Source organism: Limnovirga soli, from assembly GCF_013106755.1.
Lineage (GTDB): Bacteria > Bacteroidota > Bacteroidia > Chitinophagales > Chitinophagaceae > Limnovirga > Limnovirga soli.
Genome location: NZ_WHPF01000004.1, coordinates 1 through 57,671 on the forward strand (window position 1 = coordinate 1; position 57,671 = coordinate 57,671).

A 57,671-nucleotide genomic window follows, 5' to 3' on the forward strand; every position below is an offset into this window, starting at 1 on the left:
GTAAAAAGGCATAAAAGCAAATTCTATAAAAATACAAGCCAAATTAGCCCAACATTAACCCAAAAATCAGGCGTACTTGCGTCGCACTCTTGTACGGCTGGATTCTTAATGGACCTAAACCGCATGGAAGAGGAATGCAAAAGTTGTATGAGGAGAAAGATAAGGTATAAGAAAAGTTTATTTAGCAATCTGAGAGGAGCTGAGGATTAAATTTTACCTAATTATTAACTACCGGCTAGCTTGTTGTAAATGTGTATTAATAATTTCAATTACTTCTCCATATCCAACAACTTTTTGACCTTCACCGAATTCAAATCGTTGTCCTACGAATAAATATTTTTCAAATAACATTGGACTTAATATCCTTATTTCTGCAGTCACCGTTTCACCTGGAAATACTTTTTCTTTGTCAACAAATAACTGTTCACCTGAACTCATTTCTTTTCGTCCGTCAAACCTAACATGAGGTCTATATCCTGATGCTGCATATCCATTCCTTCCACCTTCCTCGGTTGTGAGGTACGTCAGTTTTGCAACAAAGTCTGGGTTGCCTTTTTTTACTTTGTCGATATAAACAACTTGAATTCTGTTATCAGCTTTATATGTCAAAAAATATGGTTCTTTCTCAAAATGTATTTGAAATTGATTATTTAAGAACTGTGTCCTGATATTTTCCACTTGAATTTTGTCAAACGAATAAACTTTGTCATGTAATTCTTCTATTCTGTTAAGCCACTTTTCAACAGAACTCATTATGTCTGCCGAATGAATGGTATGTCGGTAATTATTATTTGAAGTTTCAGTTCTGTATGAAAATGTCTGAATCATGAAGTAAGTCTAAGTTTAACTCTAACTTAAAAATATACTAACTAAATAGCCTTTCCAAAAATGAGTTATCATCTCTATGTTGGTAGCTAGGGTTGAAATCCCCTTGCTTACTCTACTACCGGTTAGGCGTTTTATGAGTACATCAATTAAAGGCTATCTCAAGATTTTAATCCCCATAACCAAGCGTCGCCAATCTCATGGTCTTGAACGATTTCAATAAATTCAAATCCATTATTCTGTAAAATTTTTGTAGAAGCGTTATGTTCTGGTGCTGTTTTGGCAGTGATTGTTATTGTTGGATCTGTTTGTCGTGAAATTGAAACGAGTTCTTTGCAACAAAATGAAGCAATTCCCTGCCCTTCAAATTCTTTAAACGTCCAATAAGCAATTTCTACTTTGCCTTCCTTAGGTTGTCCAGTGAATCCACAAGAACCAACAATCTCATTTTCTCTTACCACAAAGTATCCAACCCAAGGTAGGTTAAAGCCAATTATTTGGTAGTAATCATCGTAAGATTTCAATAACATTTGACAATTATCAGATGAGTAAATGTCATTAGATTTGTCAATATTGAGTTCAAGTATTTTGAGTTTCATTTTCAAACACTTTTTTCTTTTCTTTTTGGTGAAAGAATTCAAGGCTTCAGATAAGCTTGCCGCTAACTCAAAAATATACGAACTAAATAGCCTTTCCAAAAATGAGTTTTTATCCCAATGTTGGGAGCAGTGGGCGAAATCCCCTTTGCTACCCGAATGTATTAAACTTGGCGTGTTATGCTTGAGCTTTTGTTGATTTCAATATTTTGTCAACTGATGTTAATGTGTCTAATGTAAAACCAAATCTATTGGTTATTACAAATTTGTCTTTAGGGTTTAAAAATATGTTAAGGGTAAATGGCGAATACAAATACCTTTTCCAACCTGAATAGTGTATTAATTCTGAGGTAATTTGCTCTATTCCATATATTTTGATTTTCTCTCCAGACATTCTACTATTTAGTATCAGAATCATTTCTTTTTTTTGTCCGTCAATTTGAATTTCGCTTACATGGTATTGGGTTAATATGTCTCCAAGTTTACGAAGGAAAATAACAACGACTCCAATAATAAAATTATCCCTGGTAATTGAGTAAAAATAATTTAAAACAAAATATACCAAAGCTGCAAATGCAATTGTCCATAGCCAACTTTTCAGTTCGTTAGACCAAAAATATTTCTTGTTTGTTTTAAAAAATTGCATTGTTAGATTGTGTCAAAAAGTTGCCTGCAAAAATAGACGAACTAAATCCCCATGCAAAAAAATGCTACTATGGTTAATCAATGCTATTAAAGTGCGTTTTCTAAGTTCCTCTTATACCCGGTTAACAGCCCATTAAATAATCCAACCGTACAAGTGAGTGACACAACCGGTGATGCCATGAAAAACAGCTGCTGGTAACAAAAACCTTGCATTTGCCCCACTTTTAAAACTTATTTTATGGGTTATTAATCCCTTATGCAATTGGTATCAATTAAATGCTGTAATTTTTGATTGCTTTTATTTATTCACTTATTTACTGCAGGGTACCTTATTGCTGCAGTAAATAATATTTCTAACATGCCATATGTACACATTTGCCAGCAGTTTTTATAGGCGTATTTTTCTTTTAGTTGGTATGATGGTTAACTTGCTTAGTGCCGTTCAGGCGCAGGATACCATTATACAGTCGGGCCCCGTTAAATTTACAAAGCATATCGTTAGCCGCACTTTTATTTCGGAAGGGGTGGCTGTGGGGGATGTAAATAAGGATGGTATCACCGATATACTTGCCGGTAATTACTGGTTTGCCGGCCCCGCATTTAGGCCCACCATGCTGCATACAGATACCCTTACGCAGGTGCCCGGCTATAGCACCAGTTTTTTAAATTTTTGTATGGATGTAAATAACGATGGCTGGCCCGATTTAATACGTTTTGACGTGCCCGGAAGCACCTGCGCCTGGTACGAAAACCCAAAAAATAAAAAGCTATTATGGCCATCGCATCTTATTTTGTCCACGGCCGGCAACGAAACACCCGCTGTTGAAGACGTAAACAAAGATGGCCGTATGGATATTATTTGTAACGATACGCTGGCTAAGCAGGTAATATGGTTACAAGCACCTACCGGTAAAAAAGATACGGTTTGGCAGCGTCATATTATTAGCAATAATAGTGGCTTGGCTACCAACCGCTATACGCACGGACTTGGCTGGGGCGATATAAATAAAGATGGCCTGGAAGATGTTTTAATTAAGCATGGTTGGTGGCAATCGCCGGCAGATGTTACCACGCCCAACTGGACATTTCACCCCGCCAATTTTGGAGAAGATTGCGCCAATATGTTTGTGATGGATGTAGACAAAGATGGCGACCAGGATGTATTGAGTTCCTCCGCACACGATTATGGCATTTGGTGGTACGAACAACAGCAGGATGCACAGAGTAATACCAACTGGCTAACGCATACCATCAGCACCTTATTTTCAGAATCGCATGCACTGGCTTTGCAGGATATTGATGGCGATGGACAGCCCGACCTGATTACCGGCAAACGTTATTTTGCCCATAATGGTGGCGACCGCGGCGGCTACGATCCGGCCGTTTTGTACTGGTACCAATATATACCCGGCACCACCCCGCAATGGATACCTTACCAGATAGACAATAACTCCGGTATTGGCAACCGGTTTATAGTAGAGGATATTGATAAGGATGGATTAATGGACATTGTGATTTCCAACAAAAAAGGGGTATTCTTTTTTCAGCAGATAAAATAAATACATGGGCAGAATAACCATTATTGGCCCGGCGATAGATTAATATGGCATCGCCGCTTGCGTCGCACTCTTGTGCGTTTAGATTGTTTATTGGGCATAAGTAACAGGTGAAAATTAGCGTCAGTATTTGACATGGTACTTTTGGTGGTTACTGCACACAAATTTCCGGATCAACTCATTTTAGTTACCCTATAAAAATTTAGCCGCAATTCCTACCAGTGCAGATATGCCGCCGTTTATTTTGTTAATGGCAGCTGCTTTAGCCTGGTTGTTATTGGTGGCATCTTTCACTTCTGCCAGAACCTTTGCCAGGTCTGCCTTGCTAATGCCCGAATCCTTTATAATGGCTTCTACCTCATCGTCATTCAAACTGGTTAAACTGGAGAATTGAATAGTAAACTTATCATCAGCCATTTTTGCAGCTGCTTTTGCAAATACATCAAATTTGTAGGCCATAATAAATCGTATTAATGATATACTTGCTTACACTATTAATAATTGTATTTCAGGATAACGGGTAATAGAGAAAATATAGTTTAAGTGATGGTGGTAAAGATGCATACAGTATGCGAGGCTTTAAGGAAAAGCTTTGCCTAATTAGCCCTAAACAATTGCAACTTAAGCCGCATATACTGTTGTAAAAGAATAGGGTATATGTTATAGGTAATATTCAGTAAAAATATACTGCAAGCCCAAACTAAACTGTTTACTGCAAAAGCATACACTGTTGTTTCAAGAAAGAATACCAAACATATCCAGTGAAATTTTTCAAATAAATAAGTAGTGTGTAAAAGTGTCGCAATGGAAGTGCGATTATGCCTTACTGCTTTATATTGCGGGAACTTCTTTTTAATGAGTTTGTTTATAATTACCCCATTCTGAATAAGGGTCTCCATTGATGCTACACCCAGTTTTTTATAGATGCCGGGATCTTTTGCCAGTTGTAATGTATCCAAAAATCTCTTTTTGAAAATTATTGGAATAAAGCTGCTGGGGATAAAAAAATAAAGAGGCAACAAGCTTTCCTCTGTATACCAAAACAGGCAAACTGGTGTAAAGTGTATTATTGTCCATACCAGGTTGGGCACCATATTATACCTGGCCAGGAGTTTTTTTATTCTTTTATCCTCTTCACTACTAGTTAAAGGCATTATTGAAAAGTGTTTGTTGATTATGCTTGCAAGATTTTGGCTGCATTTAAAAGTAGTATTTAAAAATTATTCCTTCCCTACTGGCGCGGTTAAATTTGGGATGGCTTCACATATAATTGCCTACGTTTTCATCATTCGCTATAATTGATAATTGTATTGGCGTAATAATTCATGCTTTAAAAAGCTGCCCAAACAATCCGAACGTACAAGAGTGCGACGCAAGAGTAGCCAAATGTGTAGCCTGCAGCCGGGTACCAACTGGTGGTAAAGAATTGGTGAAGGGCTTAAGTGTCAATCAAACATTTTATATATCTTTCAGCTTCATTATTAATTGCCTAAATATATTTTCATGCGAAAGATTGCCTGCTGCATTTGCCTTTTACTGGTTGTGTTTTATTTTTCTGCCTGCCATACAGGTACCAGCTCACCTAAAGTGTTGCTTTTTGTTAAAACAAAGGGCTACCACCACGAATCAATAACCGCTGGTATTGCCGCGATTGAACAACTGGGGAAGGAGAATAATTTTGGAGTAGACACCACTACCGATGCATCATTGTTTACTGATGATAACCTGAAACAATACCGGGCAGTTGTATTTTTAAGTACCACCGGCAATATTCTTAACAGCGATGAACAGGTAGCTTTTCAACGCTATATAGAAGCAGGTGGTGGTTTTATGGGCATACATGCTGCAGCCGATGCTGAGTATAACTGGGCATGGTATAATAAATTGGTGGGTGCTTATTTTAAAAGTCACCCCGGCAACCCCAATGTAAGAAAAGCCACTGTTGATATTACAGATGCTGCAAACCCTGCCATGAAGGGTTTACCTGCCAAATGGGAGCGTACCGATGAATGGTACAATTACAAAAATATTAATGCCGATATTACTGTATTGGCTACACTGGATGAAGATAGTTATGAGGGTGGCGAAAACGGCGCCAATCACCCGATTGCCTGGTATCATGATTATGATGGTGGCAGGGCTTTTTATACCGGCGGTGGTCATACAACAGAAAGTTATAGCGAACCCTTGTTTTTGCAACACCTGGCTGGTGGTATAAAATATGCCATGGGGCCTGATACTGCCCAACTGGATTATACAAAAGCCTATGCTACAAAAGCACCGGAAGAAAACAGGTTTACCAAAGTGGTGCTTACCAACGACCTGAATGAGCCAATGGAAATGGCAGTTGCACCCGGCGGTACCGTATATGTAATTGAGCGTACCGGTAATTTTTTCGCCTATAATCCCACCGCTAATACTACCAAACTGGTGTACCGGTTTCCGGTATTGCTGGATACAAAAGATGTATCGGGAAATGGATTATTAGGTGTAACGATTGACCCTGATTTTGCAGTAAATAAGTTTATTTATTTCTTCTACACACCTATCGATAAAAATTACCACCAGAATATTTCCCGGTTTACCATGATTGGCAATGATTCGCTTGACCTGGCTTCGGAGAAAGTGATTAAACAAGTGCCAATTGATGGGGAAGTAAGTGCCCATACCGGTGGCTCGCTGGCATGGGATAAAAACAAAAACCTGTTTATTTCTACCGGCGATAATACGGTTCCCTTTGAATCGGATGGGTATGCACCATTGGATGAAAGGGCCGGCAGAAAAACATTTGATGCCCAACGCTCGGCCTCAAATGCCAATGACCTTCGTGGTAAAATTTTACGCATACACCCCGAAGCTGATGGCAGCTATACTATACCCGAAGGCAATCTGTTTGCAAAAGGCACAGCAGGCACCCGGCCCGAAGTGTTTACCATGGGTTGCAGAAACCCCTACCGTATATCTGTAAACCAGCAAACATCTACTGTGTACTGGGGCGAAGTTGGTCCGGATGCAGGGGAAGATTCCCGCCATGGCCCAAGAGGGTATGATGAATTTAATCAGGCCAAAAAGCCCGGCTATTATGGCTGGCCTTATTTTGTAGGCGATAATAAAGCCTATAACGATTCTGATTTTGCTACCAAAGAAGTTGGGCCACTCTTTGACCCGAATGGCGCAACCAATACCTCGGTAAATAATACCGGTATTCAACAATTGCCACCGGCAACAAAACCCATGGTTTGGTACCCATATAACCTCTCGAAAGAATTTCCTGATCTTGGCGAAGGCGGCCGTGCTGCCATGGCGGGTCCATTTTACCATTACAATAAGAGCACTGCCAAAAAGAACAGTATTCCGGCCTATTACGATAATGCGTTGTTTGTGTTCGATTGGATGCGTAACTGGATATTTGCCCTGCGTTTTGACGATCAGGAAAACTATACCCGTATGGAAGCTTTTATGCCATTAACCGGCGATTTTAAAAGACCTATTGATATGGATATTACCCCCGAAGGTGTAATGTATGTATTGGAATATGGTACCATTTACGGAGCAGATAATGATGATGCCCGGCTGGTAAGAATTGATTATAACGATGGCAACCGTGCACCCGTTGCTAAAATTGAGGCCGATGATACCATAGGTTTGGCTCCCCTGAAAGTAAGTTTCAATAGCAATAAAACCTACGATTACGACGAGGATGATCAGCTGAAATATGAATGGACATTTGAAGGCAATAAAGTGGGGGCTACAGAAGCTAATCCGGAATATACTTTCGCCAATAAGGGTGTATACAAAGTTACCCTTAAAGTAACCGATCCTTCGGGGCTTAGTTCAACAGACACGCTGGAAATTAAGGCGGGCAATACTTTGCCAGAGGTAACCATTAATACCAATGGCAACAGCTCTTTTTATTTTGACAAAGCTTCGCTGGATTATACAGTGGCGGTAACTGATAAGGAAGATGGTAACATCAATGCCGGGAACATACAAGTGCAACTAGATTATGTGCCAAAAGAAGCTGGTACCTGGAAAACAGTAAATGGACAGGGGGTATGGATCAATCCGGCCCAAACCCTTATCCAATCCAGCGATTGTAAAGCTTGTCACCAAATTGATAAACGAGTGCTGGGTCCGTCATTTAAAGAAGTAGCCGAACGATATACCAGTTCCCCTGCGGTTATTTCAACACTGGCTAATAAAATCATCAGCGGTGGGGCAGGTGTTTGGGGCAATACCCATTATATGACAGCCCACCCGCAATTGAGTAAAGAGCAGGCAAGCACTATTGTAAAATATATTCTATCGCTTATCCAACAAAAATCGGTGGACAGTTTGCCTGCAACAGGATCGGTAGTGTTGCAGCCCTCGAATAGTAAACAGGCAGGCACTTATGTATTGTCTGCCACTTATACTGATATGGGTAATGGCGTTGTGCCTTTAACCGGCAAACAGCAGTTGGTATTAAGGCCACCTTTTATAGAGGGCGAAGATGCAGATATAGTAAGTCGTATCAATCGCGGAACCAATGAGTTGGGCAGCATTCATAACAAATCTTATTTTGTATTAAAAGCAATTGACCTTAAAGGCATTAGTCAGGTTACCTATAATTATTCTTCTAACAATATTGGTGCTACATTGGAAGTGCATATAGATTCCGCCAAAGGCGCCATTATAAGTACGTTGAACTATGCCGCTACTGGCGATTGGAATAAATACAAACAGGTATCTACCGCCATACAAGATCCAGGTGGTAAACACGATTTGTATTTTGTGTTTAGAAAAGATACAGAACCCAACCATGATATGTTTGCACTGGATTGGTTGCGTTTTGGAAAATAGCAATGATGTACCGGGCAGTTGAGGTACTATCAGCATCCTTGCGTCGCACACTTGTACAGCAGAATAGCCATTAGCTAAAAGCCCATACAGTTATGCAGTACAAGTGTGCGACGCAAGTACAGTTGCCAAATAGTCAACAGCCGGGCAACAAAAACCAAGAAATAATTTATAAAAAACAGTACCATTATGGCAGGCGATACTTTACAGATAAACAATAGAGCCAAAACCCAAAATACCTACGATGCCATTGTAATTGGTTCTGGCATTAGCGGCGGCTGGGCAGCCAAAGAATTAACCGAAAAAGGGTTAAAAGTATTAATGCTGGAACGTGGCCGTAATTACGATCACATAAAAGATTATGCCACTGCCGGTAAAAACCCTTGGGATTTTACCCACCGCGGCAAAGCAACCACCCAATATAAAAAGGATAATCCCGTCATCTCAAGAGATTGGGCCATGTATGGCACCGCCGCACAGGAACCCTTGATGGATGCCTGGGTAAACGAAAAAGAATCGCCCTATGTGCAGCAGCAGCCATTTGCCTGGTGGCGTAGTTATAGAATGGGTGGCCGCTCATTGCTATGGGGCCGCCAAAGCTACCGGTTAAGCGATATGGATTTTGAAGCCAATGCCAAAGACGGTATTGCTATTGACTGGCCAATACGCTATAAAGACCTGGAGAAATGGTACGATTATGTAGAAACCTTTGCAGGCATCAGCGGCACAAAAGAAGGGCTGGCGCATTTGCCAGATGGACAGTTTTTGCCACCCATGGATTTAAATTGTGTTGAAAAAGATGTGGCTGCCCGAATAAAGGAGTTGTACAAAGGCCAGCGTCATATGTTTGTTGGCCGTGTTGCCAATCTTACCCAGGAAATACCAGGTAGAACCAAATGCCAGTTTAGAAACCGTTGCTGGGAAGGTTGTCCTTTTGGCGGGTATTTTAGTACCCAGTCATCCACGCTGCCTGCGGCGCTGGCAACAGGCAATTTAACCGTGCGCCCATGGAGTATTGTAACGAAAATTATTTACGATAAGGATACCAGGAAAGCCACAGGCGTAGAAGTGCTTGATGCAGAAACCAATACAACTTATGAATTTTATAGTAAGATCGTTTTCTTAAATGCATCTGCATTGAACAGTGCGTGGGTATTAATGAATTCCGCCACGGATATTTGGCCCGATGGACTTGGCAGCAGTAGCGGAGAACTGGGGCATAATATCATGGATCATCATTATATGCTGGGCGCCCAGGGCACCATTGAAGGTTTTGAAGACAAATATTATTATGGCCGACGTGCCAATGGTTTTTATATTCCACGGTTTGCCAATTTGTATGGCGATAAAAGAGATTTTTTACGGGGCTATGGCTATCAGGGCAGCGCCAGCAGAAATGGCTGGAGCCGCGATATTGCCGAACTGAATATTGGTGCAGATTTTAAAGAAGCACTTACCGAGCCGGGTGGCTGGAGCATTGGCGCTACCGGCTTTGGCGAAATACTGCCTTACCACGAAAATAAAATTACCCTTGATAAGCAGGTGAAGGATAAATGGGGACTAAATGTACTTTCTATGGATGCCGGTTTAAAAGAAAACGAACTGGCCATGCGTAAAGATATCATCAAAGAACTGGTGGCTATGTTTGAAGCAGCCGGTGTAAAAAATATTACTACCTGGGATAAGGATTATAATATTGGCCAGGGCATACACGAAATGGGTACGGCGCGTATGGGGCGTGATCCAAAAACCTCCGTGCTAAATGCCAATAACCAGGTTTGGGATGCCCAAAACGTGTTTGTAACCGATGGGGCAGCCATGACTTCCTCTGCCTGCCAAAACCCTTCGCTTACCTATATGGCGCTAACTGCAAGGGCAGCCGAGTTTACCGTAAACGAAATGAAAAAGGGGAATTTATGAGCTGCCAAAAAAAAGCAGTTTAGATAAAGTAGTTGGCAATTTTAGGTAAAAGGCATTTTTGTGGGCCTGGCAATAGATTAAAATGGCATCGCCGCTTGCGTCGCACACTTGTGCTTTTGGTAATGCTGTGCAGCTTTTAATAAACTCAAAAATAGTTAATCGAAATAAAAAATTGTAGCACCAAAAAAATGGATTATTATTTTTATTGAATTAAATACATTTTATCTCGTTATAAATTAAATGGCCTTTTGATTTTCGGATTAATTAACCCTAAAAATTCTTCCTAAGTAGGAATATCTTGCAACATAAATAAGAATAGGAAATTTTTATTATTCCTTTATAAATCTTTTGCTAATCACAGTTTTACCGTTACTGATGATTAATGCATAGTTGCCTATAGGAAGTTGTGATAAGTTATATGAAAATGAGGTATTTACGGTGCTTGCTGTTTTTCTTACATTTCCATTTATGTCCACGATACTAAGTTTGTTATTAGCGGATGCACTTAAACCTTCTATTTGCAAACTATATTTTGCAGGGTTAGGATAAATTATGACTTTTTCATCTTCATTACTTTTTGAAATTATTAATGTATTGCTATAAGATATGTTTTCGGAATTATTTACAATTCCAACCCTATAAGAGTTTGTACCCGAAGGAACATTAAAGTCTTCGAAAGTCTGGAGATGAGAAGCGTTACTTCCAAATATCTTCGAGATTTCTACAAAAGGATTACCGTTATTGCTTCTTTGAATACTGTAATAATTTAAATTTCTATTAAGTCTGTCTTCCCATGTAAAACCATGATGATGAAGCCATTTTTTTATACGAACATATATAGGATTTTTAATATTATTTGTTGATAAATACTTGGAGACCATATAATTAGTTGTATTTGTTTCCGAAAAATAGCTACCACCTGATGCCGTAAATACACCGTTATGGTCAATAAATAATTTTTCAAACAAACTGTGCTCACCAGCATTATAATTTACCTCAGAACCGTTTGTTCCAAATGTTGAATCTATATTACCGCTGCTACTAAATCCATACAACGTTGCATAATACTTTGTACTTGGATATGCTTCAACAAAACGCCCGGCTACAACAATATTGTTGTTTGACGTTATTCCTATTTCATTTCCTTCCGTCCAATTATATCCCATTTCCAAAATTTTTATTCCATTATTACCAAATGCTGCATCCGCATATCCTTCGGCAGTGTATTTTACCAACGTGAGATTACGAATACCTTTGCCTTTATAGAGGGAGTAGCCAGTAGCTAAAATAAAACCATCGTGAACTTTTATGTTTTTTAGTGAACCACTTCCAGTACCGGGTATTAAAATTTCTGCTTGCCCCTTGCTTCCAAAAGAACTAACCAAAGAACCCTTGTCATCTAATTTTAGTAGAATATAAGAAAGAGTTCCTGCTGCCGAATCATATGCTATATAAATATTTCTGTTGATATCAACTGCCAAACCATTTACTTCATAGACTAATGATTTGGTTAAAAAAATCGAACCGTTGTTTCCAAAATTTTCATCTTTTGTGCCGTCAGGCATGTACTGGTTAACAAACAAACCTCCTGGTTTTTGAGATTCGCCGCCTTCATTATCCGCGGTACCGGTTATTACAATCCTGCCATCAGATTGTAAAATAATTTTATTAGCATTATCCTCTTGTTGAATGTCCGATAGAACTATTCCATTAGCGCCAAAACTGCTATCTAATTGGCCATTTGATTTGAAACGGACCACTATAGCATCTGCTCTATTTGTTGAAGTTCTGTTGGGAATACTACCAGTAGCTAGTATTTTACCATCTCCTTGGAGTAGGATATCGTTGCAAATGGCTCCGTTTAGCACCAGATTATTAACCACACCTTCGGAGCCAAATGCTTCATCTGCAGTTCCGTCTGGATTATATCTGGTCAGTAAAAAATTTCCGCCACCCAAAATAATTTTTCCGTCTTTTTGGATAGCCAAACTATTGCTGAACTCTTGAATCCGTTTATCTACTAAAACGCCGTGATTTCCAAATGATTCATCTAATGCTTGTGAAAAAGCATATTGCGTAAAAAAGCTAAAAATTAATACCAAGAATGTTTTCATAAAAATGTTTTTAAGTTGATATAATTTTTTTATTCTATTGCGCAGGCAGTATTGCTGCGTCCATTATTTGTTTCGCATTTTTCCTAATATTCTGACATTCAACAAATTGATAATTTATAAGCAATTGATACAGTCAGTTCACAGTGGATTTCTCAAAAGATTCTGCGAACGAAGGCGGAAGTCTTAAGTGGATAGGGATTTTTATAGTGTTTGAAAATAAAAACATTTTCTTACAATACAAGTTAATTTTTTAGCATATTAAAAAACTAGCGCCCGGTCAAACAAGTATTTTTAAATGCGATAATAGTCCCCTGCTGCGACATTAAAGTAGCATTGCTGAAAACATTTAAAGCTATTTTTTTAAATGTTTTAGTAATAAAAAAGCCGTTCAATTGAACGGCTTTAAAACAGTGCCCAGAACAGGAATCGAACCTGCACTACCTTGCGATAACCAGATTTTGAGTCTAGCGCGTCTACCAATTCCGCCATCTGGGCGCTTTCGCAACGGTATTTTGCATTTGCATGCATTTTTAACCGGGGTGCAATATTACTACGCTATTTTAATCCAGCCAAAATACGGCTAAGATATTTTTTCTTATAGTAGTAATCTTTTACTTGCAACAGTTCTTCTTTGGTAGAAACACCGTCCGTATAATGTTCAATAATCTCTTTAACAGGTGCATATATGGCTTCTTGAATGTTTTGTAATTCTTGTTGAATGGCTGCTTTTTTGGTAGCATCTTCCTCCATGCTTGCTTCCATTAGTTGTTCATTAATATCCATCATCTCCATTAAAAAACTATTGGAGAGCTGGTATTTTTCTTCCACTTCTATTAAACCGTGCAGTTGCAATACATACTGTATAGTAGCATCCGGCTGTTGTAAGGTTTTATAGGCTTTGTTTATCAATGCCGATTGTTCCAGCATATCTGTTTGCTCGTCTTCGCCGGATTGCGTATAAAAATCTGGATGATATTTTTTTTGCAGTAAAAAGTATTGTTTGCTGATGGTGCTTTTATCTACTACCAACTGTACAGGTAAACCAAATAACTCGAAATAATTCATGTGTTAAAAATAAATATGTAAAAACCTTTATGCTGGCCCCGTTTGCCGGAAATGTAAAATTAGTTAAGTATGGCCAATAGCCATTATATGTAAGTGGCCTTTATGTTAAAAACCGGTCTGTTTGCTTACTACAAGCGGTATGATTTGTAGCTATCCATTCCTTTCCAACTTTATTCTTAGCTGCCACAAGGGAAGAACGATGCAGTGTGCGACGCAAGTAATGCCATATAATTGTTCTGCTGTTGGTTACCTAAAAGGCTGTTAGCAGCTTTTATAAACAATACAGTTGATATTAGCCCCGGCACTAACTAAAATTACTTTACTTTGCAATTCTAAAAAATAAGAACGAATGTTAGTTATTGGATTAATAAGAGAAGGGAAAATACCTGCAGATAATCGGGTGGCACTTACTCCGGCCCAATGCAAATGGATACAGAAAAACAGTACCAACATCTCCATTTTTGCCCAGCCAAGCAATAACAGAAGTTTTACCAATAAAGAATATGAACAGGCTGGCGTGATTTTAAAAGAAGATCTAAGCAACTGCGATATGCTGTTAGGCATTAAAGAAGTGCCGGTGCATATGTTAATACCCAATAAAACCTATCTGTTTTTCTCGCACACCAAAAAAAAGCAACCATATAACCAGGGTCTAATGCATGCCATGATGGACCGCAATATTACCCTGATTGATTATGAATGTCTGGAGCATGCAGATGGACAGCGCATTATTGGTTTTGGATTTTTTGCCGGCATTGTTGGTGCCCATAATGGCATAATGGCTTATGGTAACAGAACAGGTGAATTTAGTTTGGGCAGGGTGCATAAAAGCAAAGATTATCGGGAGTTAATACACACTTACTTTGGCCTTAAACTACCCAACATAAAAGTGGCTGTTACCGGCAGTGGTCGCGTTGCCCATGGTATTATTGAAGTAATGAACCTGATGGATGTGCAGGAAGTGGAGCCGGATGAGTACCTGCAAAAGCAGTTTTCTTACCCTGTATACACCCATTTAAAAGGCGCTGATTTATACCGCCATAAAGAAACTGGCCAATATAAAAGAGAGCATTTTCATGAAAATGCTGCTGATTATGATTGTTTGTTTGAACCTTTCTGCAGCGAAACTGATGTGCTGATGAATGGCATTTACTGGGATAAAGCTGCACCGCGCCTTTTTGAAATGGAGGCATTGCATAGCCCGGCCTTTAGAATTCAATCTATTGCAGATATTACTGACGATGCATTTGGCAGCGTACCCTGCAACCTGGGCGATGCCACCATTGATGATCCCATTTATGGGGTTGATAGGCTAACCGGTGTAAAAACAGCACCTTATTTACCCGGCAGTATAGATGTTATGGCCGTGGGCAACTTACCCAATGAATTACCCCGCGATGCCAGTCGTTTTTTTGGCGAGCAGTTAATTAAACATATTCTACCCGATTTATTGGGTAATGGCAGTGTGGTAATAGATAGGGCCACTATATTAAAAAATGGTAGTCTAACACCCCATTTCAACTACCTGACAGATTACGCAGCACATTAAAAATCAACGACATATTTTAATATTTTTGGCTGTTTATATGTGCTACTTTAGTTGCCTTATTTTATTATATGCGTACATCAATTTTACTGGTAGCCCTTACGGTGGTATTTTTTTCCTGCAAAAAGGATATTGAGGTTAAAGCGGTAAGCAGCGATGCCAGCAATAATGTGGCAACGCCCATTACTTCGGTAAAAGCAAGTTACTGGGATAGTGTATTTACGCGTTACGGTGGTGGGTGGACAGGCGGCGACCAGGCCGTATCCTACAAACTACCTGATGGCCGTTCTTTATGGCTATTTGGCGATTCTTTTGTAGATACCGTTTACCCCAACAGAAAAAGACCCGTTACCGGCTTTATTCATAATACCATGGTAACCATGGATGCGGCAGGCGGCAATTTTACTACCTATAAAAAGGGTACTGCTAAAAATCCGCAGCCCTATTTTCAGGCTACGGGTAAAAGCTATTATTGGCCTGTATTTACTTTTATGAATACTGCCAAAACCCAGGTATATGTTTTTCTTGATAAAATAAAACCAACCTCAGGCACTGGATCTTTTGCCTTTAAAGTAACGGGAGTAGATGTAGCCATTCTAAACTATCCTGATTTAACCATTCAACAAATTACCCCTTTTAGTACCGGCGATTTTATTAACTGGGCCGGTGCAGCCATGGAAAACGATGACGATTATATTTATCTCTATGGTACCGAAAGTACCCAGTACAATAAATTCATTCATATTGCACGTACGCCTAAATCCACACCTTTAAGCAGCGTAACTTATTTTGACGGTACCAATTGGATTAACGATCCTTTGCTTAGCAAACGCATGCAGGGCGGCGTTTCTGAGTCGTTTTCGTTTTTCAAAAATCAGGGTAAGTATTACCTGGTATCGCAAGAGAATTTGCTAGGGCCCAATATCTATATCTGGGATGCCCAAAGTCCTACAGGTCCATTTACCAGAAAAAGATTAATATATACTACCCCTCAATTGGCGGGTTCTGTGCCATTGTGGACGTACAATGCAAGTGCTCATATCGAGTTAAATCAAAACAATCAGTTACTGGTGGGTTATTGCGCCAACTCTCAAACAAGTGCAGGCTTGTACAGCAATGCAGATAGTTACCGTCCTTATTTTGTATGGGCAACTAACTGGGAATAAATTATTTCTAAAAAAGAGTATTATTTGGGCGTGCCCCTGGCGGGTCGGGCTATACGCTGCAAGTCCTCGCTGCGCTGCGGGCTTTACGCTGCTATCCCTCACGCAATAAATACTATAAATACAGGTAATAGGGTTGTAGCAACTGTATAAAATCGGTAGTATAAGTATTATCCGTGTTTTTTATGGTAATACTTTGTTCATCTGCCGGTGCATTGGGTTTGGTAAACCCAAATTGTATCATAGCCCTAAAATAGCCATGTTTGGGTGTTTGTTTCACCCCAATAAATTGTTGGACATACAATTTATTTGTAGCAGCTATTTCCAGCAGTTCGTTTGTGCGGGCAAATGGAATTAATATAAAAAATACACCATCCTTTGCCAGTAATTTGGCTGTAATATGCAACAATTCTGCAAAATCCAATGCATGGCTGTGTAACGCAAGGTTACGTGAGTTACTATTGCTTTTTAAATCGTGTTCATAAAAAGGTGGGTTGCAAATAATGGTATTGTAGCAATGTGGGGCTTTGTTTTTTGCGAAATCCTGTATAGTGTTTTGCCAAACTTGTATTTGATCCGCCCAAGGTGAAGCCTGTATATTTTCAGCAGCTTGCCCGGCAGCTTGTTTTTCTATTTCAACGGCATCTATATGGCATTGATTAAGTTGCTGTGCCAGCATTAGGGTTAATAAACCGGTGCCGGTGCCAATGTCAAGTACTTTAAAAGGCTCGGCCACCTGGTTTTGTAGCTGTGTTGCAGCCCAGGCCCCAAATAAACAGGCATCAGTGCATACTTTCATGGCGCACTTGGCCTGATGGATGGTAAACTGTTTAAATGTAAAATAGGTATTTGCCATTAGCGGTTTATATCTGCCAGCACGTTCATCCAAATGAAAATAGCGATAACTGTTCTGCAAATTGCCCCTGTATTAAAAGCCACAGTTGTTGGAATTATCCAATATTTTCTCCCCAATATTTATAGGTTATGCCTGATTAAATTGCTGATTGCGCCGGATTATAAATAATAGCACAAAACAGGTAATCACAGGCCTTTGCCCTATGTTGCCATATAGACAACCGTACAAGAGTGCGACGCAAGTAATGCCCAATTAATAAGTTTTGCCGGGCCAATAAATGCTATTTAACCGGGCAAATTGTTTTTATTTTTTGCCCTCGAAAAAACCTGATTGTTTTAAAATACCTTTTAAAATAATGATACGGGTGGCGGATAAATCTGCATCCTGAGGCCCCTCGATATTTAAGACAAAGGGGTAAACGTGTTTGTTTTCTTCAATCCAACCGGTAACCCAGCCAATGGTATTCCCATTTTTGCTGGTGCCCAATCCGGTTTTATAGCTAAGCCGGTAATTGGCATTGTTTTCCTGCTCCATGAGTTTTTTAATAATATCCTGTGTGCGGCCCTGGAATGGTAGTTGATTAAAGTATAATTTTTTTACGATACCCAATTCTTCGTCCGGTGTAACTTGGAGGGTATTGTCCAGCCAGAAAGTATCCAGGTTATTGGTTATGGTAAATTTGTTATATCGGGAGCCAATACCCAGCGAGTCTATCCAATGTTGCATCGTGTCCTTACCAATACGGCGGGCTATTTCCTGAAAATAGGGAACGGCCGACACCTTGAAGGCTTCTGCCATAGTTAGGTCTTTATCCCATTCGGGTCTGCGGGAAACGCCATCCCAGGGGATCACCATTCTTTCATTAATAATCTTTCCGGTTTCTATGCCAATTAATCCATTAATGATTTTAAAGGTAGAGGCGGGTAAATAAGTAGAATCTTTATATCGGTTAAGATTGTACACATTGAAAATGCCTTGTGCATTATCAAAAATGGCAAATGTGCCGTTAACCTTATTTTCGTCGAAAAAATGTTTAATGCTATTGTCTTCTACTACATTATTGGGGGTACAGGCATTAAAGCCCATAATAAGTAATAATGATAAATATAGTACCAATTTGTTCATGCTAAAAAATTTGCGCAAAGCTATTACAGATATGCTGCTAAAAATACTTTGTGTAAAAAACTTTGCATAAGATTTAAGGCGCAATAGATATAATTTGTGTTTTTGCTGGTGGTCACACAACCACCAGGCATAAATTTGCGTTTTATTCTATTAATTTAGCGATACATAATTGCCATAATGCACACCAACAAGCTTGTATATTATTTTATAGCCCTGATTTTTATAAGTAGTATGGTATGTATATCATGCCAGCGGGAACTTCAGGAACCGCAAACCGGCATTATTGTACCAATAGATACCATACACACTGATACTACCATTGATGATGTACCCGATACCATTATTATTCCCCAAAAAGATACCAATGTATATTTTATCAGGTTTAATGCCAATGGGGATGAAAAGCAATTTAATATGGTAGCCAGGGCCAGTTTTTTTACGGTGCCGGGCAGTGTTTTATATTCAGCCAATGTAGAAGGGCAGGAAGGACTGGTTGCATCCATTAGCAGAATTACCATGTATGTAAATGATTCATTAGCAATTGATACTGTCCATACCTATACCAATCAATTGCTGGGCAATACTTATCAGGCTACACTTGCTTATTTTAATGCATTAGGTAACCAATACTCCAGTCCTTCTTTGCAGGATGTGGCCAATGTACAAATAAGGTTTACCAACATTACAGATAAATATGTAGCCGGCACTTTTAGTGGTTCTACACAAAGTGTTTTGGGGCTTGGGGGTGTGGCTGTGCCCTTAATTTATGAAATAACCAATGGGGCATTTAAGGTGCACAGATAAACCTGCTTTACACAATCACTATAAAAAAAAGAGCCTCTGTAAGGGAGGCTCTTTTTTATGTTGCTATTTTAAAACACCTAATTCCTTTCCCACTTTTGTAAAGGCAGCTATAGCCTTGTCTAAATGCGCCTGTTCGTGCGCAGCACTTAGTTGTACCCTTATACGGGCCAATCCTTTTGCCACAACCGGGTAAAAGAAACCAATAACATAAATACCTTCATCCAATAGTTTGGCAGCAAAGTTTTGGGCCACAACAGCATCATACAACATAATGGGTACAATGGGGTGGTCTCCGGGTTTAATATCAAAACCGGCAGCTGTCATTTTTGTACGGAAATAGGTGGTATTGTATTCCAGTTTATCCCTTAATGCTGTGGTCTCAGTAAGCATATCCAGTACCGCAATGGATGCACCTACAATGCTGGGGGCTACTGTATTGGAAAACAGGTAAGGACGGCTGCGTTGTCTTAGCAGTTCAACAATTTCTTTGCGGCCACTGGTAAAGCCCCCGCTGGCTCCACCCAATGCCTTACCTAAAGTGCCGGTTATAATATCAATACGTCCCATTACGCCACGGTATTCATGGGTACCCCGACCGGTTTTACCCAAAAAACCTGAGCTATGGCATTCATCAATCATTACAATAGCATTGTATTTATCTGCCAGGTCGCAAATAGTATGTAATTGAGCTATGGTGCCATCCATGCTAAATGAGCCATCGGTAACAATAATACGGCTACGGCATGATGCAGTTTCCTGAAGTTTGGTTTCCAGGTCGGCCATATTGTTATGCTCGTAACGGTAACGTTGGGCTTTGCATAAACGCACCCCGTCAATAATAGAAGCGTGGTTTAATGCATCACTTATAATGGCATCCTGTTCATTAAACAAAGGTTCAAATACTCCGCCATTGGCATCAAATGCGGCGGCGTATAAGATGGTATCTTCTGTGCCCAGAAAACCGGCAATTTTTTGTTCCAGTTCCTTGTGTATGTCTTGTGTGCCGCAAATAAAGCGTACGCTGCTCATGCCATAGCCATGGCTGTCAATAGCTTTATGTGCAGCTTCAATTACTTTAGGATGTGAAGAAAGGCCCAGATAGTTATTGGCACAAAAATTAAGTACGGTTTTGCCATTTACTATAATTTCTGGTCCCTGCTCACTGGTTATTATGCGTTCTTTTTTAAACAGTCCGGCAGTTTCAATTTCTTTTAATTCGTTGGTAATGCGTTGTACAAAATGTTCGTTCATAAGGCTGTGTTTAGGTACAAAGATAGGGCAGGGGCCTGTTTAAAAAAATGGACTTGTTAGAAGCAATTAGGGTATGCTTTTATTTATTAACCGGGCCATGTGAGCTTTGTGCAGCTTTACTTGCGTCGCACTCTTGTACTTTCTGATTTAATGGCAGCAATAGCGCAATTAACAGTGGCTGGCATAAAAAAATGTTGCAGCAAACAATAAGGGTTGTTTTACTGCAACATTCATGTTGGTTGTAAGGTATTTCCTAGTAAATATCAAAGTAGTAACGTTCTATATAGGTGCCATTAAAATAGGTGGCTACAAAACGGCTGCCATAAACATAAACATAATCAAAGTTTAAATCTATGCTGCTATGCGAACTATTGTTACTTACATGAATGGTTAACTGCTGGTGTGGGCCATTGTAAAAACGACCGTACTCATCATAATAACTGCTGTTAACATTGTTTATATACCAGCTGCCTTGCATGGTGGTATTGGTTTCGCTGTAAGTGGCAGCACCATCGTTGTACAAATCAAAAATGCCGTTTTCTACGCCTGCATAAAACAGGCTCCATCCGTTGGCATCGCCTTCCTGGGCACTGGTTAATACCCATGAACCTGCAAGAGGAGATATAACTGGCTGTGGTGTATTAACTACTTTTATGCAACTGGTAAACATAAAAGTTAGAAGTATAAAAGTGGTAGTGTGTAATAATGTTTTCATGATGTGATGTTTTTGTTGCTGAATAATTTTTTGCTTATACCTGTACTAATGCAATTCCTTCGCCAGTTTTGGGTGGATTTCTTTTTTTGAAAGGCAATTAGATTTTATTTAACGCGGCGTGAAAAAAAATATAAAAGAGACAACAGCTGTAACATTTTGGAAAGCTTGTTTTACTACTTTGAAAATGGTGGTCATTTTTATTTTCTGGGCATAGGAATAGCAGTAAGAATCATGGTTTGCGTTTCGCTTTTTGTTGCTATGAAAGTGGAACGTACAAGTGAGGTATTTGAGTGACGAAGCAGCAAATACAAAACAACCTACGATCCCAAAATTTACTATTGCCTGCTACCAACAGTAGCATTATACAATAACGGGTGCGGCAGTGGCTTCCTCTGCCTTTGACGCCAGTAATGCTGTGCCAAAACCTAGAATAGCCATTAGCCCGAATGACCAGCGCAGGTTGAGCGCCTGTGCTATATAACCAATTACCGGCGGACCAAATAAAAAGCCCAAAAAGCCAATGGTTGACACTGCAGCCAGTGCCATGCTGGGGTTCATTACCTTTGATTTTCCGGCAAGTCCATACACCAATGGCACCACTGAGGATACGCCAAGGCCCGTTAAAAAAAAGCCTGCCGTAGCCATATAAAAATCGGGAAATATTACCGCCACTGATAAACCCGATGCGATAAGTGTACCGCTAATTTGTAACGTGGTTTTTAAACCCAGTTTTGTTACCAGCCTATCGGCAATAAACCGGCCACTGGCCATGGTGGCCATAAAAACGGTATAGCCAACAGTTACCAGGTTATCGGGTGCATGTACTTCCTTTCTAAAATAAATGCCACTCCAGTCGAACATACAACCTTCGCATGCCATACAGCAAAAAGAAATAATGCCCAGGTTTACCAGCGATTTATGGGGTAAGGTAAAAAGTGACTGTTTTTTTTCTTGTTGCATATCTTGCTTTAGGGCAAACCTGAAAACAATGATAATCAGCAATATAATTAGTAAGCCCACCAGTATAAAATGAAATAAAGGACTAATGTTGCGGGCAACCAAAAAAGTACCCAATGCGGCGCCGCTAAAACCGGCCAGACTCCATAATCCATGGAAGGAGGCCATTACCGAGCGTTTATATAAAATCTCCACACCAACGGCCTGCGTGTTCATTGAAATATTCATCAGGTTGCCCGTCATACCAAAGAAAAATAAAATGCTAACCAATTGCCATGTGCTGGTTACAAGGCCAATACTGCATAATAAACAGGCATAGAAAATAGTGCCAAAAATCATTACCAGTCTGGAGGAGAATTTGGTAACCAATACACCAGAAATGGGTAAACAAAGCATAGATCCAACCGGCAATGCAAATAAAACCGATCCCAGTTGCCCTTCGTTTAATTGCAAATGGCGCTGAATATCGGGTATACGCGATGCCCAGCTGGCAAAGCAAAGTCCAGACATGAAAAAAAAGGTACTTACTGCTATACGTGCTTTGCGTGGGCTTTGGTTGCTTGCAAACATGCTGCAAATATAAGGCCTTGCGCTTTTATGCGTTTATCAAAACTAGTTGTCAATTGTTGACCGGACTGTTTATTGTTAATTCAACTTTTCTTGCGTCGCACACTTGTACTGCAGTAATACTGCGCAGCCTAAAGCAAGCGGTAGAAAGAATAATTGCCAAATAATTTTTGTTATTGGTTTGGGGTAATTATCACGCTGCTACTACTATTTCGGCCAAACAAAACAGGGAAATACATCAAAGAAGCTGTTGCCGGGTTAATTGTAAATTTACCTGCAAACCTGGTTTCTAATGGTATGCTAAACACATGTTTTCCTTTGCTTAAGTAGGGTATAAACATCACCACCTTATTTTTAAAAAACTCCTTGTGTATATTCCAGTCGTCTTGTGTTTTGGTGGTATATACACATCCGGCAGGTATGGGAATTTCCAGCATAACATACTCGGCCTCTTCCTTAACAAACATCGAAATTTCCATATTTACTTTTTCGCCACTTTGTAAGGTGCTAATGGTTTGTTTATTTTTTTCAAAATGACTTTCTATGCTAAAATGGGTAGTTACAGCAGCGGGTGCATTATTCCAATAATGCTGATAGATGCTTAAATAAGTTATGCCTCCACCAGTTTTTTTACATTGCCATTCTTTGGTAGCATCTAAACTAAACTGTGCAGGAAATTTACTAATAGTTATACTCGAATCGCCACTAATTTGAATAGAAGCTTTATCGGTAAATGAATTATTTTGCTGTAAAACAAATGGCAGTATTGCATTGGTAATGGCTGCGCTTTCTACTGTATTTCTCCAATAACCATTGGTTCGCTGCGAAAGAAAATATTGTATAATGGCAGGCAGCATATGGGCAAAATCCTTTTCATTAGCCAATACTTTGTAGGCAACAATGGTAGTGGCTATATTATTATTATACCAATGATAATTATCGGTTCCCCAATGTACATCGCCCAATATACCATTAATTGCTTTAGCTGTTATCTGTTCTAAAATGGTGTTATGCGGTATTTGTAAGCTTTGCATCAAGCTTATATACTTCCACTGCTGGTATTGTGAAAGTGAATCATACTGTATTGTTTTAATCCATGGTGTATAATCCATTTGATGATTGGCAGCGGCCATAGTACAAAGTGAGGTAAGCAGTACATCTTTATTAAATAAAGACAGGTTGTTTTGTAAAAACAATAACCCATTCCTGATATTGTTTTGTACCAGGGGATCTTTGTTTAACATAAGCAGCGCATTAATTACATAGTTGGTAATATAATAATCAGCCTTGCCGCCTCCCCACCAACTCCACCCGCCATCAAATAATTGTTCTTTTTGTATTTTTTGTATTAATTGTTCAATTTGTTTTTGATTATTTGAAGGCTTGTGCAGGTTTTCATTTATAGTTTGTTCCATTAACAGGCCCTGTAATTTGGAAGCTGTTTGTTCCATACAGAAATAAGGATATTCTTTTACATGAGCCAGTTCCTGTAACAATAGGTCAATACTGTTATTAGTAGCCGTTATATTCAATGTTGCAGCAGTAGTGTCACCGGTAAAACTAAATGCAGTATCTTTTATTAAAACCATAAAATTGCCTTTGTATTCTTCTGTTCCTTTTTTTAATACGGGTATGCTTTTTTCTTCCCCGTCAGTAAATCCGGTGCTTGTTTTTAAACTAAAAGATGTTTTTATGGTATCTGTATTGTCGGCAATAATATTGTAGGGCGTTATTATGGAAGATTGTGCTGCAATGTTTTTTTGGTCTGTACGATCCTGGTTTTTATTAGTATGGAAAATGGTATTGATGCCATAACTATCATTGGTATAATTAAATGCTTTGGTAATAATAGATGATGAGTCTCCTTCTAATAAAAATGATGGCAAATTTTGTTGTGCCAGTAATGGCTTAAAGGATTTTATAAACAAAGTAGATTTACCTGTTCTTAATTTTTTATCCATTGCCAATACATAAATATCCCATCCTGTGATGTTGTCAGGATATGTTACAGCAAATCCGGCTTTTCCATTTTTATCCGTTTCCAGTTCGGGTTCCCAAAAAGCATAATCCCGGAAAATGGTGCGTAAGGTTTTGTTTTTGGTAGCAATAAGTATTACCCCATTACTGGCACGTGAACCATAAATAGCGGTAGCTTCGGCTCCTTTTAGAACAGTGATATCGTTTAGCTGCTCAGGGCGTATAAAATCGGGTAATTGATCGTAAGCAATTCCATCAATAATGTATAATGGTGCATTTTCGCCGGTTATAGTGTTAGCGCCTCGTATACTAATCCTGTTACTGCCGCCAGGATTGCCATTCACCGTAACACCTGCCACTTTGCCTGCAAGCATATTATTCGTAGCAAATGGAAAGGATAATTCTTTTTCTCTAATAGAAATTACAGATCCTGTTAGCTCTCTTTTTTTTGCCGTGCCATACCCTGTAACAACTACTTCCTGCAAATATTGAACTGACATGTCTAATACAGCATTTGCAGTAACTAAGCTTTGTTCGTTTAGGTTTATTTCAAGCTCTTTAGTGGTATATCCTACAGCAGATATTATTAAGGTGTATCTACTGTTCTTGAGGTGATTGATAGTATACATGCCATCCCCGCCAGTAACTGTTCCTGTAGAAGTGCCCTTTATCATAACAGTAACACCCGGAATAGGGTGCTTTCCCTTTTTATCAGTTATTTCTCCTGCTATCATAGCATTACCTGCCATAGCTTTTGGTAAATTGCTGATAACAGTATAAGCATCCTGTGCTGGTGTTTTTTCTGATATTTTTAAGAGATCCAGCTCCCTGCTAGTTTGCTCATTAATCAAATCATTTATTAATTTGTTTTCGGGTTCAAAAACTGCTTTTAATAAGTTTACACATAGTGTACTATTTGAATTAATGCTAATATTCCCTGCCTCAGCAACAAAGAAATGGTTGGTTACCAGCAGCAGTCGATACTTGCCTACCGGAATATGGTTGATTTTTTGGTAGCTACCATTATATACAATACTAGCGTGCATATCAATTCCCTGTAATACAAAATATTTTATTGAGCTATCTGCGCCTGTTTTAATATAAAGTGTGCCGCTGGCATTTGTCATATTAAGTGTTGCCGGGTTGGTAATTGTAAGATAAGGCACCATAATAGCAGGTGGGTAAGTTATAGTGGGCAAACCTGGTATTGTATCCCCCATAATCCATTCAGCCGCAATTGATGGTAGTTTTGTATCATTTTTTGTAATGCCAAATACTGGTTTCTTTTCTAGCCTTAATATTTGTTTGGATATATTATATTCATACCCCGGTTCAAAATTAAAATGCATATCAAATTTACCCGGTGCAAAAAAATGCAGACTATCCCCTTTTGTAAAAGGGCCAATCAGGTGCCTTTCGTTTTTATAAAGCTTTACCAGGGAGGAGTTTTGCCATACATAACTATTATTATTAATACTATTATTTTCCAGTTGAAGCATACAATGCTGCAGCAAATATTTTTCGTTGCTGGTTAGTGTATCGGGCATGCTAGTGGTATTGGTTTGTAATGGCAAATGCTCAATATCAAAAAACAGATCGTGTTTATAATTGGGTTGCAGGTAAATGCTGTCTATTTCTATATATTGATTTTTTAAACGAATGCCAATTTGGGTATATCCTTGTGGGCAGTTAAAGGCATATTTTCCCTGCTCCGATGCACCATTATAATACACCAGTTTTCTATTTACATAAAGCAGGTAAATTTCTTGTGGAATAGCATTTTTTACAGCAAAAACACTAAGCTGTGGCAAAAATTCCCCAACAGGTATAGCTACATCCTGGTAGCCGTCTTTAGGTAATAATACCTTATAATAAAGTAAGCTGTCCAAACCTGCTTTATTTACCCAGCCTTCATGTTTTCCTAAGGCGTATTTTTCAGTAATATAAACATCATCCTGCTCATACGTGTCATAGTTTATCATGGGCCTTAGTTTGTATTTATGCAGGTATGGTGGTTCGGGCACCCGAACATCCTTCTTTAACTGTGCATTGTAAGCTGCAGCAGTCAGGTTTACATGGGCCGCAGGCTTTCCTTTATAATCTTTTACGGCTATGTTTATGCTGTCTTTTTGCCCCGGATAAATGGTATTGTTGGTGTTTATTTGAATAGAAAGTAGTTTGTATAATAATGCAATATTTTGATTTTTTTCTACCTGGTCTCCATTCCACACATATTGCCATTTTACCTGGTACATTCGGTTTTTGTGAATGGGTTTAGCTAACCAATATATATATTCGGATACGCTTTTGCCAGTGGCAATAATTTTATTTCCGTCAAATACAGTATAGTTTACAGGAATTTTATTTGGGTTATGCAATACAAACCCAACAGAATCTTTTATGCTTATCCTGGTTAAACTAACTTCATAACCATTATCCAGGGTAAAATCAATAGAATCTTTCTTATTACCGTTCACCGTATGGTAAAACCGATATCCAGTAACAAAGGGATCTATTTTCATAGAAAAGGGATAGGTTATATTTATCCTTCTGCTGGTTTCGCCACTTAGCTCTACATAACCTTCCCCTTGCTGGCTTTTGCCATTTTGCATATTGGTAGCAGTAACGCTATCCTTTTGTTGATTAATTACCAATTCATTGCTTTCAGGCTTATAAATAATATTCTTTTCCTCCTCATGCATTTCATTATTGGCGTTTATAAACTGGCAATTGGCAACTAAACTTAAAGTTGCATGCGGCACCACATTGGCTGGTATCTTAATCACTGTTTCTTCAGTAGCACTTAATGTTGTACGAATGGTGTATACTGTATCTGGTACATAAACGCTGTCCTTACTAAAATCCAGTATGGAATAATTTAGTAAGCTAAACTGTATACTGCCATCTAAAACAGACAAACCATTGGCATCTTTTGCACTGGCAGTAAATTGTAAAGTATCATTACTATAATAAGTTTCTTTTGAGGCGTTTAAGCTATAAGTACTTATTTCATCCGGTATATAGTCTTCGGTTTTAAAACTATTGCGCAATACCTGTTTGCCTGCCTTGTTTCTAAAAACAATATTGTAGCTAATATCATATGCCATTGTATCGTTTAAGGCAAATGCATAGTCATAGGCGCCGGCAGTCTTTGGGTTTAACTGGGTAAGTAATTGACTTTTATTGGTTCCCCGGTTATAGTATTCCAGGTATACATTTAGTGGTTGTTTAAAAGGGTGGTGATGTTTACTTACAATAAAGGCCTTAAAATGTACGGTATCTGTAAGTTTATACTTGGGCTGGTTAAATAACATATAACCTGCTGAGCCGGCAAAATGCCTGGTCTTGTAATTATAACGCCTGCTTTTAAATAAACCCGACACATATCTTGGGGCCCACAATATAGTGGTGCCAACCCTGGTTTTTCCAAAATTATTTAGTCTTTGCCCCAGTATGGTTTTGTCCAGCACTTCATCAGCATAAAGGGTGGTAAAAATAGTATCTGTGGGGGTGTATACCTTTATATAAGCCTCATCTGGCTTGCGTTGTGGGATAAGGTAGTTGCCAGCTAATGGTTGGTATCTGGCCGCTTTCTTATTTACAAAAACACTCGCATTGTTTATAGATCCGCCATTTTTATCGCGTACTTCCAATTGTACCCGGTGCTGATTATTTACAGCATAAACAAACAAATCGCTGCGTCCAACAATCCATGCTGCCACCATATTATCCTGCACATTTATTAAAACATAGTGCCCCTTAGGTAATACCAATTCATCAATGCTATCAGTTGCAAACACATAAAACGGTTGCTCATCCAAAAAACGGTCTACTGGTATACCATCTTCATTCAAATATTTTTCGGCACTATCGGCGGCAATTTTATAAGCAAAAGTAGACAAGCTTTTTTTCCTTAAGTCCTTTAAATTGGTTTGGGCCGCCATTACCATGGGGCAAACCATCAGCGCAATCAGGATAATTTTTCTCATAATAGTCTGGTATGCAATACAGATGCTGCTATTTACGCAATTACACAAGCCCATTATAATTTATTTATTAGCAGCATATTGGGTTATGCCTCTTTGCCCAATCCGCTTATCTTTGCACCCCGTTAAAGTATTTTTAGCCGGGCAGGGTGCCTATAGCAGCTTTACTTGCGTCGCACTCTTGTACGGAAGAATATATGGGGGCAAAGTCTGGCGGAAAAACTGCCTTTGATTTATGGAAGCTGCGGCAGGTTTCAACAGTACAAGAGTGCGACGCAAGCGGCGATGCCACACGTATTTTAGCCGGGCTAACATTGCATTACAAGCGCAATTGAATAAAAAACAGATAAAATAAAAATAGAATGTATCGTACACATACCTGCGGCCAGTTAAGGGTTACCGATGTAAACAAAGAAATTACATTAGCCGGCTGGGTGCAAACCATTAGAAAATTTGGTGCCATTACTTTTGTTGATCTTAGAGACCGTTATGGCATTACCCAACTATTGTTTGGCGAGCAATTACAACCAGAATTGGACGCCAACCCACTGGGCCGCGAATTTGTAATTCAGGTACAGGGCTTTGTACAGGAACGCAGCAATAAAAACCGCAACATACCTACCGGCGAAGTAGAAGTGCAGGTGCACAGCTTTAAAATTTTAAACAAATCGGCCGTGCCGCCTTTTACCATTACCGATGAAACCGATGGTGGCGACGATTTGCGTATGAAATACCGCTACCTGGATTTACGTCGCAATGCCGTGAAAAAAAACCTGGAATTGCGTTATGCCGTTAGCCGTGCTACCCGCAACTACCTGCACGAGCAAGGGTTTATGGATATTGAAACCCCATTTTTAATAAAATCTACACCCGAGGGTGCCCGTGATTTTGTAGTGCCTAGCCGTATGAATGCCGGACAGTTTTATGCTTTGCCTCAAAGTCCGCAAACATTTAAACAGCTGTTAATGGTTAGCGGGTACGACCGCTATTACCAGATTGTAAAATGCTTTCGTGACGAGGATTTGCGTGCCGACCGCCAGCCCGAGTTTACACAGATAGATTGCGAAATGTGTTTTGTAGAGCAGGAAGATATTCTGCATATGTTTGAAGGACTTATCAAGCACATATTTCATGAAGTAAAGGGTGTGCATTACAAGGAAAAAGTAGAACGCATGACCTGGGAAGATGCCATGTGGCACTTTGGTAACGATAAACCCGATATTCGTTTTGGTATGAAATTGTGCAACCTTAAAAAACCGGCATCGGTGTTTTTACAAAAAACAGATAATGCTGCCCTGATAAATGGTGCCGATTTTAAAGTGTTCGACGATGCCGAAACCGTTATTGCCATTGCTGCACCCGGTTGCAGTGAATATACCCGCAAACAAACCGATGAACTTACCGAATGGGTTAAACGCCCTCAAATTGGCATGAAAGGTTTGGTGTTTATTAAGTGCAATGCAGATGGTACCTATAAAAGCAGCGTAGATAAATTTTATAGCGAGGATAAACTAAAAGCCATTGCCGAGGCTGCAGAGGCACAGCCCGGCGACCTTATTTTAATGCTTGCCGGTGCCGAAGAACGCACCCGCAAAGCCATAAGCGAACTTAGGCTGGAAATGGGCAAAAAACTGGGTTACCGCAAGGAAACAGAATTTAAATTGTTGTGGGTATTAGATTTCCCGCTGTTTGAATATGATGAGGAAGGTAACCGCTGGGTAGCCCGCCATCACCCTTTTACATCGCCAAAACCGGCAGATATTGACGTGATGATTAACAATAACCCGCACATTGAAGATGCAGCCAAATACCTGGAACATCCTTATGCCAATATTAAAGCCAATGCCTACGATCTGGTGCTAAATGGTAATGAAATTGGTGGTGGTTCTATCCGTATTTTTCAACGCCCATTGCAGGAGAAAATGTTTGCTGCATTGGGTATGAGCGAGGAAGAAGCTATGCATAAATTTGGTTTCTTGCTGGGTGCTTTTGAATATGGCGCTCCACCACATGGCGGTTTGGCTTTTGGATTTGACCGTTTATGTGCTATTTTGGGTGGCAGCGAAAGCATTAGAGATTTTATTGCCTTCCCTAAAAATAACAGTGGCCGCGATGTAATGCTGGATGCACCGGGCCCAATTGATGAAAAACAGTTTCAGGAGCTGAATATTATTTTAAACCTGCCCGAATAAGGGTTATATTTTTTAGCCGGGCAGATGAGCATGCCCTGGCTTTACTTGCGTCGCACACTTGTGCAGCAGTAATTTTACGCAGCTTTTATTGCATAAATAAATTAAAGAGACCCGTTTTATCACGGGTCTTTTTTTATGTCAAACCTTATATGCTGCCATACAGGCAACCGTACAAGAGTGCGACGCAAGTAATGTTGCCCATAGCTGCTATGCCGGGCTAAAAAAGAAAAAAGACAGTTGCAATAACTGTCTTTTCCAGAATAATAATGTGTAGCAAGCTTAAAAAGGAAGGTCGTCTGCATCGCCCATATCTGCTGTAGCAGTTGCTGGAGATACATTGTAAGCGGGTGCAGCGGAAGGTTGACTATAGCTGTTGGCGCTATTGCCATCGCTACCATCACCGGCCCTTGAGCCCAATAATTGAACATTAAGAATACGCAAACTTAAGGCAGCGCCCTGGCGGCCATCGGTAGTCGTATAGGTGCGTACTTCGGGGTTACCTTCTACGTATACCTGTGTACCTTTTTTAAGATAAGGGGCAATGCCGGTTCTATCGGTCCAGTATGCACATTCTACCCAGGTGGTGCGTTCTTTTTGGGTGCCTTGTGCATCTTTGTATTTCTCCGTATGTGCTACGTTGAAATTGATGACTGTTTTTCCGTTCACGTTGTTTACTACGGCATCTTTACCGAGGTTTCCAATTACTAATAGTTTGATCATACACTGAAATTTTATTATTAAGGCAATAGCCTAAGATACTACAATTTTGTTTGCGTTAAAAGGAGTTTATACACATTCTGATAGACAAAAAAAAGCCGGCTTTTGGCCGGCTATACTATTGTGTTTGCTAAAATTATTTAGCCAGTTTTGCTTTTAAGTTAGTGTCTAAAGCATCCAGGAATTCTTCGGTATACAGGTAATGTTCACCGTGATTTACTTTATTGCCATAGATACAAACGGCCAGGTCTTTGGTCATTTTACCACTTTCAACTGTTTCTACACAAACAGCTTCCAATGCATGGCAAAAATCAATAAGCTCCTGATTGTTGTCTAGTTTGCCGCGAAACTCCAAACCTCTTGTCCACGCAAAAATTGATGCAATGGGGTTGGTAGAAGTTGGCTTACCTTTCTGGTGTTCGCGGTAGTGGCGGGTAACAGTACCATGGGCGGCTTCTGCTTCCATTACTTTACCATCCGGGGTTACTAAGGTAGAGGTCATTAAACCTAAAGAACCAAAGCCCTGTGCAACAGTGTCGCTTTGTACATCACCATCATAGTTTTTACAAGCCCAAACAAAATTGCCATTCCATTTTAAGGCAGAAGCTACCATGTCATCAATAAGACGGTGCTCGTAGGTTATGCCAGCTGCTTCATAAGCGGCTTTGAATTCGTTTTGATAGATTTCTTCAAAAATATCTTTAAAGCGACCATCATATTTTTTAAGGATGGTATTTTTGGTTGAAAGGTATAAAGGCCATTTCTTTTGTAAAGCGGTATTAAAGCAGCTTCTGGCAAAACCTTTAATACTTTCATCGGTGTTATACATAGCTAATGCTACGCCATCGCCTTTAAAATTAAATACTTCATATTCCTGTACGGTGCCATCTTCGCCTTCGAACCTGATGGTAAGCTTGCCTTTGCCTTTGGTAAGAAAATCCGTAGCGCGGTATTGATCGCCAAATGCATGGCGGCCGATACAGATAGGTGCTGTCCAGTTAGGTACCAGGCGGGGTACATTTTTGCAAACGATTGGTTCGCGAAAAACGGTACCATCTAATATATTACGAATGGTGCCATTCGGGCTTTTCCACATTTGTTTAAGTCCAAATTCCTGCACACGTGCTTCGTCAGGGGTAATGGTGGCACATTTAATACCTACGCCAAATTCCTTTATGGCATTGGCAGCATCAATGGTAACCTGATCGTTGGTTTCATCACGGTATTCCATGCCCAGATCATAGTATTTTATATCAACATCCAGATAGGGCAGGATTAATTTATCCTTGATAAACTTCCAGATGATTCTTGTCATTTCATCTCCATCCAATTCCACAACCGGGTTGGATACTTTAATTTTTGAGCTCATATCTATTGTTTTGAGGTTGTAAAAACGATTGCAAAAGTAATTGTTTCATGAATTAGAATAAACAAAAACAATTTTAAGGCTTTATGCCAGCTTTTTGCCTGGGCGGAATAGTATAAATTTCTAATATAAAACCAGAAGTAAACTGTACAAATCTACGGCTGAAAGAGGCAATGTTTTGCTGGCCATTTGGCTAAATTACCAATAGTATTAGTCAAATAGGGTATACCCTAAAATTAGGGGTATGGCATTTTGCAAAAGGCAAAGAGCGTTTTTCCAGCTAAAATTGTTGCATCCAACAAATGTTGTATTGCGCACAAGACTATCTAATTTATCTAAGCATTATTTGAACAGGTGTTCACATATCCAATAAGGATTACTCTGGTGCATTTGGATGAGCTGATGTTTGAGCATTCTTAATTTTGCTGCTTATCGCAAATCCGGTGGCGTTTTTAAAGAGTTATAGTAATAAAAAAAGCTACAGTATTTGTAGCTTTTAAAAAATGCTTTTTATAAAACTCGAAATTTGCTAAATAAGATTATTGGCAATAGCATATTTAATAATCTCTGCATTGGAATGCAAATTTAATTTCTCAAATATCCTTGATTTATACGTGCTAATGGTATTTTTATTCAGGAATAATAGCTCCGATATTTCACTGGTACTCTTACCTTCTGCAATAAGCTTAAACACTTCAAACTCTCTGTCAGAAAGGGATTGGTAAGAAGCATTTTCTGTATCGTCTCTTATAGAATTGGCCAAAAGGTCGGCAAGTTCGGGGGTGATATATTTTTTGCCGCTTAAGATTTTATCAACTGCAGAAACCAATTCTGTAATAGCGCTTTCTTTGGTTAAATAGCCTGATGCTCCGTTTTTAATGGCCCTTACGGCATATTGTTCAACGGGGTGCATACTCATAATAAGTACCAGTGTGCTGGGAGATTGTTCTTTGATTATTTTTAAGGCTTCAATACCAGACATATTGGGCATGGTAACATCAGATATAACCAGATCGTAATGTTCTTTTGTAACTTTTTTTACCAGCTCAACACCATCACTAACGTCATCAATTTGGGCAAAGGGAAAAGATTCTGTTAATACTCTTTTAATGCCTTCTCTAACCAGGGAGTGATCGTCAGCAATTATAATCTTTTTCATTTCCGTTTGGATTTTGTGTAAAAATACTCTTTCTTAAGTTAAGAAGTGCATACAAAAATCCGGAAATAAGATCATATATTTTTTATTCAAAATAGTTTATCTTTCAATCTGATAAGTTATTCATGGATAACAGGTAAGCATTCTGGTTTGTTTCAATGAATTGATCAATCAGCTAACTTAACGATACTCATATGAAAACTGAATTAACCAATATTTGTAAAGAAAAATCATCAAGGTTTGTGGCTTCATTATTTCCATCCTCAATAGATCATCAGTGCCAGCAATTGGCTTCAGACATTGCCGGTATTGGCTTTTGCCAGTTGCATTACTCAGAAAATCACTTGTTATACGATCAAAAATTGCTGGATATACTACACTTAAGTGAGTATAATAGCCAGAATGGGTTGTCAGATTTTTTTAGCCTGCTGCATATGGATGATGCTGGTTTTGTAAAAGAGGCAATTGACAATGCAATAATCAGTGGCCAATTAACTATTGAATGCAGGTTGGTGAATGAAAGTAATATACAACGCTGGCTGGCTGTAAAAGGCACTGTATACAATTCTGAAGATACTTCAAAGCCTGTTTTACTTCTGGCATGTAGAGATATTACCCAGGAGAAAAATTCTGTTGAAACAATTGCTGCGCTAACAAAAAAACTTTCGCTTGCAACCAGCTCGGGCAAAATTGGACTTTGGGATATTTTACTGCCCGATTTTGAAATTCATTGGGATGAATCTATGTACCAGCTTTTTGGGCTAGCCAGCAACAAAGCGCAACCACTATTTGCAGTGTGGCTAAAAAGTATTCACGAAGAAGATGTAGAAGCACAGAAAAATATTATCGAAAATGCCATTGCCGAAAAAACAAATTTTGAATCGGAGTTTCGTATAGTTAGGCCTGATAACTCTATACGTTATTTAAAATCCTATGGTTTTTTAAGGCATAATACTAAAGGTGATGTATGCGGTGTACTGGGTGCTTATCTTGATATTACCGATCAAAAAAATGCGGAGCAGGAGCTTTCCCGCCTAAACCAAAACCTGGAAAAAAGAGCCGAGGAATTAATTGCTTCCAATAACGAGCTGGAACGCTTTGCCTATATTGCCTCACACGATTTACAGGAGCCGCTTAGAATGGTAAGCAGTTTTATGCATTTACTTACCGATCAATACGGCGACACACTTGATAGCGCTGCAAAAGAATATATTCATTATGCTGTAGATGGCGCAGAGCGTATGAAACGGCTAATAATGGATTTGCTGGAGTATTCCAGGGTAGGTACCAATAAAGATAAATATGAACAGGTAGATATTAACCAGGTATTAAAAAATATTGAGCAGGTTTTTGAGCCTGAATTATCTGAAACAAAAGGACAAATTATTTATGGCGAATTGCCAGTTATAAAAGGTATTGCCACACAAATAGAACAATTGTTTCAAAACTTAATTAGCAATGCTTTAAAATACCATGGCAGCCTGCCCCCAAAAATTTATATTACCTATAAAGAAGATGAGCAGTACTGGACATTTTTTGTAAAAGACAATGGCATTGGTATTAATGCAAAATTCTTTGAAAAAATATTTGTAATTTTTCAAAGATTACATTCCAATTCAAAATACTCTGGTACAGGAATAGGCCTTGCTGTTTGTAAAAAAATTGTAGACCGGCATAAAGGAAGTATTTGGGTAGAGTCTGAGCCAAATATTGGTAGCATTTTTTATTTTACAGTGTATAAATATTTATAATAACAGGCATTATTTACCCGGCTGCAAAACAATTGGCATCACCACTTGCGTCGCACACTTGTACTGTGAAGCATTGTGCAACTAATATGAATTTTTTGATGCCATGAAAACAGAACGATGAACCGAGCGTGGCAAGTAAAGCCTAATAGATATTTAAAAGCTGGCTAACAAAAATAAAAGGCTATAAACCCAAACACCTGATTTTTCATAGCTAATGAATTGTATTATTCCATTTAAATAATTATACCGTGTTAGACAAACAAATTGATATTTTAATTGTGGAAGATAATCCCGGCGACAGGCTTATTCTTTCTACGTATCTTAAGAAAACAGGTTTGCATATTGGTGAATTATTTATTGCAGAAGACCTGGAAAGCGCCTTTGCCATTTTATCAGAGCAAAAACCCGATATAGTTTTTCTGGATTTGTTTTTGCCGGATTCAATAGGGCTCGACTCATTTAGACGCGTTGCCAATGTAAATGCATTTATACCCATTGTAATTTTAACTGGTTTGTCGGATGCCCGGTTGGCGCTGGAAGCCATTGCATCAGGCGCACAGGATTATTTGATTAAGGGTGATTTTAATGAAAAGATTTTAAATAAAACCATACAGTATAGTATAGAGCGCAAGCTGGCACATTTACAGCTGGCACTAAGTGAAAAACGTTTCAGGGCCTTAAGTGAAAATAGTTATGATGGATTAACTGTATTGAATAAAGACCTTGGCATTATAGAAATAAGCCCAGCCGGCAGAAAAATTTTGGGCTATTCGCCAGATGAAGTGATAGCACAATTTAGTATTGAGGTTATTCACCCCGAAGATCAGCAACTGGTAAATAAATCTTTAAACGAAATACTGGAAGATGCCACCATTGTGCGGCTGATTGAATACCGTTTTGAAATGCCTGATGGCAGTTATAAATGGCTGGAATCATCGTTTCATAATTTGTTACATGAACCTGCTGTAAATGCTATTGTATTAAACTACCGCGAAATAACAGAGCGAAAAAAGTCTGAATCATTACTAAAAGAATCGGAAGAACGTTATCGTTTTTTGTTTGAGAAAAACCCTATGTCAATTATGATATGGGATATTGCCACCCTGCAAATATTGGAAGTAAACGAAACCATGAATTTTGAATATGGCTATTCAAAAGAAGAGCTGCCTGGTATGGGTATTATGGATATATGCGCTGCAGAAGAACAAAAAGCATTTAAACAATTTGCGGATAAATTTTATACCAGTGCCGACAATTTATTTACAGGTATTTGGCAACATAGAAAAAAGGATGGCGAATTAATGACCATGGAAATATTTTTTCATAAAATTTACTATCGTGGCCGGCAATGTGTATTGGCTATGGTAAAAAATATTACCGAAAAACTTTTTCTGGAAGCAAGACTGGAAGAAGAAAAATCTAATCAGCAAAAACAAATTACTGAAGCAATTATTAAAGCACAGGAAAGGGAGCGGGCCGAGATTGGTAAGGAATTACATGACAACGTTAACCAGATATTGTCTATTACCAATTTGTATTTGCATTGCGCCATTACAGGTGTAGGATCTAAGGAAAATTTTATTGCCGATAGTAAGAAAAATGTAATGGATGCCATGAAGGAAATACAAAAAATTTCCAGGGCTATTACACCACCAGATATTTCTTATCTTGGCTTAGAGCCTGTCATAAAATCGCTTACTGCCAATCTCAAATCAACCAATATGTATGAGATTGATCTGGTGCTTGATTTTGGCGAGGAGGAAGAGATAAATAATAATATAAAGCTTACTATATACAGGATTATTCAGGAGCAAATCAATAATATTATCAAACATGCCGAGGCCAAAAAAATCAATATTACTTTAATAAAATCTGATGATAATATCCTGGAACTGGATATTGTAGATGATGGTAAAGGTTTTGAAATGGGTAAAACCAATTATGGCATAGGGATAACCAATATTAAAAACAGGGTAGAACTGTATAATGGACAAATGGAGTTAATATCCTCACCCAATGCAGGTTGTAGCCTGCATGTTACATTTCCATTGTAATATATAAAGAAATAAAGCGGATTAATATTAAGCAATTTGTGCCTGAAAATTGGGTACAAAATGCTTTATTAACCACTTGTTGTATTTCAGGTTTTCTATTTCTGCCGGATTCAATGGCTTTGATAAAAATTCAATAACACTTTTATATTTTCTTGCTTTTATCGGATCCTGTGGATCAACAGATGAAGACAGAATTACTATTTTAATTTCAGGGAATTTATTGCCAAATTCTTTTTCGTAAGCCTCTATAAATTGCCAGGCATCCATCACGGGCATATTAATATCCACAATAATTAATTCCGGCATTTCATGGTATAGTTGCAGGCTGTTTAATTCCTTCAGGTATTCCAATGCGGCATTTGCACTTAGTAAACCTACATAATGCTCGCAAAAAGCTGCTTGTTTTAACTGGTACTTTGATAGAATGAGCGTTACTTCATCATCATCAATGGCAAGTGTACGGTGTATCATGGCCGGTTAATTTAAGTTTTTAAACAATATTTTATATTGGGTGCCCATATCAATTGCACTATCTATTTCTACTGTACCGCCTAAGGCTTTTACCTGAGATTTTACTGTGTAAAGTCCAAGTCCTTTGCCAACCGAGTTTTTATGAAAACGCTGGTGCAAACCAAAAACCTTTTCCTTATATCGTTTCAAATCAATGCCCGAACCATTATCGGCATAATATAAAATGGTATGATTGTCTGTTTTTGTTGTTTTTACCTCTACTTTTAATTGTCTGTCGGTAGATTTATATTTAATTGAATTAGAAAGCAGGTTGTACATGATATTTTCCAGGTAAGTTTGATTAAAATAAACCCACTGTACCTCGTTAAAATTCTCATCAAATATCATATCGGCCTCTTCAATCATATTTCTGAGGGATAGTTTTACGTTTTCAAAAAGCAGTTTAAAGTTTAGTAACTCAACTTTTACATTTTCTTTTTTTCTGATTAGTAAAATATTCATCAAATCCTGCAAAGTGTCATTTAACTGTTTGGAGGAATGCACCACATTCTCAAACAGCATATTTAAGGTTGGGTCTGGTATTTGCTGCAATGCAATTAACTCTTCAAAACCAAGTATGTTCGATAAAGGTGCTCTAACATTGTGCGAAATAATATAGGCAAATTCCTGCAGGTCTTTATTGCTTTGGGTTAATTCTTCAATCAACAGGTTTTTTTCCTTTTCACTTTTTTTGCGTTCGGTAATATCTCGGGTGGCACCAATTAATCTAAGTGCTTTACCCTCTTTATCTCTTAAAATATAGGCTTTGTTTTGAACATGAATATAAACGCCATCACCGCGTTTAACCCTAAACTCTTCGGCATATTCAGTTTTTTTGCCATCGTTTAAAACTTTCAGCAGGTTCTTATACACTTTACCAATATCCTCGGGGTGAATACTTTCAGCCCATTCAAAAGGGTTATCGCTGCATAAAATATCATCTTCCCCCATTAATTTTTTCCAGCCTTCTTCACTGCGGTAAAACAATTTTTTCTCCAGGTCGTAATCCCACACCATATCCTGTGTTGCTTTTGTAGCCAGGGTATAGCGTTCATTCATTTCCTTAATTTTAACTAAATTTCTTTTTCTTTCTATACTGTATTGAATGGTTTTATATAAAATCTTTTTATCAAACTCGCCTTTTTCCAAATAATCCTGTGCACCGTTTTTTATGGTTTTGTATGCTACTCTTTTGTCTGAGTAACCCGTTAAAACAATAATGGGTAGATCTTCTGCTACTTTGTTAATGGCATTAAAGGTTTCTAATCCCGAGCTGTCGGGTAAAAATAAATCCAGGAATATTAAACTAATGCTTTTATCCTTTTCAAGGTAGTGAATAGCATCCGCCAGGTTTTCTACCGAATGAATACAGCAAACAATCTCTGTTTTAGAAAGAATGGTTTTAATGTAGAGCAAGTCACCAGGATTGTCCTCTACAATAAGAATGTTTATATTCTCGTCAATAGTTAGCATATTAATTACTTATTGGCCTTACGGATTTTGGATACGAAATAGGTTCAGTTAGCACTTTTGATGTATAAAGTACCCACTATAAAAATGCACAATGGGTAGTACCTCAGAATGAAATGGTGTAGAGATAATTCTACAAACTAATAAATGTGGTAAAAAAAAATGCACTAACTACCATTTTGGTTGTTAGTGCATTTTGTAAAAGAATTGTTATTGGCCCGGCAAATTAACCTTGGGCAACTGTACTTGCGTCGCACACTTCAGGGTTCCTCATTTATGGCAACTAATCCGCTTTGTTCAATGAAACCACTGGTTCAAAAACGGGTAATAACTAAATGGAAAGGTTTTATAAGCAATAACTTATTTCAGCCCATCTTTTAGCATTTTTTCCAGTTCCTGGTGAGATGGGTTTATGGCCAATATCTTCCCTTTAGTATCTAATAAAAAGGTATTTGGTATAAAGTTAACTTCCCATGGTCCGGCATAATCGCCTTTTATATCCAGTACACTCGGCCAGCTGATTTTATCTTCTTTCATAGCCAGTTTCCAGTCATTTGCATCATTGTCTAAAGAAATGCTATACACTTCAAAGCCTTTGCTATGATAGGCAGAATATATTTTCTTCAATGATGGTACCGTCCTGCGGCAGGGCCCACACCAACTGGCCCAAAAATCTATTAATACCATTTTTCCCTTTAAAGAGGATAAACTAATGGTTTTACCCGCGGCATTGGGTAAACTTATTTCTTTGGCATTTGCACCCACAGCAGGTTGTGCATAAGAAAAGCTAAATACTAAACTGGCAATAAGTAAAAGTGATAGTTTCTGCATCAAATAAAATATTAATGTAAAAGCAACTGTTTCAAAAGCATATTTGAAACAGTTGCCGGTTATTATAACGTAACGTGGTACACTTTGGTACCACTGATTGTACTACAAGTGGATGATACCCCATTATTCATGCATGGCAAAGCCGCATATTTCTTAAACTCCTTTTCGGTTTCAAAGTGTTTATCTAACAGCGTAACTACTTTTTCACCGTTTAACACCTGATCCTGAACATTTACAAAATGCAGTTCTAAGCCTGCTGTATTTACCTTAGCATCGTTTTTAATAGCCACATTATTAAATTGCATGGCCACCTTTAAGCGGGTTATATAATATCCCGCTTCTACAATGGTTTTATTAATGTCGTCAAAATCTATTGTAGCATCCTTTTTAAATACAATAGCATAGCTTTCGTCCTTAAAATTGGTTTTTACACTTTCTATTACGGGCATTTTTTTCAGGGCCTCATAAATAGTTTTGCTGCACATGCTGCAGGTTATACCGCCTGGCGTTAGTGTTGCTTTTGTTACCTGCGCCTTTGGTTGAAGGCTACATGCCAATAATAAAACTGCTAACCATATATTTTTCATACACATATTGCTAAAAGTGCAATTTACATTTTTCCGCAATCTTTACCGTTACAGCAGCTTTGTTTTGCTGTAGCATCTTTCATATCGTTGCAACAGGCCATGGCTGTATCTTTTTTGCAGCAGTTGTCCATTTTGGCACATTTATCTGCATCGCCGCAACATTTCATGGTATTGTTATTGTTTGCAGCGCTGTTGCCTTTTGCAGCTGGTCTGTCGTACTGGCAACATTTATCCAGTTTTTTGTAATCGGCCTCTTTTGCTTTTTTGTCCTGCGTATCATACCCTGCGCCGGCTATTTTTTCCTGAATTTTAGTATTGCTTGTTTTTGTAGCATTATAGCTTACAACAAGTAATTTGCTGGTTTTGTTCCAGTCGGCAGTGGTTGCGCCTGCAGACAGGGCAGCCGTTTCTATATGTTCTTTACAACTGCCGCAGTTACCCCAAACTTTTATGGTATCGGTGGTAGTTTGTGCGCCGGCTAAAAAAACTATCAGTGAAAATGCAGTAGTAAGCACTGCTATATACTTTTTCATATCGTTATATATTAATGTGATGATTGATTGTGGCAATATACGCCTCCTGCCAAAAAATGCAGCAGGATATATAGTAAAATAAGGTTATAATTTTTTTTTGATGGATTGGTTTTGGTTCCGCCAAGGCTGCAATGGACATCGTTTTTTGCATCGCATTTGGCTCTCCTGCACATCTTTAATATAGCTTTTTTAATAGCCTTTTTGTTGCAAATAGAACCTGTAGTACAAGTGTGCGACGCAACGGCTGCTGCACAAAGCTTCAACAGCCCGGTACACAAGATTAACCTGTTATCAAATTCTGAAAACGCAGTTTTTTATATAAGACTTTGTATTGTTTATTAGCGGTGGGTCATTGGCTTTGGATGCTAAAAAGGGATTTATAGCCAGTCCATAAGCATCAATAAAATCAGGTGCCTGAGGTAAAGCGATTTGTGGTGTGCTGAAAATGAACTCAGGATTGGCCTTTTCATGTGCGTCGTTCACTTTTACCAACTTGTATAAGTGCCCACAGCAAGGCATTTTAGCTTTACAGTTGCCGCAAACCTCATTGGTATACTGGTTAATGCTTACACCTTCTACCTTGCCCATACAATAGTGTATATTAATGGCAAGACCGGTTGACATACCCAGGTATAAAAATGCTAATATGGTGGCAACTGCCCTTTTCATGAAATGTAAAGGTAAAGAGGAATGGTGATTTTAAAAATGATGCAAACGCTTTTTATGTTAATGCGGTAAGAAATTTAAATGGTAAACCTCTTAGTTTACAAAATTCCACCAAATGCCGATATGCAGCCACATAGACCGGTGAGGAAAATGCGGTGCCTCGAAATTGTTATTGGTAAAACGGTATTTATCGTTACGGTTAAGCGTGTTGATATTTTCTACCCGTAAAAAGCCTTTAAAACTTTTAATACGAATATGTAAAAAAGCATTTACATCAGGTGTGTTATTGGCTGTAGAAAACTCGTTTTGCAAAAAGAATTGGCCATTTAAAGGAGAGTAATTATCGGCCTTATAGGCGGTATGGTAGCTTACTTCAAAACCGGTGGACATAAACAGGTTGGTGAAAAAGTTGCCTTCAAATGCAAAGCGGTTGCGGGTTAACAGAAAGGGCAGGTTAACAGGTGCATCGCCGGTTTTTTGCTGCACATGCGCATCTATATACCAATTCCAGTGTTTAGATAGCTTTATTTGCTTCTCAGCACCTATATGTAGTACATTGAACAGCGCTGATTGTTGCTTTGCCGTAAAATAGTTATCTAAATAAATATAATTGCTTACTATATAATAATCGCCGGTTAAATTAACTTTTAAACTTGCCAGGTTAATATTGGCAAAAGCACGGGCTATGTTTTGCTTGCCAAAATTGCCACTGGGTTGCACTGGAAAAGACGTTTCGCCCGGCGAAAAAATTGCAGATTCTGACCTGTTTACATTTTGAAACCCTAACCGCATTCCGCCCTTGTTTTTATCCAGTAATCTTTCCAGGATTAACAAAGCCTCATAATCACCGGCATAGTTACCGGCCGAGTAAAATTTGCCGCTGGCGGCTACATCCCATTTTTTGTTACGGGTACGGTTTCGGTATTCTGCTGCTACATAAATATTGCTATAGGTAGTATTATAGGGGTAATAGCCACCGGCAATCATTTCATAACCGGCGCCGGCTTTAAAAAACTGGTTCAGGTTATTTTTTTGTGGAAAGGAGATTATGCTAAAATCGTTTGAAAGCGTTTTCCATGAATCGCGGAAACTGATGGTATCGGTAAGTCGGGTGAATTGGTAATATTTTGAATACAGCGAATCAACCGGGTAGTAATCCTGAAATACATAATTCAATTTTCTAAACTCCATCGTATGCTGAAACCGCAGCCTGGGGTAAAATAATTTATAGGTTACAGAATCGGTTACCAGCGAATCTTTTTGCCCAAGGTCATAATTATGCCTAAAAAGCAGGATGGTTTCATCGTAAGCCGTACCTGTTTTAATTAGTGTAGAAAAAAAGTTTCTGGAAAAAGAAGAAGCATTGCCCAAACGGGTAGGAATTCCATAAGGATCGTTAAAAGAAAGGCCGCTTAGCTTGCTATCATCCTGAATACCCCCATTTTCTGCCGAACGTAATTTGTTGGAAATATAAATTACATTTCCTGCATAACGTTTATTTGGGCTAATAAATGCCACATTAAGACGAATATTGTTATGGCTGGTATTCTGGTTTTTAAAAGCACCGGGGGCATTAATTAAGCGATAGTCAAACCCAAAATTAATATTGCTTTTACGGTTTTGGGTATGGGTAATATTAATCATTTGTTCAGACTTACTGCCCAACATATAACCCAATTCGGTATAAGGCCTGGTTGTGGTATACAATTTTGTGTTTTCAATAGTATACCTATACTGGTCATAGCTATGAAAACCCGCATCCCAGCCCGCTTTCATAAATGGGGTAAAAATCATTGATCGGGTGGCATTACCAAAATTGCCCAAATCGGTATAATACCAGGGTACAGGATACCTGGAATAGAAATCGTTTACCGTAGAATCCAGCTTATAGGTTTTGGTAGAATCAAAAAAATGATAACTGATGGTGATGGAATCTGCCAATGCATCCCTATGCTGTAATTTGTTATTCGCAGAATCGGTTTTGGCGGTAGGTCTCAATCTGCTGTTTAAGGGTGAACCGCTGGAGTTGCTGTTATTATAGCCACCATTATCATTAATTTGAGCACCAGCTTTTGTTGAACCAACAAATACCAGTGCCACAAGTAATATATATACCAAAAAGTTCTTAGCCATTTATCCCTTTAAATTGCGCAAATTAACTGTAAAGCTGTGAATGAAAATACAAATCCTTTTTGTTGGCAGCTAAAGCAATATTATTAGCCCGGCTTACACGTAAAATGCAGCATTACTTGCGTCGCACACTTGTACTTAAGGTAATACTATTCAGCAGTAAGCAGCAAATAATACAAATGGGCTTCCCTACATTTTATATTACCGCCACCATTTCTTTAAACAACATGGTTAGCTTGGGTTCTGCATCTTTGGCTGCGGCCAGCACTTCTTCATGTGTAATGGTGTTTTCCTCGTCCCTAATGCCTAAATCTGTAATAACACTTATGGCAAATACGGTTATTCCGGCATGTCTGGCAGCAATTACTTCCTGTACGGTGCTCATACCAACCGCATCACCACCAACCGCTTTTATCAGCCTGTATTCGGCATGGGTTTCAAAAGTTGGGCCTGTAACACCGGTGTAAACGCCTTCTTTTAAATGATAACCCAGTTTTTCTCCAATAATTTTAGCCTTGGCAATCAGGGCTTTGGCATAAGGTTCACTCATATCCGGAAAACGTGGGCCTAATTCATCTTCATTGGCGCCTAATAATGGATTAATGGTAAACAGGCTGATATGATCTTTAATAATCATCAGGTCTCCTATTCCAAAATCGGGGTGTACCCCGCCTGCAGCATTTGATAATAATAAGGTGGCTACACCCAGCATTTTCATTACCCTTACCGGAAAAGCCACCTGCTGTGGGGTATAGCCTTCATAAAAATGAAAGCGGCCTGCCATAACCACTACCTGCTGCCCGCTAAGACGGCCAAATATCAGTTTGCCACTATGGCCTTCTACAGTACTTACCGGAAAATTGGGAATACGGCTATAGCTGATTTCTTTTTCAATCTCTATTTCCTGTACCAAATTACCCAAACCACTGCCCAAAATAATACCCACCTTGGGTGTGGCACTATACTCTGTACGAATAAAACTTATTGTTTCCTCTAACTGCCGCATTAATATAGAAGCCATAAATGATTGTATTATCGGTTAATGGCGACAAATATACTGATGACCAAAAAGAACTTTGGCATTCTGATATAAATTGTTTTTTGCAAGGCTATTATGGTGAATAGCTAATGCTGTTTATCTTTAAATAAATAATACAACGCATGCTTATCAAACCGCCAGTTGACGCTCTTATTTTTGATATGGATGGTACTTTATGGGACGCAGTAGAAACCTATGCCCAATCGTGGAATGAATATTTTAAGCAGCATGGAATTACACGTCATATCAGTAAGGCAGATATTCAGGGTTATATGGGGTTAGAAGCGGCTGCCTATTTGGAAAAGGTTTTACCTGCCAATTCTATTGAAGAACGTATAGCTATATACAAGGAAGTGGTAGTTATCCAATACCAATTAATTGCGGCTGTTGGTGGTACTTTGTATAATGGTGTAATAGAAGGGCTACAGGCATTAAGCAAAAAATATAAATTGTTTATCGTTAGCAATTGCCCGGCACATACCATACACTATTTTATTCAATGGGCAAATATTGGCGGGCTGATAACGGATACCGTTGCTCATGGTCAAACAGGCAAACCTAAATGTGAAAATATACAACTGCTGATAGAAAAGTATACCTTTCAATCACCCGTATATATAGGCGATACCAATGGCGATGCCGTACAAAGCCGCTTGGCCAAAGTTCCTTTTGTGTTTGTTGATTATGGATTTGGTAGCTCTACAGATTATGTTGCCCGTTTCAGTTCATTTACTGCACTGGCAGATTATTTTTTAGCCCTGTAATTTGCTATACCCTAAAAGCCTGTTGCCATTTTGTTGGTGTACAAGTGTGCGACGCAAGGATGCCAAATTTATAATCTGATGTTGGGTACATAAAATTGTCATTTATTGTAAAGCCTGGTATACACCCATCCTGAATTTACGCACAAACTCATTATAATGCGCATAGGGATGAACGTTGGTAAATACCAGCAGTATCAGGTTTTCTTTGGGGTCAATGGTATATTCTGAGCAATACATGCCACCCCAGGATAAAGAACCCGTACTGGCATTATCGCCGTGGTGCGATTCGTTGGTAAATATTTGTAAGCCAAGGCCAAACTTATCCTGCCGCTCCCAAACCTCATTTTCGCCAATCTGGTTTTTGCCCATCATTTCTACGGTTTTGCGGCCGAGTATTTGTTTGTTGTTAAAACTGCCGCCATTTAAAATCATCTGGCAAAGTTTTGCATAATCTTCAATGGTACTTACCATTCCCGCACCAGCAGAAAAATAAGTTTTTGCACCGGTAGTGGCAAAAAAACGATAGTCGTTATTGGCGCAAATAGTTAGCGGGGCATCTGCTGAAGGTTTTGAATACAATTCTACCAACCGGCTGGCTTTGGCATCGGGCAAATAGAAATAGGTATCTTTCATGCCTAATGGGTCCAGGATGGTTTCCTTCAAAAATACATCCAGCTTTTTACCGCTTAGAACTTCTATCAGATAGCCAATAACATCTATGTTAAGTCCATATACAAATTTTTCTCCGGGGTCGCTTATTAAAGGCCTTGCAGCAATCCTATTAACTACATCAGCCAAAATATCTGGTTGTGTAGAATTGAAATAGGGTACTTTAAATTCGGGCAAATTCTCTAATGGGTGTTCATAGGGAATGCCTGCGGTATGGCTTAATAATTCACGTATGGTAATTTCGCTTTTGGCGGGCCGGGTTTCATAATTGCCGGTAGCTTCGTTATAATTAACCAACACTTTTGGGTTTTTAAACGCAGGTATATACTTTGAGATAGGATCGTCCAACACAAATTTACCTTGCTCAAATAAGGTAAGTAAACCAACTGTTGCCACCAGTTTTGTTTGGGATGCAATTCGGTAAATATTATCCTTTTTTACAGGCGTTTTTTTCTCCAGATTACTATAGCCATAGGCTTTATTATACACCACTTTGCCATTATGGGCTACAAAGGTCACTGCATTTGGCGCAATTCCCTCGGTAATAAATGCTTCCATCATTGCATCCAGAGTTGTAAGCCGCTCGGCGGAAAAACCAGCATCTGCAGGTGATTTGGCAACGGTAAAAGATTGGGGTTTTTGGGCAACAACAAAAAATGGTAGTAACAGAATAAAACACAAGCCTACATAATATTTTCTCATGGCAATTTAAATTGGCTTGTAAGATAGTAATTAAACTGTTTTATATGATTGGTAAAACAGATTACTGTTTTTAAACTAATTTCAATCATTATTGATAGCAAAGAATTATTGTTTACATGTCGTTGAAAATTGGATTAACAGGTGGTATTGGTAGTGGTAAAAGTACGGTTGCCCGTATTTTTATGGTACTGGGTATTCCTGTGTTTGATGCTGATGCCGCTGCTAAAACCATCATGAATAAGGATGAAGGTCTTAAGCAAAAAATTATGGCTCTTTTTGGTGAAGAAAGTTATCAAAACGGCGTATTGCAGCGTAAATACCTGGCCAATATTGTTTTTAACGATGCACTTAAGTTGGAACAATTAAATGCATTGGTGCATCCCGCCACCATAGCATGGGCCAATAGCTGGGCCCAACAGCAAACCACACCCTATAGTATAAAAGAAGCTGCTTTATTTTTTGAGTCAGGCTCTGCAATGGGCATCGATTATATTATAGGCGTTTATACGCCTGAGCATTTGCGCATTCACCGCGTTATGCAACGCGATCAGGTTACACGCGAAGAAGTGCTGGCACGCATGCATAAACAAATTGATGAAAATATGAAAATGAAACTGTGCGATTTTGTAATAGTAAACGATGAGCAGCAATTGCTAATACCACAGGTGCTGCATTTGCATCAGCATTTTTTATCGCTGAAAAATACTTAGTTACATGTTTAATGCTGTTACCATAATACCTTATGCACAAATTCACCAGCAACAAGTAATAGAACTGGTACTGGGTACTCAACAAAATGAATTTAATATTCCTATTACCCTGCAAGACCAGCCGGATTTGCTGATGGTAGATGTCTTTTACAGAAAGGGCAATGGGAATTTTTGGGTAGCCATTCATAATGAACAGGTTGTTGGCAGTATTGCCTTGCTGGATGCCGGACAAGGCCTTGCCACCTTACGCAAAATGTTTGTGCATAAGGCTTACAGGGGAAGTACATTTAACACCGCACTATTGCTTTACCAGCAACTGGAAACTTTTGCTATTGATCATTCTTTTAACAGCATCATGTTGGGTACAGTTGAAAAACTCATTGCTGCCCGAAAGTTTTATGTAAAAAATGGGTTTGAACTAATTGATAAAACAATGTTGCCTGTACATTTTCCGGTAATGGCAGTAGACAATATGTTTTACGTAAAGCACCTAAACAGGTAATGATTAAATGCAGTTATTGGGCCAGGCAGTTTAATTGCTATTTAGCCCGGTTGCGTCGCACACTTGTACTTTCAGCACCGGTAGGAGCAATAAAAAGAATATTTTAAAACCGCAATAGTTAAACTATGGAAAAAGTAAATATTGCTGAAAAGCTGGCTATGTTTCAGGATTACTGGAACCCAAGAATTGTGGGTGAATTAAACGGGCAGCAGGTAAAACTGGTAAAATTTAAAGGCCCCTTTGTTTGGCACCACCACGAGCAGGAGGATGAATTGTTCCTGGTAATAAAAGGCCGGTTTGTTATGGAATTAAGGGATAAGATTATCACTTTAAATGAAGGTGATTTTTGCATAGTGCCAAGAGGAGTGGAGCACCGCCCCAATGCCGGCGATGAGGAGGTATCTGTTCTTTTATTTGAGCCGGCACAAACGCTAAATACCGGTACGGCCGGTGATACTGCATTTACAAAACATAAACTGGAAACAATATGATTGCTGCCACACCACAGCCACCCTATTATGCGGTTATATTTACCTCATTAAGAACAGATATAGCTGCAGATTATCACCAAACAGCTATGCGGATGGTAGAGCTAGCCGAACAGCAGCCCGGCTACCTGGGCCACGAATCTGCCAGAGAATCGATTGGCATTACAGTATCTTACTGGCAAAGCCTGGAAGCAATTAAAAACTGGAAACAACAAACAGAACATTTACTGGCGCAACAAATGGGCCGCGAACAATGGTATACGCATTATAAAACCAGAATTTGTTTGGTACAAAGAGATTATGGTTTCGAAAAAATATAAACATGAAAAAATTAACCTGGCCACTAATTGTAGTTTGCTTTTTGCTGGCAGCCTTGTATAGCTTTATTTACTTTTTTGTAATACCAAATGCTGCCACTTTTTCTGTACCCTATAAATGGAATTCGATGGTGGCCGGTAAACAAATGGATGAATACTACCAATATGCCGGTAAGCCATTAAAGGAAAAAATTAGCAATGGTAATATTTACAGCCATTGGGAGCAGAAAAAGTTGAATTATCTGTATCAGTTGGATATTACTTTTAATGCAGATTCTACCGCTGTAAATTATGTGGTGCATTATACATTTTCCAACACGCTCTTTTCGCGTAAAGGAATATTAAAAGAAGGAAAATAGCGGGCAGATTACCTGTTAAAACAAATTGCTGATCATGGCATAAACAAACACTACAACGCCTGCCGTGGTTACAAACCAGGCATAAAAATGTTTTGAAATGTACACCTTGGAAACACCATTTTCCACCATATTTTTTCTGGTTAAAAAATACGCCAGTATGCGCTGAAATAATATGGCTCCCAAAAAGCTAATACTTATGGGTTTAAACTGGGTAGGAAATGCACTGATGGTAAAGTAAAATACAGCTATCATTACGATGGTGGTGATAAGCATTATTTTAGATAATTTCATAACACTGCCCGAAAGTACTTTTACTTTATCCTCGTCCGATAGCGTTTTAAAAGCACCCATTTGTATAAACCTGGAAACAAAAACCGTGGCTATTATAATTAGAACTGAGTAATCCATTATTATTTATTTGTGTTGCAAATATGCCGGTTTATAATGATATTTCCGGCTGTTTTACTGCTGCCATATAAGTGGAACCATGAACCGAGCGTGGCAAGGGCCGATGCCATAAGTACCTACAGCCGGTATCCAAATAAAAAACTCCGGAAATAATTCCGGAGTTGATTCTATAAAACCTTTTTGATTTTAGTGCAGTTTAGCCAGTGCATCAATAATTCTTACCCAGGCACGTTCAATATTGTTCATGCTGTTGGCAAAAGAAAAACGAACACAATTGGGTTCCCCAAAAGCATCGCCCATTACTGATGATACGTGGGCTGTATTTAACAGGTACATACAAAATTCTGAAGCACCGGTAATGGTGGTTTCTCCATCTGTTTTACCATAATAGTAGCTAACATCCGGAAAAATATAAAATGCACCTTCGGGAGGGAAACATTTAAAGCCGGGAATATCTTTTACAATTTCCATTACTTTGGCCCTTCTGCGGGTAAACTCTTCAGTCATTTCAAAAGAAGGTTTAAGGTCGCCGGTTAAAGCAACTACAGCTGCTTTTTGGGTAATGGAACAAGTACCGCTGGTAAACTGGCCCTGTAATTTTTCGCAGGCTTTTGCAACAGCAGTACTGGCAGCAATATAACCCAGGCGCCAGCCGGTCATGGCAAAACCTTTACTTAAACCATTTACCAGAATAATACGGTCTTTTAGGTCATCAAACTGGGCAATGCTTTCGTGAGTGCCTACAAAATTGATGTACTCATAAATTTCATCGGAGATAATATAAATATCAGGGTATTTACGAAAAACCTCGGCCAATGCAGTTAATTCTGCTTTACTATACACAGCGCCAGACGGGTTACACGGCGATGAAAACATGAAAAGCTTTGTTTTACTGGTAATGGCTGCTTCCAGCTCAGCCGGAGTAACTTTAAAACCAGCTTCGGCAGTAGTTCTAATTTCTACCACTTTGCCACGGGCCATTTTTACCAGCTCGCTATAAGTAACCCAGTAAGGGGTAGGTATAATTACTTCTTCGCCATCATCTACCAGGGCAAAAATGGTATTGGCAAGGCTTTGTTTGGCACCGGTTGAGGTAATAATATTTTCTGGCTTATAATCTAAATTATTGTCTCTTTTTAATTTGGTGCAAACAGCTTCGCGCAAATCTGCATAACCCGCAACGGGGGTATAGTGACTAAAGTTGTCGTTAATGGCTTTAATGGCAGCGTCTTTAACGTGTTGTGGCGTGTCAAAATCTGGTTCACCAAGGCTAAGGTCAATTACATCAATGCCTTTGGCGCGTAGTTCACGGCCCAGTTTTGCCATTTTGAGCGTTTCTGGCTCACTAAATCTTTCAAGCAATGAAGAAAGTTGCATAATTGTCTACAATTTTTTGTGGCGCAAAAGTAAGCAATCTGCTATTGCTTGTTAAGTTAACATTATCAAACTATTCACTTTTTTACTAACATTAGTAAGCTAATTATAAGAAAACCCATTTTTTTTGAGCCCGGCTTTGGGATGCCTATTTGGGCATCCGTTGCGTCGCACACTTCAGGGCTTGGCCCATTGGGCAGCTAAACAGCCAACAACAAAACAGCCGGCAATAATAGCCGGCTGCATTTTTTATAGGTAGCCTTAGATAATTATTCAACATTCACCACTTGCCCAATGCCTAAAGCCTGTGCGCCTGTACCACCATCAAAACCTTTTAAATAAATGGTGTACGATTTGCCACTTAATAAGTTAATACCACCAAAGCTTTTGTAAATGGTACCACTGCCGGGGGGCGTTTTTATGTCAAGCGTATAAGTGCCTGCTTTGATGGTTTTATATAAGGCCAGTGTAGCATTGCTGTTTTGATCGTTAAACGACCGGGTAGTATAATTAAGTGTATCGTTGGCATTGTAAAAACTGGCATCCAACGCACTTATATTAGGGCAAAATTGCAGGAATCTAACCCTAACAGAATCCGCACCCACTGATGATAAAACATCTTCTACAATGGCGGTTTTTATTTTGCTAAGCGAGTCGATAGCGAAAATAGAATAATATTTACCTGCAGACAAGGTAAGGTTTTGATCTATTAAACTGCTATTGCTGCCATTGGCGTTTACCTTTAAATTATAGGTGCCTGGTGTTACAAAGAAATAACCGGTATCTGCTGTGTATGCAAAGTTTTGCACCAGCCCACCGCCATTCACCAAAATATCAACATTAGGTGCATTTGGCGATGCATGCACCACAAAAAATGCTGCAGATGGAACTGAAGTCTCGTCGCCATTAAGTTTACAACCGGTAACCAAAAGGGCTAATAAAAAGGGCATTACTACTAAAAACTTACTTTTTTTCATGATTTACATTTTCGGGTGGCGAAACTAATACATTCTGCCAAACATATGCTAGAGCTTAATTGCTGATAAAACGTTGCATATGTTAGGAACAGATGTTAAACGCACATATTGCCCCAAAATGATGCCAGAAATGCATAAAAAAAGTTAAAGCCCTTTAATCTGAATTTCTAAAACAAGTTGTTGCTATTTGGTGGGCATTGTAAATAAAGCCTACAGCCTTAGCAGTTAGAATGCGCAAAAAAATCGCATTTTAATAGTTCCGCTTTGTGATTGGAAGAGGCAAACATATGTAAACCCATTAGCATAGATTTGTAATACAATCATTGTTATGCCGCACGAATCTATTTCTGTATTTGATATGTTTAAAATTGGCGTGGGCCCATCCAGTTCGCATACCCTGGGGCCATGGCGGGCTGCTTTACGTTTTTTACAAACTATTCAGCATTGCCAGCCCTTAACAGAAGTGCAAAGGGTACAGGTATTGCTATATGGCTCATTGGCAAAAACGGGCAAAGGGCATGGAACAGATATTGCGGTTATACTGGGGCTTTGCGGGGATGATCCGGTAACTATTGATGTAAATAGTATTACGCCCAAATTAAATACCATTAACACAGACCAAACTATATTATTAAACAATCAGCATGCATTTTCTTTTAATCCATTGCAAGATGTGCAATTTTTGTTTAATGAGTCGTTGCCATTTCATCCTAATGGACTTTGTTTTCTGGCAGATTTTAATAACGGCGAGAGTATAAGCGAAACCTTTTATTCCATAGGTGGTGGATTTGTGGTGAAAGAGGGTGAGTTAGCCGGAGGCAAACAACCAGTTGATTTGCCTTTCCCCATAAACACTGCTGACGATTTGTTGCATTGGTGTATGAAAACAGGGTTGCCTATTCATGAAGTAGTGATGGAGAATGAACTAAGCTGGCATAGCGAAGCTTTTACCCGGCAGGGAGTGCTGGCTATTTGGCAAACTATGAGGGATTGTATATACAGGGGCTGCCATGTAAAAGGCGAATTACCTGGTGGTTTGCATGTTCGCCGCAGGGCTTTTGATTTGAATAAAAAGCTAACCAATGGTAAGGCCTATAATAATGTAAATGAATGGATTGAGTTGATAAGAAATGGCGGGCAACAATTTAATTATATTCTGGATTGGGTGAGTTGTTTTGCCCTGGCAGTGAATGAAGAAAATGCTGCTTTTGGTCGTGTGGTTACGGCACCTACCAATGGGGCTGCTGGAGTAATACCAGCCGTATTATTATATTTTATAGCTTTTTGTAATGGCAATAATGAAGATGCCATAATAAGGTTTCTGTTAACTGCCTCAGAAGTAGGAAGCATATTTAAAAAGGGCGCTACTATTTCTGCAGCCATGGGTGGTTGCCAGGCAGAAATTGGCGTTTCCAGCGCAATGGCTGCCGCAGCACTTACAGAAAGTATGGGCGGCACCCAAAGACAGGCTTTAATGGCCGCAGAAATTGCTATGGAGCATCACCTGGGTTTAACCTGCGACCCAATTGGCGGACTGGTGCAGGTGCCTTGTATAGAACGTAATACCATGGGGGCTATAAAAGCTATTACAGCATCTCAACTGGCGCTGCAAAGTGCACCTGATTATGCTAAAGTAAGTCTTGATAAGGTAATTAAAACCATGTGGGATACCGCTTTGGATATGAATAGTAAATACAAGGAAACCAGTGATGGGGGGCTTGCTATGAATATACCAATAAGTTTAAGTGAGTGCTAATATATGGTTGAATAATCTGGGCTATTTAATAAGCAGCCAACTGTTTTGCAGTACAAGTGTGCGACGCAAGAGGTGCTGCCATAGAAATATTCAGTCGGGCTACAAACCTTAAATAGATTAGGCATATATTCTGAAAAAAATCATCGAGCAAATGCCTGCCAGCATTACCAGTTTTATGGCAGTGCTAATAGTGTGATAATCTGCACTGGTGCTGGCTTTTAGCAGTTTATTAAAAATCCAGATTAGGGGTATAAATATAAGTAGCATGGTATAGCTAACACTGTACCACCAGGTTAATCTTAATGCATACACCTGCACCACGAGTAGTACACCGGCCAATACAACAATCCATACCGCTACAAATATTTTGGTAGCATTTATACCCCATACTATAGGCATGGTTTTGCAGCCATATTTCCTATCGCCTTCTATGTCTTCCATATCTTTTATTACTTCCCTTATTAACGAAATAATAAAAGCAAAACCGGCAAATAAAAAGGTTTCTCTTAGTATTTTATCTGCTCGTAAACCAATATCTGTTTTTATCAGGTGGTTATACTCGCACCAGGCCACAACCAATATAGTCCAGGCCGTTAAAATGGATATGGTAATATTACCAATTAGCAGTTTCTTTTTAAGGGAAGCAGAATAAATAAACAATAATAAAACGCAGGCGGTGTTGGAAAAGCCCAGTAACCAAATGCGGCTGGTATAATCAACATAAAAACCCATGGCTATTCCTGAAACACTTAAAATAATATGCCAAATAATGGTCCAGCGGCGGCGGATGATTTTTGCCACCACCATTTTGTCGGGTTTATTTACCTGGTCTATGTTTAAATCGAAATAATCGTTTATTATATAGCCGGCAGCTGCAATAAGCACACTGGAAATAACAATAAGTAAAAAGTTTATGCCCCGTACATTGGGCATTACTGTACTACTTTGATACACCGGATATAGTATACAATACACAAACAATATTTGTGTAAGTGCTATAAACACCAGGTTTGGCCAACGCACCAGTCTAAAAAATGCAGTAATAAGTTTCAAAAAAATTACAATTGTATAAGCAAAGTAAAAGGTAAACTTTGGGTTTGAAACAGAAATTTATTGGGCTTTGATGGTGGCATCCGTATTCCAGTCGCCCCTAAGTTTTAAAACTTTTTCAATTATATCCCGGCCACAACCTTCGCCACCTTTTATTGGGGAAATATATTTGGATATCAGTTTTATTTCTATGGCTGCATCTGCCGGGCAGCAGGGAAGACCAACAATGCCCATGACTTCAATGTCGGGTATGTCGTCTCCCATAAAGAGTATTTCTGTTTTTTGCAGGTTATGCTCCTGCATTAATTGAAGTAACAGCTGCTTTTTATTTTCTACCTGCATAAACACGCTGGAAATGCCCAGTTTGTTTAACCGTTCCTGTACTTCGGGGCTGTTGCCGCCAGAAATTACAATTACATGATAGCCTTTTTTTACCGCCAGTTGAAGCGCATAACCATCTTTGATATTCATGCGGCGGCACATGCCACCACCGGGCAATAACAATAAAGTACCATCGGTAAGTACACCGTCTACATCAAAAACAAAGGTATTTACCGTTTTAAAATGTTCGAGTACATTCATTGATTGCTGCTTAAATGTTCAAAATGTGGATGTGGGGAAGAAAATACTATTTCTGGTTATCCCTCCACTCATAAACCCAGCTACTTTGTATCATTTCCAGATGACCTTCAGTGCTTTGCTCACGGGTGCCTTCAAAATTGGGTATTTCTAAAATCCATTCTAAAAGATCGGTGAAGCGGATGCGGTAGATTTTACCTTCATTGAATTCGGCTCCAAAGCGTTCATAGAGCTTCATGGCTATGTCTTCGTGGTCGTTCCAGGTAATGGGTGGTTCAAATGTTGCCATTGAGATTGGTTTACTAAGATTTTGCGGTTATTGAAATATAATTCTTGAAAATTCGGAAAATTATTCCCCTAAAAACTGCGATTGATCAGGTACCGTAATGGCAATTTCACCATCTCCATCCTGTAATACACACTGGCAGCCTAAGCGGGAGTTGATACGCGGATTTACCGCCCTGTCTATAAAATCCTCTTCCCTGTCAGAGAGTTCCTCCAAAAAATCCATGCCATCCTGAATATAAACATGGCAGGTACTGCATGCGCATACTGCTCCGCAATTATGGTGTAATTCAATATCGTTTTTTAATAAAACTTCTAAGATTGAATTGTCTGGCTCAATGTTCGTTAATGTAACCGGCGCTAATCCCTTCTGTTCAAAATTTACCTTTATGGTATACATAGCTGTTTACTTTGAGGCGCAAAACTAGGGTAATTGAATAGTTTATCGGTTACCATATTAGTAACTGTTGCTAAATTTCTGAAAATAATATTAGCTAACGTTTGTTTGTATGGAAAAATAATATTTATTTTGATTTGCGATTGGTTGCTTGCTCATAACAAGTCCCCATCAGGTTAACTGGTGGGGATTTTTGTTTCCAGTTAACACTTTTATTTGGCATAATAGGTTTGAATACTCTTTGTTAATTGCGCATACAGGCCGGCTAAAGCAGGGTAGGTTGCTAATACTGCCAGGTGTTTTTCAATAGTACTATTGTCATTTCTAATAGCGGGGCCTGTTTGCATTTGTGCCGGCTGGCTATAGCTAAGCCGGTTTGCCACTTCCTGAATAAGGGGTAACAATAACCCAAAATTGATTTTTTCAGCCGCACAGTAATCTGCCGTAAGTGTATATAAGTGATTGGTAAAATTGGATACTATAACTGCGGCTATATGTAATTGCAGTCGTTCCTGATTGCCGGCTACAGATACATTGGCAGATAAGCTTTTAGCAAAATTGCGGATGGTTCCCACAACAGTCTCATCGTTACCTGCTATTAATAGAGGTATTTCTGGTATAAAATTATTTTCCTTTCTCAGGCTTTGTAAAGGATACAATACCCCATAGCCACTACCTGATGCAGATAAAACCTGCATAGGAACCGCCCCCGACGTATGTACAACTATTCCCTTATTAATGTTCAATTTTTCAGCAATCGTAGCTATGGCACTATCGGCAACTGCCATTATATACATATCTGCATCAGTGCTTATTTGGGTAATA

Annotated in this window: 50 protein-coding genes and 1 tRNA gene (1 of these 51 running past the window's edge); 17 read left to right on the forward strand and 34 right to left on the reverse strand. The window is 38.9% G+C overall.

The features are described from left to right. The coding region (locus GD597_RS21855; RefSeq protein ID WP_216368521.1) for a hypothetical protein at positions 1-210 on the forward strand (210 nt) is incomplete at its 5' end. An 18-nt stretch (positions 211-228) separates the two neighbouring features. On the opposite strand, the gene GD597_RS05740 is transcribed toward GD597_RS21855, so the two are convergent. The 3 genes from GD597_RS05740 to GD597_RS05750 form a co-directional block, all read right to left on the reverse strand. After that, positions 229-828, reverse strand: a complete 600-nt coding sequence (locus GD597_RS05740) for an EF-Tu C-terminal domain-related protein (protein ID WP_171606876.1) — start codon at positions 826-828, stop codon at positions 229-231. Between the two features lie 158 nt (positions 829-986). Continuing rightward, the gene (locus GD597_RS05745) at positions 987-1,523 is read right to left on the reverse strand and encodes a GNAT family N-acetyltransferase (protein WP_171606877.1); all 537 of its coding nucleotides are present in this window, start codon (positions 1,521-1,523) and stop codon (positions 987-989) included. A gap of 76 nt (positions 1,524-1,599) precedes the next feature. Then, positions 1,600-2,067, reverse strand: a complete 468-nt coding sequence (locus GD597_RS05750; protein ID WP_171606878.1) for a hypothetical protein — start codon at positions 2,065-2,067, stop codon at positions 1,600-1,602. Positions 2,068-2,431: 364 nt separating this feature from the next. On the opposite strand from GD597_RS05750, the gene GD597_RS05755 reads away from it, so the two are divergent. Further along, positions 2,432-3,625, forward strand: coding sequence for an FG-GAP repeat domain-containing protein (locus tag GD597_RS05755; protein WP_171606879.1), 1,194 nt, complete (start codon positions 2,432-2,434; stop codon positions 3,623-3,625). 189 nt (positions 3,626-3,814) lie between these two features. On the opposite strand, the gene GD597_RS05760 is transcribed toward GD597_RS05755, so the two are convergent. Next, positions 3,815-4,081: a hypothetical protein gene (locus tag GD597_RS05760; RefSeq protein ID WP_171606880.1), complete on the reverse strand. Its 267-nt coding sequence runs from the start codon at positions 4,079-4,081 to the stop codon at positions 3,815-3,817. A 137-nt stretch (positions 4,082-4,218) separates the two neighbouring features. Beyond that, a complete protein-coding gene (locus GD597_RS05765; RefSeq protein WP_171606881.1) occupies positions 4,219-4,776 on the reverse strand; it encodes a glycosyl-4,4'-diaponeurosporenoate acyltransferase CrtO family protein in 558 nt (185 codons plus the stop codon). A gap of 349 nt (positions 4,777-5,125) precedes the next feature. Here GD597_RS05765 and GD597_RS05770 point away from each other — a divergent pair, with 349 nt between their 5' ends. Together GD597_RS05770 and GD597_RS05775 are read left to right on the forward strand one after the other, a co-directional pair. Further along, positions 5,126-8,464 carry a ThuA domain-containing protein gene (locus GD597_RS05770; RefSeq protein WP_171606882.1) on the forward strand — a complete coding sequence of 1,113 codons (3,339 nt, stop codon included), beginning with the start codon at positions 5,126-5,128 and terminating at the stop codon, positions 8,462-8,464. A gap of 186 nt (positions 8,465-8,650) precedes the next feature. Further along, positions 8,651-10,381 carry a GMC oxidoreductase gene (locus tag GD597_RS05775; protein ID WP_171606883.1) on the forward strand — a complete coding sequence of 577 codons (1,731 nt, stop codon included), beginning with the start codon at positions 8,651-8,653 and terminating at the stop codon, positions 10,379-10,381. A gap of 329 nt (positions 10,382-10,710) precedes the next feature. Here the strand turns inward: GD597_RS05775 and GD597_RS05780 are convergent, their stop codons facing one another. The 3 genes from GD597_RS05780 to hscB all read right to left on the reverse strand — a co-directional run bounded on the left by GD597_RS05780 (position 10,711) and on the right by hscB (position 13,560). After that, positions 10,711-12,495, reverse strand: a complete 1,785-nt coding sequence (locus GD597_RS05780; protein ID WP_171606884.1) for a T9SS type A sorting domain-containing protein — start codon at positions 12,493-12,495, stop codon at positions 10,711-10,713. Positions 12,496-12,906: 411 nt separating this feature from the next. Next, a tRNA-Leu gene (locus GD597_RS05785) sits at positions 12,907-12,990 on the reverse strand. Between the two features lie 60 nt (positions 12,991-13,050). Then, on the reverse strand, positions 13,051-13,560 hold the full coding sequence (gene hscB / locus GD597_RS05790; RefSeq protein WP_171606885.1) for a Fe-S protein assembly co-chaperone HscB: 510 nt from the start codon (positions 13,558-13,560) through the stop codon (positions 13,051-13,053). Positions 13,561-13,909: 349 nt separating this feature from the next. On the opposite strand from hscB, the gene GD597_RS05795 reads away from it, so the two are divergent. Together GD597_RS05795 and GD597_RS05800 are read left to right on the forward strand one after the other, a co-directional pair. Further along, positions 13,910-15,109: an NAD(P)-dependent oxidoreductase gene (locus tag GD597_RS05795; protein ID WP_171606886.1), complete on the forward strand. Its 1,200-nt coding sequence runs from the start codon at positions 13,910-13,912 to the stop codon at positions 15,107-15,109. A gap of 68 nt (positions 15,110-15,177) precedes the next feature. Beyond that, positions 15,178-16,272 (forward strand): DUF5005 domain-containing protein, encoded by a 1,095-nt coding sequence (locus tag GD597_RS05800; protein ID WP_171606887.1) that lies wholly within the window; start codon positions 15,178-15,180, stop codon positions 16,270-16,272. A gap of 112 nt (positions 16,273-16,384) precedes the next feature. Here the strand turns inward: GD597_RS05800 and GD597_RS05805 are convergent, their stop codons facing one another. Next, positions 16,385-17,125 (reverse strand): tRNA1(Val) (adenine(37)-N6)-methyltransferase, encoded by a 741-nt coding sequence (locus GD597_RS05805; protein WP_171606888.1) that lies wholly within the window; start codon positions 17,123-17,125, stop codon positions 16,385-16,387. A gap of 303 nt (positions 17,126-17,428) precedes the next feature. Beyond that, positions 17,429-18,250, reverse strand: coding sequence for a class D beta-lactamase (locus tag GD597_RS05810; protein WP_171606889.1), 822 nt, complete (start codon positions 18,248-18,250; stop codon positions 17,429-17,431). Between the two features lie 231 nt (positions 18,251-18,481). On the opposite strand from GD597_RS05810, the gene GD597_RS05815 reads away from it, so the two are divergent. Further along, positions 18,482-19,054 carry a hypothetical protein gene (locus GD597_RS05815; protein ID WP_171606890.1) on the forward strand — a complete coding sequence of 191 codons (573 nt, stop codon included), beginning with the start codon at positions 18,482-18,484 and terminating at the stop codon, positions 19,052-19,054. Positions 19,055-19,117: 63 nt separating this feature from the next. On the opposite strand, the gene kbl is transcribed toward GD597_RS05815, so the two are convergent. From kbl to GD597_RS05835, 4 genes are all read right to left on the reverse strand, one after another. Continuing rightward, positions 19,118-20,305: a glycine C-acetyltransferase gene (kbl, locus tag GD597_RS05820; protein WP_171606891.1), complete on the reverse strand. Its 1,188-nt coding sequence runs from the start codon at positions 20,303-20,305 to the stop codon at positions 19,118-19,120. 253 nt (positions 20,306-20,558) lie between these two features. After that, positions 20,559-21,020: a hypothetical protein gene (locus GD597_RS05825; protein ID WP_171606892.1), complete on the reverse strand. Its 462-nt coding sequence runs from the start codon at positions 21,018-21,020 to the stop codon at positions 20,559-20,561. 360 nt (positions 21,021-21,380) lie between these two features. Then, the gene (locus tag GD597_RS05830) at positions 21,381-22,487 is read right to left on the reverse strand and encodes an MFS transporter (RefSeq protein ID WP_171606893.1); all 1,107 of its coding nucleotides are present in this window, start codon (positions 22,485-22,487) and stop codon (positions 21,381-21,383) included. A 230-nt stretch (positions 22,488-22,717) separates the two neighbouring features. After that, on the reverse strand, positions 22,718-28,510 hold the full coding sequence (locus tag GD597_RS05835; RefSeq protein ID WP_171606894.1) for a carboxypeptidase-like regulatory domain-containing protein: 5,793 nt from the start codon (positions 28,508-28,510) through the stop codon (positions 22,718-22,720). Between the two features lie 359 nt (positions 28,511-28,869). Here GD597_RS05835 and aspS point away from each other — a divergent pair, with 359 nt between their 5' ends. Then, positions 28,870-30,699: an aspartate--tRNA ligase gene (aspS, locus tag GD597_RS05840; RefSeq protein WP_171606895.1), complete on the forward strand. Its 1,830-nt coding sequence runs from the start codon at positions 28,870-28,872 to the stop codon at positions 30,697-30,699. A gap of 279 nt (positions 30,700-30,978) precedes the next feature. Here aspS and GD597_RS05845 read toward each other — a convergent pair whose 3' ends face one another. The 3 genes from GD597_RS05845 to GD597_RS05855 form a co-directional block, all read right to left on the reverse strand. Beyond that, complete coding sequence (locus GD597_RS05845; protein WP_171606896.1) at positions 30,979-31,419, reverse strand: single-stranded DNA-binding protein; 441 nt, start codon at positions 31,417-31,419, stop codon at positions 30,979-30,981. Positions 31,420-31,552: 133 nt separating this feature from the next. Beyond that, positions 31,553-32,785, reverse strand: a complete 1,233-nt coding sequence (locus GD597_RS05850; RefSeq protein ID WP_171606897.1) for an NADP-dependent isocitrate dehydrogenase — start codon at positions 32,783-32,785, stop codon at positions 31,553-31,555. Positions 32,786-33,311: 526 nt separating this feature from the next. Further along, a complete protein-coding gene (locus tag GD597_RS05855; protein WP_171606898.1) occupies positions 33,312-33,941 on the reverse strand; it encodes a response regulator in 630 nt (209 codons plus the stop codon). A 191-nt stretch (positions 33,942-34,132) separates the two neighbouring features. Between GD597_RS05855 and GD597_RS05860 the strand changes: the two genes are divergently transcribed. Both GD597_RS05860 and GD597_RS22070 read left to right on the forward strand, forming a co-directional pair. Next, positions 34,133-35,689 (forward strand): sensor histidine kinase, encoded by a 1,557-nt coding sequence (locus GD597_RS05860; protein WP_171606899.1) that lies wholly within the window; start codon positions 34,133-34,135, stop codon positions 35,687-35,689. A gap of 248 nt (positions 35,690-35,937) precedes the next feature. Beyond that, on the forward strand, positions 35,938-37,743 hold the full coding sequence (locus GD597_RS22070) for a PAS domain S-box protein (RefSeq protein WP_171606900.1): 1,806 nt from the start codon (positions 35,938-35,940) through the stop codon (positions 37,741-37,743). A gap of 27 nt (positions 37,744-37,770) precedes the next feature. On the opposite strand, the gene GD597_RS05870 is transcribed toward GD597_RS22070, so the two are convergent. The 8 genes from GD597_RS05870 to GD597_RS05905 form a co-directional block, all read right to left on the reverse strand. Further along, positions 37,771-38,214, reverse strand: coding sequence for a response regulator (locus GD597_RS05870; protein WP_171606901.1), 444 nt, complete (start codon positions 38,212-38,214; stop codon positions 37,771-37,773). Between the two features lie 6 nt (positions 38,215-38,220). Continuing rightward, positions 38,221-39,726 carry a response regulator gene (locus GD597_RS05875; RefSeq protein ID WP_171606902.1) on the reverse strand — a complete coding sequence of 502 codons (1,506 nt, stop codon included), beginning with the start codon at positions 39,724-39,726 and terminating at the stop codon, positions 38,221-38,223. A gap of 357 nt (positions 39,727-40,083) precedes the next feature. Then, a complete protein-coding gene (locus tag GD597_RS05880; RefSeq protein WP_171606903.1) occupies positions 40,084-40,554 on the reverse strand; it encodes a TlpA family protein disulfide reductase in 471 nt (156 codons plus the stop codon). 62 nt (positions 40,555-40,616) lie between these two features. Continuing rightward, entirely contained in the window at positions 40,617-41,141 is a 525-nt protein-coding gene (locus tag GD597_RS05885) for a heavy-metal-associated domain-containing protein (RefSeq protein WP_171606904.1), read from the reverse strand. A 23-nt stretch (positions 41,142-41,164) separates the two neighbouring features. Next, complete coding sequence (locus GD597_RS21860) at positions 41,165-41,674, reverse strand: heavy-metal-associated domain-containing protein (protein ID WP_216368523.1); 510 nt, start codon at positions 41,672-41,674, stop codon at positions 41,165-41,167. A 291-nt stretch (positions 41,675-41,965) separates the two neighbouring features. Then, entirely contained in the window at positions 41,966-42,343 is a 378-nt protein-coding gene (locus GD597_RS05895; RefSeq protein WP_171606905.1) for an HYC_CC_PP family protein, read from the reverse strand. A 90-nt stretch (positions 42,344-42,433) separates the two neighbouring features. Then, positions 42,434-44,473 (reverse strand): putative porin, encoded by a 2,040-nt coding sequence (locus GD597_RS05900; RefSeq protein WP_171606906.1) that lies wholly within the window; start codon positions 44,471-44,473, stop codon positions 42,434-42,436. Positions 44,474-44,666: 193 nt separating this feature from the next. Then, entirely contained in the window at positions 44,667-45,491 is an 825-nt protein-coding gene (locus tag GD597_RS05905; RefSeq protein WP_171606907.1) for a purine-nucleoside phosphorylase, read from the reverse strand. A gap of 140 nt (positions 45,492-45,631) precedes the next feature. Here GD597_RS05905 and GD597_RS05910 point away from each other — a divergent pair, with 140 nt between their 5' ends. Beyond that, positions 45,632-46,273, forward strand: a complete 642-nt coding sequence (locus GD597_RS05910; RefSeq protein ID WP_171606908.1) for an HAD family hydrolase — start codon at positions 45,632-45,634, stop codon at positions 46,271-46,273. Between the two features lie 102 nt (positions 46,274-46,375). On the opposite strand, the gene GD597_RS05915 is transcribed toward GD597_RS05910, so the two are convergent. After that, positions 46,376-47,644 carry a serine hydrolase domain-containing protein gene (locus tag GD597_RS05915; protein WP_171606909.1) on the reverse strand — a complete coding sequence of 423 codons (1,269 nt, stop codon included), beginning with the start codon at positions 47,642-47,644 and terminating at the stop codon, positions 46,376-46,378. Between the two features lie 116 nt (positions 47,645-47,760). Between GD597_RS05915 and coaE the strand changes: the two genes are divergently transcribed. The 5 genes from coaE (at position 47,761) to GD597_RS05940 (ending at position 50,020) form a co-directional block, all read left to right on the forward strand. Further along, complete coding sequence (gene coaE / locus GD597_RS05920; protein WP_171606910.1) at positions 47,761-48,354, forward strand: dephospho-CoA kinase; 594 nt, start codon at positions 47,761-47,763, stop codon at positions 48,352-48,354. Positions 48,355-48,358: 4 nt separating this feature from the next. After that, positions 48,359-48,856, forward strand: a complete 498-nt coding sequence (locus GD597_RS05925) for a GNAT family N-acetyltransferase (RefSeq protein ID WP_171606911.1) — start codon at positions 48,359-48,361, stop codon at positions 48,854-48,856. 125 nt (positions 48,857-48,981) lie between these two features. Further along, the gene (locus tag GD597_RS05930; RefSeq protein ID WP_171606912.1) at positions 48,982-49,347 is read left to right on the forward strand and encodes a cupin domain-containing protein; all 366 of its coding nucleotides are present in this window, start codon (positions 48,982-48,984) and stop codon (positions 49,345-49,347) included. After that, on the forward strand, positions 49,344-49,664 hold the full coding sequence (locus GD597_RS05935) for an antibiotic biosynthesis monooxygenase family protein (protein ID WP_171606913.1): 321 nt from the start codon (positions 49,344-49,346) through the stop codon (positions 49,662-49,664). Before GD597_RS05930 ends, GD597_RS05935 begins: the two co-directional genes overlap by 4 nt. A gap of 2 nt (positions 49,665-49,666) precedes the next feature. Continuing rightward, positions 49,667-50,020 (forward strand): hypothetical protein, encoded by a 354-nt coding sequence (locus GD597_RS05940; protein ID WP_171606914.1) that lies wholly within the window; start codon positions 49,667-49,669, stop codon positions 50,018-50,020. Between the two features lie 15 nt (positions 50,021-50,035). Here the strand turns inward: GD597_RS05940 and GD597_RS05945 are convergent, their stop codons facing one another. From GD597_RS05945 to GD597_RS05955, 3 genes are all read right to left on the reverse strand, one after another. Beyond that, positions 50,036-50,428 carry a hypothetical protein gene (locus tag GD597_RS05945; RefSeq protein WP_171606915.1) on the reverse strand — a complete coding sequence of 131 codons (393 nt, stop codon included), beginning with the start codon at positions 50,426-50,428 and terminating at the stop codon, positions 50,036-50,038. A 186-nt stretch (positions 50,429-50,614) separates the two neighbouring features. Beyond that, positions 50,615-51,805, reverse strand: coding sequence for a pyridoxal phosphate-dependent aminotransferase (locus tag GD597_RS05950; protein ID WP_171606916.1), 1,191 nt, complete (start codon positions 51,803-51,805; stop codon positions 50,615-50,617). Between the two features lie 266 nt (positions 51,806-52,071). Next, positions 52,072-52,779 (reverse strand): DUF4397 domain-containing protein, encoded by a 708-nt coding sequence (locus GD597_RS05955; RefSeq protein WP_171606917.1) that lies wholly within the window; start codon positions 52,777-52,779, stop codon positions 52,072-52,074. Positions 52,780-53,107: 328 nt separating this feature from the next. Between GD597_RS05955 and GD597_RS05960 the strand changes: the two genes are divergently transcribed. After that, positions 53,108-54,535, forward strand: a complete 1,428-nt coding sequence (locus GD597_RS05960) for an L-serine ammonia-lyase (protein ID WP_171606918.1) — start codon at positions 53,108-53,110, stop codon at positions 54,533-54,535. A 117-nt stretch (positions 54,536-54,652) separates the two neighbouring features. Here the strand turns inward: GD597_RS05960 and GD597_RS05965 are convergent, their stop codons facing one another. The 5 genes from GD597_RS05965 to GD597_RS05985 form a co-directional block, all read right to left on the reverse strand. Then, positions 54,653-55,588, reverse strand: a complete 936-nt coding sequence (locus GD597_RS05965) for a geranylgeranylglycerol-phosphate geranylgeranyltransferase (protein ID WP_171606919.1) — start codon at positions 55,586-55,588, stop codon at positions 54,653-54,655. Positions 55,589-55,645: 57 nt separating this feature from the next. Next, positions 55,646-56,167 carry a KdsC family phosphatase gene (locus GD597_RS05970; protein WP_171606920.1) on the reverse strand — a complete coding sequence of 174 codons (522 nt, stop codon included), beginning with the start codon at positions 56,165-56,167 and terminating at the stop codon, positions 55,646-55,648. A gap of 46 nt (positions 56,168-56,213) precedes the next feature. Then, the gene (gene iscX, locus GD597_RS05975) at positions 56,214-56,453 is read right to left on the reverse strand and encodes a Fe-S cluster assembly protein IscX (protein WP_171606921.1); all 240 of its coding nucleotides are present in this window, start codon (positions 56,451-56,453) and stop codon (positions 56,214-56,216) included. Positions 56,454-56,513: 60 nt separating this feature from the next. Continuing rightward, entirely contained in the window at positions 56,514-56,849 is a 336-nt protein-coding gene (locus tag GD597_RS05980; protein ID WP_171606922.1) for a 2Fe-2S iron-sulfur cluster-binding protein, read from the reverse strand. 209 nt (positions 56,850-57,058) lie between these two features. Next, positions 57,059-57,671, reverse strand: partial view of a Rossmann-like and DUF2520 domain-containing protein gene (locus tag GD597_RS05985; protein WP_394353234.1) — the 3' portion only. 167 nt of this gene lie beyond the right edge of the window; only the last 613 of its 780 coding nucleotides appear in the window; the start codon falls outside the window, past its right edge — the gene reads right to left on this strand; its stop codon occupies positions 57,059-57,061.

What these genes read in the sequence shown, in the direction of transcription:
- GD597_RS05870 (WP_171606901.1), bottom strand. Translation starts at nt 38,214, where the DNA reads ATGATACACCGTACACTTGCCATTGATGATGATGAAGTAACGCTCATT.
- GD597_RS05795 (WP_171606886.1), top strand. Translation starts at nt 13,910, where the DNA reads ATGTTAGTTATTGGATTAATAAGAGAAGGGAAAATACCTGCAGATAAT.
- GD597_RS05835 (WP_171606894.1), bottom strand. Translation starts at nt 28,510, where the DNA reads ATGAGAAAAATTATCCTGATTGCGCTGATGGTTTGCCCCATGGTAATG.
- GD597_RS05770 (WP_171606882.1), top strand. Translation starts at nt 5,126, where the DNA reads ATGCGAAAGATTGCCTGCTGCATTTGCCTTTTACTGGTTGTGTTTTAT.
- GD597_RS05855 (WP_171606898.1), bottom strand. Translation starts at nt 33,941, where the DNA reads ATGAAAAAGATTATAATTGCTGACGATCACTCCCTGGTTAGAGAAGGC.
- GD597_RS05740 (WP_171606876.1), bottom strand. Translation starts at nt 828, where the DNA reads ATGATTCAGACATTTTCATACAGAACTGAAACTTCAAATAATAATTAC.
- GD597_RS05860 (WP_171606899.1), top strand. Translation starts at nt 34,133, where the DNA reads ATGAAAACTGAATTAACCAATATTTGTAAAGAAAAATCATCAAGGTTT.
- hscB (WP_171606885.1), bottom strand. Translation starts at nt 13,560, where the DNA reads ATGAATTATTTCGAGTTATTTGGTTTACCTGTACAGTTGGTAGTAGAT.
- GD597_RS05850 (WP_171606897.1), bottom strand. Translation starts at nt 32,785, where the DNA reads ATGAGCTCAAAAATTAAAGTATCCAACCCGGTTGTGGAATTGGATGGA.
- kbl (WP_171606891.1), bottom strand. Translation starts at nt 20,305, where the DNA reads ATGAACGAACATTTTGTACAACGCATTACCAACGAATTAAAAGAAATT.
- GD597_RS05845 (WP_171606896.1), bottom strand. Translation starts at nt 31,419, where the DNA reads ATGATCAAACTATTAGTAATTGGAAACCTCGGTAAAGATGCCGTAGTA.
- GD597_RS05830 (WP_171606893.1), bottom strand. Translation starts at nt 22,487, where the DNA reads ATGTCTGGACTTTGCTTTGCCAGCTGGGCATCGCGTATACCCGATATT.
- GD597_RS05980 (WP_171606922.1), bottom strand. Translation starts at nt 56,849, where the DNA reads ATGTATACCATAAAGGTAAATTTTGAACAGAAGGGATTAGCGCCGGTT.
- GD597_RS05895 (WP_171606905.1), bottom strand. Translation starts at nt 42,343, where the DNA reads ATGAAAAGGGCAGTTGCCACCATATTAGCATTTTTATACCTGGGTATG.
- coaE (WP_171606910.1), top strand. Translation starts at nt 47,761, where the DNA reads ATGTCGTTGAAAATTGGATTAACAGGTGGTATTGGTAGTGGTAAAAGT.
- GD597_RS05805 (WP_171606888.1), bottom strand. Translation starts at nt 17,125, where the DNA reads ATGGCAAATACCTATTTTACATTTAAACAGTTTACCATCCATCAGGCC.
- GD597_RS05825 (WP_171606892.1), bottom strand. Translation starts at nt 21,020, where the DNA reads ATGAAAACATTATTACACACTACCACTTTTATACTTCTAACTTTTATG.
- GD597_RS05955 (WP_171606917.1), bottom strand. Translation starts at nt 52,779, where the DNA reads ATGAAAAAAAGTAAGTTTTTAGTAGTAATGCCCTTTTTATTAGCCCTT.
- GD597_RS05950 (WP_171606916.1), bottom strand. Translation starts at nt 51,805, where the DNA reads ATGCAACTTTCTTCATTGCTTGAAAGATTTAGTGAGCCAGAAACGCTC.
- aspS (WP_171606895.1), top strand. Translation starts at nt 28,870, where the DNA reads ATGTATCGTACACATACCTGCGGCCAGTTAAGGGTTACCGATGTAAAC.
- GD597_RS05945 (WP_171606915.1), bottom strand. Translation starts at nt 50,428, where the DNA reads ATGGATTACTCAGTTCTAATTATAATAGCCACGGTTTTTGTTTCCAGG.
- GD597_RS21860 (WP_216368523.1), bottom strand. Translation starts at nt 41,674, where the DNA reads ATGAAAAAGTATATAGCAGTGCTTACTACTGCATTTTCACTGATAGTT.
- GD597_RS05915 (WP_171606909.1), bottom strand. Translation starts at nt 47,644, where the DNA reads ATGAGAAAATATTATGTAGGCTTGTGTTTTATTCTGTTACTACCATTT.
- GD597_RS05800 (WP_171606887.1), top strand. Translation starts at nt 15,178, where the DNA reads ATGCGTACATCAATTTTACTGGTAGCCCTTACGGTGGTATTTTTTTCC.
- GD597_RS05760 (WP_171606880.1), bottom strand. Translation starts at nt 4,081, where the DNA reads ATGGCCTACAAATTTGATGTATTTGCAAAAGCAGCTGCAAAAATGGCT.
- GD597_RS05775 (WP_171606883.1), top strand. Translation starts at nt 8,651, where the DNA reads ATGGCAGGCGATACTTTACAGATAAACAATAGAGCCAAAACCCAAAAT.
- GD597_RS05875 (WP_171606902.1), bottom strand. Translation starts at nt 39,726, where the DNA reads ATGCTAACTATTGACGAGAATATAAACATTCTTATTGTAGAGGACAAT.
- GD597_RS05935 (WP_171606913.1), top strand. Translation starts at nt 49,344, where the DNA reads ATGATTGCTGCCACACCACAGCCACCCTATTATGCGGTTATATTTACC.
- GD597_RS05765 (WP_171606881.1), bottom strand. Translation starts at nt 4,776, where the DNA reads ATGCCTTTAACTAGTAGTGAAGAGGATAAAAGAATAAAAAAACTCCTG.
- GD597_RS05780 (WP_171606884.1), bottom strand. Translation starts at nt 12,495, where the DNA reads ATGAAAACATTCTTGGTATTAATTTTTAGCTTTTTTACGCAATATGCT.
- GD597_RS05925 (WP_171606911.1), top strand. Translation starts at nt 48,359, where the DNA reads ATGTTTAATGCTGTTACCATAATACCTTATGCACAAATTCACCAGCAA.
- iscX (WP_171606921.1), bottom strand. Translation starts at nt 56,453, where the DNA reads ATGGCAACATTTGAACCACCCATTACCTGGAACGACCACGAAGACATA.
- GD597_RS05810 (WP_171606889.1), bottom strand. Translation starts at nt 18,250, where the DNA reads ATGAACAAATTGGTACTATATTTATCATTATTACTTATTATGGGCTTT.
- GD597_RS05940 (WP_171606914.1), top strand. Translation starts at nt 49,667, where the DNA reads ATGAAAAAATTAACCTGGCCACTAATTGTAGTTTGCTTTTTGCTGGCA.
- GD597_RS05815 (WP_171606890.1), top strand. Translation starts at nt 18,482, where the DNA reads ATGGTATGTATATCATGCCAGCGGGAACTTCAGGAACCGCAAACCGGC.
- GD597_RS05900 (WP_171606906.1), bottom strand. Translation starts at nt 44,473, where the DNA reads ATGGCTAAGAACTTTTTGGTATATATATTACTTGTGGCACTGGTATTT.
- GD597_RS05750 (WP_171606878.1), bottom strand. Translation starts at nt 2,067, where the DNA reads ATGCAATTTTTTAAAACAAACAAGAAATATTTTTGGTCTAACGAACTG.
- GD597_RS05930 (WP_171606912.1), top strand. Translation starts at nt 48,982, where the DNA reads ATGGAAAAAGTAAATATTGCTGAAAAGCTGGCTATGTTTCAGGATTAC.
- GD597_RS05885 (WP_171606904.1), bottom strand. Translation starts at nt 41,141, where the DNA reads ATGAAAAATATATGGTTAGCAGTTTTATTATTGGCATGTAGCCTTCAA.
- GD597_RS05880 (WP_171606903.1), bottom strand. Translation starts at nt 40,554, where the DNA reads ATGCAGAAACTATCACTTTTACTTATTGCCAGTTTAGTATTTAGCTTT.
- GD597_RS05910 (WP_171606908.1), top strand. Translation starts at nt 45,632, where the DNA reads ATGCTTATCAAACCGCCAGTTGACGCTCTTATTTTTGATATGGATGGT.
- GD597_RS05960 (WP_171606918.1), top strand. Translation starts at nt 53,108, where the DNA reads ATGCCGCACGAATCTATTTCTGTATTTGATATGTTTAAAATTGGCGTG.
- GD597_RS05755 (WP_171606879.1), top strand. Translation starts at nt 2,432, where the DNA reads ATGTACACATTTGCCAGCAGTTTTTATAGGCGTATTTTTCTTTTAGTT.
- GD597_RS05905 (WP_171606907.1), bottom strand. Translation starts at nt 45,491, where the DNA reads ATGGCTTCTATATTAATGCGGCAGTTAGAGGAAACAATAAGTTTTATT.
- GD597_RS05970 (WP_171606920.1), bottom strand. Translation starts at nt 56,167, where the DNA reads ATGAATGTACTCGAACATTTTAAAACGGTAAATACCTTTGTTTTTGAT.